The 55895-nt window shown below is 70.3% G+C and carries 55 protein-coding genes (2 of these 55 cut by a window edge); 32 read left to right on the forward strand and 23 right to left on the reverse strand.

The features are described from left to right. Together mqnP and ACWDR4_RS23380 are read left to right on the forward strand one after the other, a co-directional pair. Window positions 1–468, forward strand: the 3' portion of a protein-coding gene (mqnP, locus tag ACWDR4_RS23375) for a menaquinone biosynthesis prenyltransferase MqnP (protein WP_450411226.1). Its footprint begins 441 nt before the window's first position; the window shows 468 of its 909 coding nt (coding positions 442–909); the start codon falls outside the window, past its left edge; its stop codon occupies window positions 466–468. A 139-nt stretch (window positions 469–607) separates the two neighbouring features. Continuing rightward, window positions 608–817, forward strand: coding sequence for a peptidoglycan-binding domain-containing protein (locus tag ACWDR4_RS23380; RefSeq protein WP_450411227.1), 210 nt, complete (start codon window positions 608–610; stop codon window positions 815–817). A 98-nt stretch (window positions 818–915) separates the two neighbouring features. On the opposite strand, the gene ACWDR4_RS23385 is transcribed toward ACWDR4_RS23380, so the two are convergent. Further along, window positions 916–1554: a rhomboid family intramembrane serine protease gene (locus ACWDR4_RS23385; RefSeq protein WP_450411342.1), complete on the reverse strand. Its 639-nt coding sequence runs from the start codon at window positions 1552–1554 to the stop codon at window positions 916–918. Window positions 1555–1670: 116 nt separating this feature from the next. Between ACWDR4_RS23385 and ACWDR4_RS23390 the strand changes: the two genes are divergently transcribed. From ACWDR4_RS23390 to ACWDR4_RS23415, 6 genes are all read left to right on the forward strand, one after another. After that, window positions 1671–2393, forward strand: a complete 723-nt coding sequence (locus ACWDR4_RS23390) for a UbiX family flavin prenyltransferase (protein ID WP_450411228.1) — start codon at window positions 1671–1673, stop codon at window positions 2391–2393. A gap of 126 nt (window positions 2394–2519) precedes the next feature. After that, complete coding sequence (locus tag ACWDR4_RS23395; protein WP_105972321.1) at window positions 2520–2975, forward strand: Lrp/AsnC family transcriptional regulator; 456 nt, start codon at window positions 2520–2522, stop codon at window positions 2973–2975. A 61-nt stretch (window positions 2976–3036) separates the two neighbouring features. Beyond that, window positions 3037–4200, forward strand: coding sequence for an aminofutalosine synthase MqnE (gene mqnE, locus ACWDR4_RS23400; protein WP_450411230.1), 1164 nt, complete (start codon window positions 3037–3039; stop codon window positions 4198–4200). A gap of 150 nt (window positions 4201–4350) precedes the next feature. Then, entirely contained in the window at window positions 4351–4875 is a 525-nt protein-coding gene (locus tag ACWDR4_RS23405; protein WP_450411231.1) for an N-acetyltransferase family protein, read from the forward strand. Between the two features lie 111 nt (window positions 4876–4986). Continuing rightward, the gene (locus ACWDR4_RS23410) at window positions 4987–5319 is read left to right on the forward strand and encodes a DUF4229 domain-containing protein (RefSeq protein WP_450411233.1); all 333 of its coding nucleotides are present in this window, start codon (window positions 4987–4989) and stop codon (window positions 5317–5319) included. A 26-nt stretch (window positions 5320–5345) separates the two neighbouring features. Further along, on the forward strand, window positions 5346–6005 hold the full coding sequence (locus tag ACWDR4_RS23415) for a TetR/AcrR family transcriptional regulator (protein ID WP_450411235.1): 660 nt from the start codon (window positions 5346–5348) through the stop codon (window positions 6003–6005). An 89-nt stretch (window positions 6006–6094) separates the two neighbouring features. On the opposite strand, the gene ACWDR4_RS23420 is transcribed toward ACWDR4_RS23415, so the two are convergent. Beyond that, on the reverse strand, window positions 6095–6973 hold the full coding sequence (locus tag ACWDR4_RS23420) for a MaoC family dehydratase (protein WP_450411236.1): 879 nt from the start codon (window positions 6971–6973) through the stop codon (window positions 6095–6097). A gap of 358 nt (window positions 6974–7331) precedes the next feature. Here ACWDR4_RS23420 and ACWDR4_RS23425 point away from each other — a divergent pair, with 358 nt between their 5' ends. Continuing rightward, a complete protein-coding gene (locus ACWDR4_RS23425) occupies window positions 7332–9275 on the forward strand; it encodes an AMP-dependent synthetase/ligase (RefSeq protein WP_450411238.1) in 1944 nt (647 codons plus the stop codon). 97 nt (window positions 9276–9372) lie between these two features. After that, the gene (locus tag ACWDR4_RS23430) at window positions 9373–10500 is read left to right on the forward strand and encodes a hypothetical protein (RefSeq protein ID WP_450411240.1); all 1128 of its coding nucleotides are present in this window, start codon (window positions 9373–9375) and stop codon (window positions 10498–10500) included. 162 nt (window positions 10501–10662) lie between these two features. Here ACWDR4_RS23430 and ACWDR4_RS23435 read toward each other — a convergent pair whose 3' ends face one another. Beyond that, the gene (locus tag ACWDR4_RS23435) at window positions 10663–11553 is read right to left on the reverse strand and encodes a LysR family transcriptional regulator (protein WP_450411242.1); all 891 of its coding nucleotides are present in this window, start codon (window positions 11551–11553) and stop codon (window positions 10663–10665) included. A gap of 280 nt (window positions 11554–11833) precedes the next feature. On the opposite strand from ACWDR4_RS23435, the gene ACWDR4_RS23440 reads away from it, so the two are divergent. From ACWDR4_RS23440 to ACWDR4_RS23450, 3 genes are all read left to right on the forward strand, one after another. Then, on the forward strand, window positions 11834–12352 hold the full coding sequence (locus tag ACWDR4_RS23440; RefSeq protein ID WP_450411244.1) for a DUF6817 domain-containing protein: 519 nt from the start codon (window positions 11834–11836) through the stop codon (window positions 12350–12352). 163 nt (window positions 12353–12515) lie between these two features. Beyond that, window positions 12516–13670 (forward strand): N(5)-(carboxyethyl)ornithine synthase, encoded by a 1155-nt coding sequence (locus ACWDR4_RS23445; protein WP_450411245.1) that lies wholly within the window; start codon window positions 12516–12518, stop codon window positions 13668–13670. A gap of 187 nt (window positions 13671–13857) precedes the next feature. Next, a complete protein-coding gene (locus ACWDR4_RS23450; RefSeq protein ID WP_450411246.1) occupies window positions 13858–15114 on the forward strand; it encodes a S8 family serine peptidase in 1257 nt (418 codons plus the stop codon). 24 nt (window positions 15115–15138) lie between these two features. Here ACWDR4_RS23450 and ACWDR4_RS23455 read toward each other — a convergent pair whose 3' ends face one another. Together ACWDR4_RS23455 and ACWDR4_RS23460 are read right to left on the reverse strand one after the other, a co-directional pair. Further along, the gene (locus tag ACWDR4_RS23455; RefSeq protein WP_450411248.1) at window positions 15139–15378 is read right to left on the reverse strand and encodes a DUF397 domain-containing protein; all 240 of its coding nucleotides are present in this window, start codon (window positions 15376–15378) and stop codon (window positions 15139–15141) included. Then, window positions 15375–16238, reverse strand: a complete 864-nt coding sequence (locus tag ACWDR4_RS23460) for a helix-turn-helix domain-containing protein (RefSeq protein WP_450411250.1) — start codon at window positions 16236–16238, stop codon at window positions 15375–15377. The genes ACWDR4_RS23455 and ACWDR4_RS23460 overlap by 4 nt, the downstream gene beginning before the upstream one ends. Before the next feature lie 134 nt (window positions 16239–16372). Between ACWDR4_RS23460 and ACWDR4_RS23465 the strand changes: the two genes are divergently transcribed. Genes ACWDR4_RS23465 through ACWDR4_RS23475 form a run of 3 tightly spaced genes read left to right on the forward strand, consistent with a single transcriptional unit; the run spans window position 16373 to window position 17682 of the window. Next, entirely contained in the window at window positions 16373–16846 is a 474-nt protein-coding gene (locus tag ACWDR4_RS23465; RefSeq protein WP_450411252.1) for an ATP-binding protein, read from the forward strand. Window positions 16847–16867: 21 nt separating this feature from the next. Beyond that, complete coding sequence (locus tag ACWDR4_RS23470) at window positions 16868–17200, forward strand: plasmid mobilization protein (protein WP_450411253.1); 333 nt, start codon at window positions 16868–16870, stop codon at window positions 17198–17200. A gap of 14 nt (window positions 17201–17214) precedes the next feature. Further along, window positions 17215–17682 (forward strand): hypothetical protein, encoded by a 468-nt coding sequence (locus ACWDR4_RS23475; RefSeq protein WP_450411255.1) that lies wholly within the window; start codon window positions 17215–17217, stop codon window positions 17680–17682. A gap of 63 nt (window positions 17683–17745) precedes the next feature. On the opposite strand, the gene ACWDR4_RS23480 is transcribed toward ACWDR4_RS23475, so the two are convergent. Then, window positions 17746–18300: a YciI family protein gene (locus ACWDR4_RS23480; protein WP_450411344.1), complete on the reverse strand. Its 555-nt coding sequence runs from the start codon at window positions 18298–18300 to the stop codon at window positions 17746–17748. Window positions 18301–18396: 96 nt separating this feature from the next. On the opposite strand from ACWDR4_RS23480, the gene kstD reads away from it, so the two are divergent. Both kstD and ACWDR4_RS23490 read left to right on the forward strand, forming a co-directional pair. Further along, window positions 18397–20205, forward strand: coding sequence for a 3-oxosteroid 1-dehydrogenase (kstD, locus tag ACWDR4_RS23485; protein WP_450411257.1), 1809 nt, complete (start codon window positions 18397–18399; stop codon window positions 20203–20205). Between the two features lie 95 nt (window positions 20206–20300). Next, a complete protein-coding gene (locus ACWDR4_RS23490) occupies window positions 20301–21071 on the forward strand; it encodes a DsbA family protein (RefSeq protein WP_450411346.1) in 771 nt (256 codons plus the stop codon). On the opposite strand, the gene ACWDR4_RS23495 is transcribed toward ACWDR4_RS23490, so the two are convergent. Beyond that, window positions 21065–21733 carry a class I SAM-dependent methyltransferase gene (locus tag ACWDR4_RS23495; RefSeq protein ID WP_450411258.1) on the reverse strand — a complete coding sequence of 223 codons (669 nt, stop codon included), beginning with the start codon at window positions 21731–21733 and terminating at the stop codon, window positions 21065–21067. The genes ACWDR4_RS23490 and ACWDR4_RS23495 overlap by 7 nt on opposite strands. 133 nt (window positions 21734–21866) lie before the next feature. After that, window positions 21867–22070, reverse strand: a complete 204-nt coding sequence (locus ACWDR4_RS23500) for a cold-shock protein (protein WP_003998944.1) — start codon at window positions 22068–22070, stop codon at window positions 21867–21869. A 287-nt stretch (window positions 22071–22357) separates the two neighbouring features. On the opposite strand from ACWDR4_RS23500, the gene ACWDR4_RS23505 reads away from it, so the two are divergent. Together ACWDR4_RS23505 and ACWDR4_RS23510 are read left to right on the forward strand one after the other, a co-directional pair. Next, window positions 22358–23206, forward strand: coding sequence for a menaquinone biosynthetic enzyme MqnA/MqnD family protein (locus tag ACWDR4_RS23505; protein WP_450411260.1), 849 nt, complete (start codon window positions 22358–22360; stop codon window positions 23204–23206). Between the two features lie 43 nt (window positions 23207–23249). After that, window positions 23250–24923: a serine/threonine-protein kinase gene (locus ACWDR4_RS23510; RefSeq protein ID WP_450411262.1), complete on the forward strand. Its 1674-nt coding sequence runs from the start codon at window positions 23250–23252 to the stop codon at window positions 24921–24923. A 337-nt stretch (window positions 24924–25260) separates the two neighbouring features. On the opposite strand, the gene ACWDR4_RS23515 is transcribed toward ACWDR4_RS23510, so the two are convergent. The 3 genes from ACWDR4_RS23515 to ACWDR4_RS23525 form a co-directional block, all read right to left on the reverse strand. After that, window positions 25261–25815 carry a GNAT family N-acetyltransferase gene (locus ACWDR4_RS23515; protein ID WP_450411263.1) on the reverse strand — a complete coding sequence of 185 codons (555 nt, stop codon included), beginning with the start codon at window positions 25813–25815 and terminating at the stop codon, window positions 25261–25263. A 77-nt stretch (window positions 25816–25892) separates the two neighbouring features. Then, complete coding sequence (locus tag ACWDR4_RS23520; protein WP_403648409.1) at window positions 25893–26093, reverse strand: helix-turn-helix transcriptional regulator; 201 nt, start codon at window positions 26091–26093, stop codon at window positions 25893–25895. Between the two features lie 342 nt (window positions 26094–26435). Then, on the reverse strand, window positions 26436–27374 hold the full coding sequence (locus ACWDR4_RS23525; protein ID WP_450411265.1) for a sugar phosphate isomerase/epimerase family protein: 939 nt from the start codon (window positions 27372–27374) through the stop codon (window positions 26436–26438). Window positions 27375–27582: 208 nt separating this feature from the next. Here ACWDR4_RS23525 and iolC point away from each other — a divergent pair, with 208 nt between their 5' ends. The 5 genes from iolC to mmsA all read left to right on the forward strand — a co-directional run bounded on the left by iolC (window position 27583) and on the right by mmsA (window position 33740). Then, window positions 27583–28533, forward strand: a complete 951-nt coding sequence (iolC, locus tag ACWDR4_RS23530; RefSeq protein WP_450411267.1) for a 5-dehydro-2-deoxygluconokinase — start codon at window positions 27583–27585, stop codon at window positions 28531–28533. Between the two features lie 80 nt (window positions 28534–28613). Next, complete coding sequence (locus ACWDR4_RS23535) at window positions 28614–29489, forward strand: Cgl0159 family (beta/alpha)8-fold protein (protein ID WP_450411348.1); 876 nt, start codon at window positions 28614–28616, stop codon at window positions 29487–29489. Between the two features lie 8 nt (window positions 29490–29497). Beyond that, window positions 29498–30334, forward strand: coding sequence for a 5-deoxy-glucuronate isomerase (gene iolB / locus ACWDR4_RS23540; protein ID WP_450411269.1), 837 nt, complete (start codon window positions 29498–29500; stop codon window positions 30332–30334). After that, window positions 30331–32223: a 3D-(3,5/4)-trihydroxycyclohexane-1,2-dione acylhydrolase (decyclizing) gene (gene iolD / locus ACWDR4_RS23545; RefSeq protein ID WP_450411271.1), complete on the forward strand. Its 1893-nt coding sequence runs from the start codon at window positions 30331–30333 to the stop codon at window positions 32221–32223. Before iolB ends, iolD begins: the two co-directional genes overlap by 4 nt. A gap of 14 nt (window positions 32224–32237) precedes the next feature. Continuing rightward, the gene (gene mmsA, locus ACWDR4_RS23550) at window positions 32238–33740 is read left to right on the forward strand and encodes a CoA-acylating methylmalonate-semialdehyde dehydrogenase (RefSeq protein ID WP_450411273.1); all 1503 of its coding nucleotides are present in this window, start codon (window positions 32238–32240) and stop codon (window positions 33738–33740) included. Between the two features lie 69 nt (window positions 33741–33809). Here the strand turns inward: mmsA and ACWDR4_RS23555 are convergent, their stop codons facing one another. After that, window positions 33810–34646 carry a hypothetical protein gene (locus ACWDR4_RS23555; RefSeq protein ID WP_450411350.1) on the reverse strand — a complete coding sequence of 279 codons (837 nt, stop codon included), beginning with the start codon at window positions 34644–34646 and terminating at the stop codon, window positions 33810–33812. A 223-nt stretch (window positions 34647–34869) separates the two neighbouring features. On the opposite strand from ACWDR4_RS23555, the gene ACWDR4_RS23560 reads away from it, so the two are divergent. The 4 genes from ACWDR4_RS23560 to ACWDR4_RS23575 all read left to right on the forward strand — a co-directional run bounded on the left by ACWDR4_RS23560 (window position 34870) and on the right by ACWDR4_RS23575 (window position 42313). Continuing rightward, window positions 34870–37527, forward strand: coding sequence for an alpha/beta fold hydrolase (locus ACWDR4_RS23560; RefSeq protein WP_450411275.1), 2658 nt, complete (start codon window positions 34870–34872; stop codon window positions 37525–37527). Beyond that, a complete protein-coding gene (locus ACWDR4_RS23565; protein ID WP_450411277.1) occupies window positions 37524–38438 on the forward strand; it encodes an ABC transporter permease in 915 nt (304 codons plus the stop codon). The genes ACWDR4_RS23560 and ACWDR4_RS23565 overlap by 4 nt, the downstream gene beginning before the upstream one ends. A 157-nt stretch (window positions 38439–38595) precedes the next feature. Next, window positions 38596–40209, forward strand: a complete 1614-nt coding sequence (locus tag ACWDR4_RS23570) for a YfbK domain-containing protein (protein WP_450411279.1) — start codon at window positions 38596–38598, stop codon at window positions 40207–40209. Window positions 40210–40372: 163 nt separating this feature from the next. Continuing rightward, window positions 40373–42313: an AMP-dependent synthetase/ligase gene (locus tag ACWDR4_RS23575; protein ID WP_450411281.1), complete on the forward strand. Its 1941-nt coding sequence runs from the start codon at window positions 40373–40375 to the stop codon at window positions 42311–42313. Window positions 42314–42402: 89 nt separating this feature from the next. Here the strand turns inward: ACWDR4_RS23575 and ACWDR4_RS23580 are convergent, their stop codons facing one another. The 3 genes from ACWDR4_RS23580 to ACWDR4_RS23590 all read right to left on the reverse strand — a co-directional run bounded on the left by ACWDR4_RS23580 (window position 42403) and on the right by ACWDR4_RS23590 (window position 44525). Continuing rightward, window positions 42403–42810 carry a rodlin gene (locus tag ACWDR4_RS23580; RefSeq protein ID WP_105975079.1) on the reverse strand — a complete coding sequence of 136 codons (408 nt, stop codon included), beginning with the start codon at window positions 42808–42810 and terminating at the stop codon, window positions 42403–42405. Window positions 42811–42932: 122 nt separating this feature from the next. After that, on the reverse strand, window positions 42933–44021 hold the full coding sequence (locus ACWDR4_RS23585; RefSeq protein ID WP_450411284.1) for an LCP family protein: 1089 nt from the start codon (window positions 44019–44021) through the stop codon (window positions 42933–42935). Window positions 44022–44114: 93 nt separating this feature from the next. Then, complete coding sequence (locus ACWDR4_RS23590) at window positions 44115–44525, reverse strand: rodlin (RefSeq protein ID WP_450411286.1); 411 nt, start codon at window positions 44523–44525, stop codon at window positions 44115–44117. Between the two features lie 190 nt (window positions 44526–44715). On the opposite strand from ACWDR4_RS23590, the gene ACWDR4_RS23595 reads away from it, so the two are divergent. Then, complete coding sequence (locus ACWDR4_RS23595) at window positions 44716–45129, forward strand: rodlin (RefSeq protein ID WP_450411287.1); 414 nt, start codon at window positions 44716–44718, stop codon at window positions 45127–45129. 294 nt (window positions 45130–45423) lie between these two features. Then, a complete protein-coding gene (locus tag ACWDR4_RS23600; RefSeq protein WP_450411289.1) occupies window positions 45424–45675 on the forward strand; it encodes a chaplin in 252 nt (83 codons plus the stop codon). A 345-nt stretch (window positions 45676–46020) separates the two neighbouring features. On the opposite strand, the gene ACWDR4_RS23605 is transcribed toward ACWDR4_RS23600, so the two are convergent. The 3 genes from ACWDR4_RS23605 to ACWDR4_RS23615 form a co-directional block, all read right to left on the reverse strand. After that, window positions 46021–46623: a hypothetical protein gene (locus ACWDR4_RS23605; RefSeq protein WP_450411291.1), complete on the reverse strand. Its 603-nt coding sequence runs from the start codon at window positions 46621–46623 to the stop codon at window positions 46021–46023. 157 nt (window positions 46624–46780) lie between these two features. Continuing rightward, window positions 46781–48055, reverse strand: coding sequence for an NAD(P)-binding domain-containing protein (locus tag ACWDR4_RS23610; protein WP_450411293.1), 1275 nt, complete (start codon window positions 48053–48055; stop codon window positions 46781–46783). After that, window positions 48055–49401: a carboxylate--amine ligase gene (locus tag ACWDR4_RS23615; protein ID WP_450411295.1), complete on the reverse strand. Its 1347-nt coding sequence runs from the start codon at window positions 49399–49401 to the stop codon at window positions 48055–48057. Before ACWDR4_RS23615 ends, ACWDR4_RS23610 begins: the two co-directional genes overlap by 1 nt. A 124-nt stretch (window positions 49402–49525) precedes the next feature. Here ACWDR4_RS23615 and ACWDR4_RS23620 point away from each other — a divergent pair, with 124 nt between their 5' ends. Further along, on the forward strand, window positions 49526–50836 hold the full coding sequence (locus ACWDR4_RS23620) for a glycoside hydrolase family 26 protein (RefSeq protein ID WP_450411297.1): 1311 nt from the start codon (window positions 49526–49528) through the stop codon (window positions 50834–50836). A gap of 22 nt (window positions 50837–50858) precedes the next feature. Here the strand turns inward: ACWDR4_RS23620 and ACWDR4_RS23625 are convergent, their stop codons facing one another. The 5 genes in view from ACWDR4_RS23625 to murJ are tightly spaced (at most 46 nt apart) and all read right to left on the reverse strand, a layout consistent with a single transcriptional unit that may run on beyond the window. Continuing rightward, entirely contained in the window at window positions 50859–52010 is a 1152-nt protein-coding gene (locus ACWDR4_RS23625; protein ID WP_450411299.1) for a GNAT family N-acetyltransferase, read from the reverse strand. Further along, window positions 52007–52654: a lipopolysaccharide biosynthesis protein gene (locus tag ACWDR4_RS23630; RefSeq protein WP_450411301.1), complete on the reverse strand. Its 648-nt coding sequence runs from the start codon at window positions 52652–52654 to the stop codon at window positions 52007–52009. The genes ACWDR4_RS23625 and ACWDR4_RS23630 overlap by 4 nt, the downstream gene beginning before the upstream one ends. Then, window positions 52651–53805 carry a glycosyltransferase gene (locus ACWDR4_RS23635; RefSeq protein WP_450411352.1) on the reverse strand — a complete coding sequence of 385 codons (1155 nt, stop codon included), beginning with the start codon at window positions 53803–53805 and terminating at the stop codon, window positions 52651–52653. The genes ACWDR4_RS23630 and ACWDR4_RS23635 overlap by 4 nt, the downstream gene beginning before the upstream one ends. A gap of 5 nt (window positions 53806–53810) precedes the next feature. Continuing rightward, window positions 53811–54509 (reverse strand): polysaccharide deacetylase family protein, encoded by a 699-nt coding sequence (locus ACWDR4_RS23640; protein ID WP_450411354.1) that lies wholly within the window; start codon window positions 54507–54509, stop codon window positions 53811–53813. A gap of 46 nt (window positions 54510–54555) precedes the next feature. Further along, window positions 54556–55895, reverse strand: partial view of a murein biosynthesis integral membrane protein MurJ gene (gene murJ, locus ACWDR4_RS23645; protein ID WP_450411303.1) — the 3' portion only. Its footprint extends 406 nt past the window's final position; 1340 of the gene's 1746 nt are visible here — the last part of the coding sequence; the start codon falls outside the window, past its right edge; the stop codon is at window positions 54556–54558.

Here is a 55895-nt window from a genome sequence, read left to right on the forward strand (position 1 = left end):
CCGCAGGCCATCCTGGGTCTCGCCCAGGCCATGGGCCCGGTCGGCGGCTGGCTGGCGATCACGGGGGAGTGGTCCTGGGACGCGGTCATCCTCGGTCTGGCGGTCGGTATCTGGATCGGCGGCTTCGACCTGATCTACGCCTGCCAGGACGTCGAGACGGACCGCGAGACCGGTGTGCTGTCGGTGCCCGCGCGCTTCGGCATCCCGGCGGCGGTGTGGGGCGCGCGCGCCTGCCACACCGTCACCACGGCACTTCTGGCCTGGTACGCGGTCGCCACCGACGCCGGTACGTTCCTCTGGGTCGGCCTGGTGGTCGTCGCGGGCGCGTTCCTGTACGAGCACAACATCGTGAAGCCGAACGACCTGTCGCGGCTCAACAGGGCGTTCTTCTCGGTCAACGGATTCATCGGAATCGCGCTTTTCGTGTGCGCGCTGCTGGACCTGCTGGTCCGGGGCCTCACGCCGTAGAGGTCAGCCTGCACGCGGCCTACTCGGGTTCACGCGCCGCGGGTACGGGGGCGCCGAGGAGCGGAAGGCTGAGCCGGGTCCACCGGTCCAGTGCCTGTTCCAGGCAGGCCTCGGCGGGGTCCAGTGCCCCGTCTGCCAGGTGGAGTTCGCGGTTCGGCAGTTGCAGTGCGAGCTGAACTACTCCATGAGGAACACCAACCTGGCGGAGGACGGTTACTTCGGCCCGGCGACCCGGGCTGCGGTACTGAAGTTCCAGGGCTGCGTCAACATCACCGTCGACGGGATCGTCGGTCGTGTCACCTGGGCAAGCCTCAACTACTGGGCCGCGTCGAACGCGTACGCGTGTTGACGAGTCGTCGTAGGACTCCTGGCCGCTGATCCCGGCCGGACAGGCGGCGCCGGATCCCCGGCGTCGCCGGTCGCGCGGAGGACACCTCCTCCGTGCCCCTACGCCACAGCGCCCGCCGAAGTCCTCCGTCGCCGGAAGACAACCGCCGCCCCCACCCCCGCTATCAGCCCGATCAGATGCCCCTGCCAGCTGACCCCCGTCTGGGTCGGAGCCAGGCCCGCCAGGAAGGTCGTGCCCCAGACGGCCGCCACGAGCAGGCCCGCCAGGATGCCCAGTGGCCGGCGTTCCACGAAGCCCGTCACCAGCAGGTAGCCGAAGAGGCCGAAGATCAGGCCGGAGGCGCCCGCCGTGTTGGTGTGCGCCGGGGCTATGAGCCACACACCCACTCCGTCGGCGACGATGATCAGCGCGCAGACCGCGGCGAACCGGCGCAGGCCGCCCAGGGCCGCGAGGAAGCCGAGGACCAGCAGCGGGACGCTGTTGGCGGCCACATGGCCGAAGCCGAAGTGGATGAAGGCGGCGGGGACGACATCGACCAGCTCGGAGGGCGTACGAGGTGTGATGCCCAGGCCGTCCAGCGCGTGGCCGCTCGCCACGTCGACGACCTCAAGCAGCCACAGCAGCGCCACCCAGCCGAGCATCAGCTTGGCGGCGGCCTTCGCGCGGTCACCGCCGGACAGGCGCGTGTCGGACAGTCGGCCACCGGGCCGGTCAGGACCCGCACCGGGCCGGACCATCCGCGCCGGACCCCACTTCTCCCACATGTGCAGACCCCCGTCCCGCCCATCACGGACGAATCAACTCGTCCCTTCCAGGGAACGCCCGAGCGCCCTCCCACGGTTCCCACCCCACGATGCCGGATAAGCTCGGTCCCGTGAACCCACTCAAGCCAGGAGAGACGCCGCGCGCGCCTTGGATCGTGGGGGTGTCCGGCGCCTCCGGCACGCCATACGCCGCCGCCGTCCTGCGCGGCCTCCTCGATGCGGGCGAGAGCGTCGACCTCGTCGTGTCCCGGGCCTCCCGGCTGACGCTGCTCGACGAGACCGGGATCTCCTTCCGGGACGCCCATTGGCAGGACGACCTGCGGGAATGGCTGACCCGGGGCGCCGACGGCAAGCCCGACACCTTCGACGTGGACATCAGCGGCGTACGGCACTGGGCTGCCGGTGACCTCGCCGCCGGGCCGTCCTCCGGGTCGTACGCCACCAAGGGGATGCTGATCGTGCCCGCCTCCACGGCCTGCGTGGCCGGGGTCGCGCTCGGGCTGTCCAAGGATCTGCTGCAACGGGCGGCCAGTGTGACCCTCAAGGAGCGGCGCGCACTCGTCGTCGCCGTACGGGAGTCCCCGCTCAACGGGCAGACGCTGCGGCACCTCGTGACGCTGGACGACGCCGGCGCGAGCGTCGTACCGGCCTCGCCCGCCTTCTACGCCGGTGCCACCCACATCCAGGACCTGGTGGACTTCGTCGCCGGGCGCGTGCTCGACGCGGCGGGCGTCCCGCACGGGCTGTACCGCCGCTGGGAGGGCGAACTCGGCGGCGGGGCGTCGCGTACGTCCCGTACTGATAACGGCTGAGTCCTGGGCCGTATCAGTGATTCGCGGTACCGCTCATCACTTTGAGCACCAGCAGAACCTTCAGCACATTCAGCACTTCAGCATCATCGGCAAACTTCAAGATTCTTCATCGGAAGGCTCGATCGCATGGACGCGGTGGACAGGCAGCTCATCCAGGCCCTGAGGGAGAACGGCCGGGCCTCCTATGCCGAGCTGGGGCGCCTCGTCGGTCTGTCGGGACCCAGTGTCACCGACCGCATCAACCGGCTGGAGGCGGCCGGTGTCATCACCGGGTACCGCGCCACCGTCGACTCCGCCTCGCTCGGCCTCGGAGTCATCGCGCTCATCGGCATCTCGTTGTCCGACGCGGCCGACCACGAGGACGTGGCGCGCCGGCTCCGGGACCTCGGTGAGATCGAGGACTGCTGGTTCATCGCGGGCGACGACTCGTTCATGCTCAAGGTGCGGGCGAGTGACGTCGACGGTCTGGAGAAGACGATCCGGCGGCTCAGCGGGATTCAGGGCGTCTCCAGGACCCGTACGACAGTCGTGCTCTCCACGAAGTGGGAGAACAGGGTCGGAGACCTGCCCGAAGAGGTCTGAGCGGTCAGGTCGTACGGTTGGGCATGTTGGCGGATTGCCGGACAAGGGTGTGGGAGTGGGTATGGACGTCGGACTCAAGCGCGAGCTGGAGCAGAAGGTCAGGGCCGGTGAGCGGCTGACCCGCGAGGACGGCATCGCGCTCTACGAGTCGGACGACCTCGCCTGGCTCGGCGGGCTCGCGCACGAGGTGCGGACCCGTAAGAACGGTGACGTCGTGCACTTCAACGTCAACCGGCATCTCAACATGACCAACGTGTGCACCGCCTCCTGCGCCTACTGCTCGTTCCAGCGCAAGCCGGGCGAGAAGGACGCGTACACGATGCGCATCGAGGAGGCGGTGAAGCTCGCCAAGGCGATGGAGGGCGAGAACCTCACCGAGCTGCACATCGTCAACGGGCTGCATCCGAGTCTGCCGTGGCGGTACTACCCGCGGTCGCTGCGCGAGCTGAAGGCGGCCCTTCCGGACGTCTCGCTCAAGGCGTTCACGGCGACGGAGATCCACCACTTCGAGACGATCAGCGGGCTGTCGGCGTCGGAGATCCTCGACGAGCTGATCGACGCGGGCCTTGAGTCGCTGACCGGCGGCGGCGCCGAGATCTTCGACTGGGAGGTCCGCGAGCACATCGTGGACCACCGGACGCACTGGGAGGACTGGTCGCGGATCCACCGCCTCGCGCACGAGAAGGGTCTGAAGACCCCGTGCACCATGCTGTACGGCCACATCGAGGAGCCCCGCCACCGCGTCGACCACGTCCTGCGCCTGCGCGAACTCCAGGACGAGACGAACGGCTTCCAGGTCTTCATCCCGCTCCGCTACCAGCACGACTTCGTCGACATGAAGGACGGCAAGGTACGGAACAGGCTCCAGGCCCGTACCCAGATGGCGACCGGCGCGGAGGCCCTCAAGACCTTCGCGGTGTCGAGGCTGCTGTTCGACAACGTCCCGCACGTCAAGGTCTTCTGGGTCATGCACGGCGTCCAGACCGCGCAACTGGCGTTGCAGCACGGCGCGGACGACATGGACGGCTCGGTCGTCGAGTACAAGATCACGCACGACGCCGACAACTACGGCACGCCCAACAAGCTCACCCGCGAGGACCTTCTCGACCTGATCCGGGACGCCGGGTTCCGGCCGGTGGAGCGCAATACGCGGTACGAGATCATTCGGGAGTACGAGGGTCCGGACCCGGCGCGTCGGGAGTCGCCGCAGCCGATGCGGGTGTGAGTTTGCGGGGCTTGGTGGGCGGGTGCGGGTCCGTCGTGGCTGGTCGCGCAGTTCCCCGCGCCCCTGGAGAGCGGGGCTGCGCCCCGGCTCTCCAGCTGGGAGTGAGGGCTCGGGTTCGAACGACGGTGCGGTAATAGGTATTCTTCGGCCGTGGCGCTTACCTTCACCCTCGATCCTGCCGTCGACGCCCCCCTCCGTGACGGCATTCTCGATCTCTGGACCGATGTCACCAATTCGGGTGGTGCGGTCGGCTTCGTCGCCCCCGTGGACCGGGAGACGGTCCGGCCCGAGCTGGTGAAGCAGTTCGTGGCGCTCGGGGCGGGGGCCGCTCGGCTGCTTGTCGGGCACGACGAGGAGGGGCGGGTCGCGGCGACCGCGTTCCTCACCTTCAACGCCCATCGGCTGCGGACGCACTGGCTGTGGGTCTACACGGTGATGGTGCATCCCAGGCACCAGGGCAAGGGGTACGGGCGGGACCTGATGGCGGCCGTCGCCGACGCCGCCCGTGGGCTCGACGGCATCGAGGCGATACGGCTCGGCTGCCGGGGCGGACTGGGCCTGGAGCGCTTCTACGGCTCCTGCGGCTACAAGGAGGTCGGCCGCGTGCCCGGCGCGATACGGGTCGCCCCCGGGGACGACCGCGACGACATCACGATGCTGCTGCCGCTGTACTGAGCGCGCCGCCGACTCGGCCGAGCACCCCACTGCAAGATCGTGACCTGGGCGTGTTTCACTGGATGACGCCCGTTATTGGCAATGTTCGGACCGGAAGAAGAGTGGATTGAGATGCTCCGCTACACGCTGATGCGCTTCGGGATCTTGGTGGCCTGCCTGCTGGTCGTCTGGGGCGCCGTCTACTCCGGAATCGCACCGCGCGGCCTGGGCAGCTCCAACGGCATGTGGGTCATCCTGCTCTCCCTCGTGATCTCCGCGCCGATCAGCTTCGTGGTGCTCCGCAAGGAGCGGGACCGGGCGTCGGTGCAGATCGTCGAGAAGGTGGACCGCGTCAAGGCCAACCTGGACGCGAACCGCAGCCAGGAGGACGAGGCGGTGGACGAGGCCGCCCGCGCCCAGGCCCAGGCCCAGGCCCAGGCCCAGACCCAGGGCCAGCCCTCCTGACTCGCGCCACAACTACCCTTGCCCTCATGGGTGCTGTGAAGAACAAACGGATGCCGCGTGCCGTCCGTGAGCAGCAGATGCTGGACGCCGCCGTACGGACCTTCGGCCAGCGGGGCTACATGGCCGCGTCGATGGACGAGATCGCCGAACTCGCCGGTGTCTCCAAGCCGTTGGTCTATCTGTACCTGAACTCGAAGGAAGACCTCTTCACCGCCTGCATCCGGCGCGAGGCGAGCAGACTCACCGAGGCCGTCCGCGCCGGTGTCGAACCGGCGCTCCCCGCCGACCGTCAACTCTGGGACGGTCTGCGCGCGTTCTTCACCCACACCGCCCAGAATCCGGACGGCTGGTCGGTACTGCATCTCCAGGCCCGCACCCACGGCGAGCCGTTCGCGGCCGAGGTCGCGGCGATGCGCGAGGAGATCGTCGCGTTCGTCACGCAGCTGATCGTGATCGCGGCCCGCGAGGCCCACCGCGACCCTTCCCTCCCGGAACGAGAGGTCGCCGGCCTCGCCGAGGCCCTCGTCGGCGCCGCCGAATCCCTGGCAGCCTGGGCCAACGCCACCCCGGGCGTCACCGCGAAACAGGCAGCAACGACCTTGATGAACTTCGCCTGGGCAGGCCTCAACAGTTTGATGGCGGGCAGTCCGTGGACACCCCCGCAGACTTCCGGCACGGAGAGCTAGAGGCGCCCCTGATGGGGCCGCAGGCCCCTCCTAGGGGCGCGGGGAACTGCGCGACCAGCCCCAACGGCGCCGCAGGGACCCAACAACCCTCACACCGCCCGAACCTCCCCCAGCAAATGCACCCGCCCCCCACTCCCACCCCGCAACTCAAAGCTCCCAAACCCATCCGCCCCATAAGCCGCCGCCCCCGGCAACAGCACAGGCGCCTTGAACTCGGCCCGAACCAGGGTCGATTCAGGGACACCATGGGCGGCCAGGCACCGCGCGACAGTCCACATGCCATGAGCAATCGCCCGCCGAAACCCGAACAGACGGGCGCCGAGGACGTTGAGGTGGATGGGATTGCGGTCACCGGAGACAGCGGCGTACCGCCGACCGACATCCCCACCGAGCCGCCACTCGGCGACAAGAGGCAACACCTCACGCTCCTCGGGGCCGGCGGCGGTGGCGGACGGCACAACGGCGCGTGAGCCGTGCCGTGCCAGATACGTACTCCGCGACTCCCACACCAACTCCTCCCCCTCCCGCAGATCCGTCCGCACCGACGCCTCGGTCCCCCGCCGATGCGCCGTCAACTCATCGACGTACACGGAGAGTTCGTACAGCCCGGTGGCCGCAAGCGGGCGCCAACGGACGATTTCCACCGACGTGTGCACCAGCCCGAGCAGCGGCAGCGGAAAGCTGCGGTCGGTCATCAGGCGCATGGCCAGGGGGAAGCCGAGGACGTGCGGGTAGGTGACGGGGAGGGCGTCGTCGCCGGTGGGGAAGCCGCAGACGCGTTCGTAGGCGGCGAGGCGGGCGAGGTCGATGCGTACGCCGGGCAGGGTGAGCCGGGTGCGGGGGCAATCGGCGTGCGTGCGGGGCCTGTTGAGGGCGGCCTTCTTGACGGGGGAGAGCAGGGCGCCCAGGGTGAGCAGCGGCGCGAGGGCCGGGGGCCGGTCGAGGGTGTGAAGGGAACGGTCGTCCATGGTCAACTCCCACCTCGGTACCGTACTTACTCCAGAGTCAGGTTACCGGAGGTAAGCCCCGGATCGCCCATTGGTGTCGATGGGCGGAAGGTGTGAAGAAGGCCTAGGAAGGCGCATGGGGCCGGTGCTAACGTGAAAAACGCTCAGGACAGGGCAAGTTGACTCATCGGTAGCCTGTGCGACACCTGAGCTTGCACACCCCCGCCGCCCCACCACCCCCGAACCCGCACGAACCCCACACGTGCGAGCCGTACGATCCGGTTCCTAACCAGCGGTAACCGCCGTCGTCGTACACCCGTGGCGAACGCCACCGGAGGTGCACGCCCCGGAAGGCCGCTGCACGCCACAGGAGCCGCCCGTGTCCTCGTCGTTCCCGTCCTCTACCCCGTCCTCGCCACTGCCCGTGTCCGCCGTCGGCTACGACGGCGAGCCCCTCCTGGTGGAGCCCGAGATACGGCGGCTGGACGGAGCCGTGCGCGAGGTGTCCGTACCGGCGGTCGTGACGTCCGTCACCTACGGCTCGCTCGCGGACATCCCGTTCGACAACGCGGACCAGGCACCCGCGGCGACGGTCCTCAGCCGCCGTACACAGGACGGGAGTTGGGCGCATGTGACGGCGGCCGAGTTCGCCGAGCAGGTGCTCGCGGTGGCCAAGGGGCTGATCGCCGAGGGTCTGGTGCCGGGCGACCGGCTGGCCATCATGGCGCGGACGACGTACGAGTGGACGCTCATGGACTTCGCCGCGTGGGCGGCGGGTCTCGTCACCGTCCCCATCTACCCGACGTCCTCCGCCTTCCAGGTCCGCTGGATTCTCCAGGACTCCGGCGCCGTGGCCCTCGCCGCGGAGACGGTCGCCCAGGCCGCTGCCCTCGGCCCGGAGCGCGACCGTATCCCCGACCTCCAGCACATGTGGGTCTTCGAGAAGGGGCACGTGGAGCGGCTCGCCGAGCTGGGCAAGGACGTGCCGGACCAGGAAGTCGCCGTACGGCGTGGGGTGTTGGGCCCCGACACGCTCGCCACCCTCATCTACACCTCGGGCACGACCGGCCGCCCGAAGGGCTGTGCGCTCACGCACGGCAACTTCTTCGCCGAGGTCGACAACGCCATCGAACTCCTCTACCCCGTCTTCCGGGACCGGACGAAGGAGGAGGCGTCGGTGCTGCTGTTCCTGCCGATGTCCCATGTCTTCGGCCGGATGGTGGCCATCGCGTGCATACGGGCGAGGGTGCGCCTGGGCCACGCCCCCAGCCTCAAGTCGGAGGATCTGCTGGGGGACTTGGCGGAGTTCAAGCCGACGTGTCTGCTCGCCATCCCGTACATGCTGGAGAAGGTCTTCAACACGGCCCGCGCGAGGGCCGAGATGGGCAAACGGCTCTCGTCCTTCGACCGCGCGGTGAGTGTGGCCCGCCGCTACAGCGAGGCGGTGGAGGACCAGCGGCACGGCATCGGCCACGGCCCCAGCCGTGCGCTGCGCACCGCGCGCACCTTCTACGACCCCCTGGTGTACCGCCGTATCCGCAACGCCATGGGCGGCAGGGTCCGTTACATGATCTGCGGCGGCTCACCGCTCGGCCGGCCGCTCGCCGGGTTCTTCGCCGGGGCGGGCATCGAGATCTACGAGGGGTACGGCCTGACCGAGTCCACGGGCGCGGCCACGGTCACGCCACCGCTCAAACCCCGGGTGGGGACGGTGGGTTGGCCCCTCCCCGGTACCCGGGTCAGGATCGCCGCCGACGGCGAGGTGGAGCTGGCGGGCGATCAGATCCTGCGCGGCTACTGGGATCCGGGCGCGGGTGGCGTCGTCCCGGCGGCGCCGGACGGCTGGCTCGCGACCGGCGACATCGGCTCGCTGGACGACGAGGGCTATCTGACGATCACCGGCCGCAAGAAGGAGATCCTGATCACGGCGGGCGGCAAGAGCGTGGCCCCGGCGCCCATGGAGAACTGGCTGCGGGCCCACCCCCTGATCTCCCAGGCGATGGTCCTGGGCGACGGCCGCCCCTACATCTCGGCCCTGATCACCCTGGACCCGGCGGGCCTCACCCACTGGCGCCAGATGCAGGGCAAGCACCCCGTACCGGCCGAACTCCTCATGGACGACGGCGACTTGAGGGCGGTCATCCAGCGGGCGGTGGAGGAGGCCAACAAGCTGGTCTCCCGCCCGGAGTCGATCCGCCGCTTCACCATCCTCCCCGTCGACTTCACGGAGGAGGCCGGCCATCTGACACCGTCGATGAAGCTGCGCCGGTTCGAGATCATGCAGGACTTCGCGGATGAGGTGGAGGGGTTGTATGAGAGGTAACAAGCGCTGACGAGCGATGACGAGCGGTAACCCGGGTGATCGTCCGTAATGGTCCGTAAGTCTTCCGGTGGCCACCGGGGCGGGTCACAATCACGCCATGATGATCACCACGGGCGTGCAGCCGCCGCCGACCCACAACAACCCGGTGGCCCTCGTCCGTGGGTTCCTGACGAGTGGCGTGTGCGGAGCCGCGATGGCGCTGTTCGCGGTGGGCTGCATCCTCGAGGACGTGCCGCTGATCATCGGCAGCATGGTCCTGCCGGTGGTGTACGGGGTGCTCAACCTGCTTGCCGGGATGCCGAAACGGGCCCGTGAGGCGGCCGTCGTCCCGGTCACGTCACTCGCGGTGATCGAGAGCCTGCACGCCACCGGCTCCGAACTGTCGGCCAACGTACCGATCGACTTCGACCTCACGGTCGCCCCGGACGACGCGCCCGCGTTCCGCGTCCTGATGAGCGACCACATCAACCTCGTGGACGTCCCCGACCACCGCCCGCGCGACATCGTGATCGTCGAGTTCCCGCTGGCCCGCCCCTGGAAGGCGAAGCTGGTCAAGAAGCCGACCCTGGAATGGCAGCGCCGGGCAGCCGAAGCCGTCCTCGACTCGGCACCCGAGTCGACGGCGCTGAGGGAACCTCCGGAGGGCCGCGCGTACGGAGTGACGCTCGTCGTGGGTGTGCTGGTTGGGGCGGCGCTCGTACTGGCGTCATTCCGCATGGACCTGACGGACACGTTCAACGGCTCGGAGCCGGAGCCGACCAGGCCCACGGTCACGTCCTCGACTTCGACTTCGACTTCGACTTCGACGACGAGGACGGTGGTGACGTCGGGCTCGGGCACGGTGATCCTGGGCGCGGGGCAGTCGTTCCTGGACAAGGGCGAGCTGCGGCAGGCCGTCAAGTCACTCACCAAGAGCGGGAACAAGGGCCAGGCACTCACCCTGGTTGTCCAGGACAGCATGCTGTCCCTGGTGCTCCCACCCACAAACACCCAGATCCCCCTCTTCGACCCCAACTCCCTCCCGTACGAGCGAATCCCGACCCTGGTGAAGGAGGCGAGGACCACTCTCGGCGTCCACTCCCCAAACACCTGGCAACTAACGGCGGACCGCCTCACGGGCACGACCACCCTGAGGGTGACCGTGACGGGTGCGAACGGCGACACGGCATCCCTGGAGGCGAACGCCAAGGGCAAGGTGACAGGCCGTAGCCCGGTGCAGGGTTGACGGGCACTTGGCGATGGGGGCTGCGGAATCGCACCGCTTTTAGCGGGCGAGGGGTACTTGGCACGGGGGGGCGACGGAACCCACCGTCTTTAGGGGCGCGGGGAACTGCGCGACAAGCCCCCACCCGCCCGCAGCCAACAAACAACCCCACCCAACCCCCACCTACCCCCGACAACTCTCAGAAACCGTCTCCGCAAAGGCCCGCGCCAGCGGACTGAGCGCATCCCACCTCCGCACAGCCCACCCCACCGCCAACGGCCGCAGCGCAGGCAGCGGAACCAACCGCACCGCCCCACCCGCCCCCGGCACCGCCAGATCAGGCACAGCAGGCACGATCGCATACCCGAGCCCCAACTCCGCCAACAACAGAGCCGTATCCCAGTCGGCGACACTCGTGTCGAACACCGGCCGCACCCCCACCTCCGCGAACGCCGCATCCAGATGCGCGGCGGACGTCGAGTTCGGCGGCAGCCGAATCAACCGCAGATCGCGCAGATCCTCAACCTCCGCGAAGTCCCGCCGCGCGAGCGCCTCCCCCGCCCCCACCGCAAGCACCCACGGCAACTCCATCACCACCCGCTGCTCAATCCCCCGCACCGGCGCCCCGATGGTGATCCACGCAAGATCCAGCTCACTGTCGGCAAGCGCCGCGAAACACCCCCGGCTGGAGTTCTCCGTACGGAACTCCAGGCTCACCTTGGGGTGTTGACGCCGGAAAGAGACCACCGCCTCCGCCATGAAGTGCCGTACGGTCGTCGCACCGGTGGCGACCCGCACCGACCCGCTCTCCCCGTCGACGAGATCCTTGAGCTGCCGCAACGCGAGATCCAGCCCGGCGATCCCCTCCGACGCGGCGGCCTGCAACACCCGCCCGGCCGCGGTCGGCACGACTCCCCGCGCATGCCGTTCCACCAGGCTGACGCCGGTCTCCCGCTCCAGCCGTTTCACATGCTGGCTCACGGCCGACTGCGTACACGCGAGATCACGGGCCACCGCACTCAGGCTCCCCGCCCGGCACACGGCAACGAAGACACGCAGGTCGTCCAGGGTCACAACACCCAAGCTAGCACTTGGAGTTGGTGACAGAACCTTAGGATTGACTGGGTACGGCCGGGTACGTCACGATCGGTGCAGGGCCCAGGCGGCAACCCGTCCCGCGCCCCCGCCGGGGTCCGGACCGAGGGTGGGGAGCGGACGGGTGCCGACCTTTCGCGCACCGAGAGGACGCCACCCCATGTCCGCTTCCCCTCCCTCACCGTCACCCCCAACCTCTCTCCCCCCTCCTGCTCTCGCCCCATCCCCTGCCGCCCAAGCAGTGGGTTTCCTACGGGAGTTGGGCGCCGAGCAGATCGCGCACCCCGGCGGCACCCTGCTCGCCCACCTCTGCCGGGTGTACCGTCTGCTCGCCGCCTGGGAGGCCAGACCGGCCCTCCGGCTGGCGGGACTCTGTCACGCCGCGTACGGCACCGACGGCTTCCCCACCGCCCTGCTCTCCCTCGACCGCCGTGGCGAACTGGCGAGGGTGATCGGCCCGGAGGCGGAGGAGATCGTGCATGTGTACGCGGCCATGAACCGCAAGGCGACCTACCCGGGCCTGGCCGCCCCGGACGCGTTGTTCCACGACCGCTTCACCGGCCGCGCCCGGACCGTGCACCGGAGCCGGTGCGAGGACCTCGCCGAGCTGACGGCCGCGAACGAACTCGACATGGTCCGGGTGAACCCGGTGTTCCGCGACCAGTGGGGCCCGGACCTGCTCGCCCTGTTCACCGGGTTCCGGCCACTGCTGAGCGGACGGGCGTGGGAGGAGGCAGGGGTGCGGCTGGGCCGCCGGGACCGCCGCCGGGACCACTGAGGATCACCCACCGTGAGCAGTGGGTAGCACCAGGGCTGTACGCAGGACGGAGTACCGTGGTGCTACCGAGCGCACTTCGTATGCCGTCATCCGTTTCGGCGTCGCCCTCGGGGAACGGCAATGCCGGAGCACCGCGTGCCCGGTCGGAAATGAGCCGCCCCACATGAGCCTGATGAGTCTCGGAGTACTCGCCTCCTCCCGCAAGGAGAACGAGTTCCGCCTTCCGCTGCACCCCCGTCACCTCGACCGGATCGCCCCGGACCTGCGCGGGAAGATCTTCCTCGAAGAGGGCTACGGCCGACGGTTCGGCATCGCCGACGACGCGCTGCGACCACTTGTTGCCGGGCTGCGCTCGCGCGAACAGCTCGTCGCCGAGTGCGACGCCGTACTGCTGCCCAAGCCGATGCACGACGACATGGCCGAACTGCGCGAGGGCCAGGTGCTGTGGGGCTGGCCGCACTGCGTGCAGGACGAGAAGATGACGCAGATCGGCATCGACCGACGGCTGACCCTGATCGCCTGGGAGGCCATGAACCACTGGACCTCCACGGGCGCCTTCAGCGTCCACGTCTTCCACAAGAACAACGAGCTGGCCGGCTACTGCTCGGTCCTGCACGCCCTCCAACTCGGCGGACTGACCGGCCACTACGGCCGCCGCCTGCGCGCGGTCGTCATCAGCTTCGGCGCCACGGCACGCGGGGCGGTCACGGGCCTGGGCGCCATGGGAGTCACCGACGTCACGGTCCTGACCCAGCGCGCGGCGGCGGCGGTGGCCTCGCCGATGCCGTCGGTGGTGATGGCCCACTTCGAGGAGGAGCAGGACGACCCGACGCGTCTACGGGCGGTGACGGCGGCAGGTTCGATGCCCCTGGCGGAGTACCTGGCCGGTTTCGACATCATCGTCAACTGCGTCCTCCAGGACACCGACGCACCGCTCATGTTCGTCACCGACGAGGAACTCGCCCAGTTCCGCCCGGGCACGTTCTTCGTGGACGTCGCCTGCGACGAGGGCATGGGCTTCACCTTCGCCCGCCCGACCACCTTCGGCGAGCCCATGCACGAGGTGGGCCCCGGCTGCCACTACTACGGCGTCGACCACAGCCCGTCCCACCTCTGGAACTCCGCCACCTGGGAAATCAGCGAGGCGCTCCTGCCGTACCTGCGCAAGGTCATGAACGGCCCGAAGGCATGGGACGCGGACGTCACGCTCCACAGGGCGATCGAGATCCGCGACGGCGTCATCCAGAACCCGAAGATCCTGTCCTTCCAGCACCGCTCGGCGACCTACCCGCACGATGCGGACAGTCCCGTGCTGTGATTGTCGGCCGATCAGCCGATCAGGGGATTTCGTAGTCCGGTATGACCGATCGGGGCCGTGCCTCCGCTGAAAAACGTTCACATGTTCCTAATGTCCCGCCTTGTCGATCTCCAGTTCCTATGCTGTGGAGGATCAGGTGGGATTTCTCGGAAGAGTTCCGTTCCGAAGTAGTTTCGCGGCGTGTGCCGTGCTGTCGGCGGTGGTCACGGCCACCGCCGTCGCCGTACCCGGCCCCGCACAGGCAGCAGCGCCGCCCGCTCCGCTGGGGCGGTGGCTCGTACAACTCAAGGACACGGTCGCCGACCCGGCGAAGGTCGCCGAGGGTCACATGAGGGACCGGGCGCCGGGCGGCAGGAGCCGGCTGGGGCATGTGTACAACGCCTCGGCGGGCGGGGTGGTCCTCAAGGGGTACGCCCTTGAGGCCACCACCGACCAGATCCGGGCCATCCGCGCCGACCCGCAGGTCGCCTCGGTCGAACGCGACCAGAAGATGTCCCCGTCCGACACCACGGCCAAGCCCCGCAAGGACGGCGTCGCGTTCAAGGGCGACACGGGCCTGAGCGCGCAGTGGGGTCTGCGCCGGATCGGGGCCGTGGCCGGTAGCGGCAACGAGGTCCGCGTACCCGCGCCCGCCCGTGTCGGGGTGGCCGTGCTGGACACCGGCGTCGACTTCAACCACCCGGACCTACGGGTCGCCGGCAACGTCAATTTCACCAACTCCCCCGACGCGAACGACTTCGTGGGCCACGGCACCCATGTCGCGGGCATCGTCCAGGCGCTCAACAACGGCATCGGAGTACTGGGCACGGCCCCCGACACCAGGCTCTGGAACGTCAAGGTCCTCCCCGACACCGGCCCCGGCAGCACCTCCGATGTGATCGAGGGGCTGGAGTGGGTCGCCCAGAACGCACGCGAGAGGAACATCCGGGTCGCCAACCTCAGCCTCGGCGGCGGGGGCGGCGCGCTGCTGCACCAGGCCGTCCAGCTGGCCACCGAGTCGGGCGTCGCCGTGGTCGCCGCGGCGGGCAACTCCAACTCGACCCAGCTGGAGTATCCGGCGGGGTATCCGGAGACGATCAGCGTCGCCGCGACCAACGTGTTCGACCAGAGGGCCCACTTCTCCAACTACGGAGCATCCTGGGTCGACATCGCGGCCCCCGGCGACGGCATCTTCTCCACCCGCCCGACCCACCCCACACCCGGCAACGCGGAGAACTACGGCTTCGAGAACGGTACGAGCATGGCAGCGCCCTTCGTCTCGGGCGCGGCGGCACTGTGCCTGACGTCGGGCCGCTGCCGGGGAACCGACAGTGTCGAGGCAACCCTCGGCCGCGACTCCCGCCCCCTGGCGGGCACCGGCACGGAGTACCGCTACGGGCTGGTTCAGGCCGCGTGTTACTGGCAGCACACGTCAAAGTGCGCGTCCAGGACGACGGTTCGCTGACTCACCGCTGCCCCGGCGGGCCCTCTACCTGCCGGGGCGCAGGAAGCCGGACCAGGCGGCGGGGGAGAGGGTGAGGCGGGGGCCGGTGGGGTTCTTGGAGTCGCGGATGTGGATGGCGTGGGGGCAGGTGGCGATCTCCAGGCATTGGCCGCCCTCGGCGCTGCTGTGGCTGGACTTACGCCAGGTGTAGGCGGCTTCGAGGCACTCGCCGCCTCCGCCGCTGCTGTAACTGGACTTGAACCAGCTGAGTCCCTCGGCGCTCATAGTTTTCCCCGTAGTCTGTCGATCAGTTCCAGCGACTCGCTGGGCCTGAGTGCCTGCGCCCTGAGGAGCCCGTAGCGCTCGCTCAGGATGCGCACTTCTTCCGTGTCCGTGATGAGGCGTGGATACGTGTGGATCTCCACGTACGCTACCTGCTCCCCCTTCCTGACGGTCAGCAGGTTGAACGGGCCGTCCATGCTTGGCTGTTCCTCACGGTCCATCGGCATTACCTGAAGCTCGACAGGCCGGAGATTGCCGACGTGCAACAGGTGCTGCAACTGCTCCTTGTGCATGGGGCGCCCGCCGATGGGCCGCAGGAGCACGCTCTCGTCCAGCACGAAGCTGAACGTCGGCGACGGCCAGGTCTCCAGAAGTTGCTGGCGCGACATCCGGTCGGCCACGCGCTTCTCGATTGTCTCCACGCTCAGGAGAGGGCGCCACTGCCGGAACACGGCCCGTGCGTACAGCTCGGTTTGCAGCAGCCCCGGCACCAGCTGGTTGCTGTAAATGTGCAGCGACTTGGCGCTCTCCTCCAAGTCGGCATAGCCCCGGTACCACTCGGGATGACGAGTCCGCGCCTTCTTCATCGCCTCCTCGACCTCGGGGATCGCATCTTTCAACAACCCACCGGCGTCCAGGATTTCATCCGCCTTCTCCAGCAGCTCAGGCCTGGTGATCCGCACCCCGCGCTCCATCGCGGAGATGGCGTCCGGCCCGTAACCCACCATCACCCCGAACTCCTTCTGGGTCAGCCCCGCCCGTTCCCGCAGACGCTTGAGCATCTTGCCCAGGGCGGTGAACAGCCCCGTCGTCCCCGCTTCCTCCGCCGGAGTCTCCGGCCTACGCTCCGCATCCTCTGTCACTTACGCCACCGCCCCTAACCTCGTCCCGGTCACGGCCGACAACCCGTACCCCTCACCCGTCGCACCCGTACGGATACTCGGAGTCCACCCGTTGCCCCTGGTCAGGTTAGAACCGGACGACCACGCTCGGTAACGTGAACTCGGAAATCGCCACCCCTACCGACGAACTGACCCAGCGCCTCAGCTCAACGCCACGCGGCGCCCGCCTCGCCAGACGCCTCGCCGCTCAGCAACTCGCCGAGTGGGGATACCCGCACGACAGCGACGTGAACGACGCCGCCCAGCACGTCGTCGCCGAACTCGCCGCGAACGCCGTCACGCACGGTCGCGTACCGGGACGCGACTTCGAACTCCGCCTCCTGCTGCTCCCGGAGGGCACCCTGCGTATCGAGGTGAGCGATACGCGGGGCGACCGGCAACTGCGGATCGTGCCCCGCTGGGAGGCCGACGAATTCGGCCGGGGACTGGTCATCGTGTCGGTGCTGGCCCGTACGTGGGGCGTGGCGGAACGGGACGTGGGCAAGACGGTGTGGGTCGAAATGACCCTCAAGGGCATCAGCTCCAGCGTCGATGAAACTGGGACCGGCTTCCACTTGAGCGAGTTGTAATACGCGTCATACACTGGCTCCATGGCCAGGACCAGGACGAGGATCAGCATCAGCCTTGAGCAGGAGCAGGCTGATCGCATCAGGCGGCACGCGGAGCGGGCGGGGCTGGATGTCTCGGCGTACCTCGTGCACGCCGCGACGCGTCAGATGGCGGAGACCGAGGCCATAGAGGAGCAGTTCTCCGGAGTCGACGCTCTCATCGCCCGTGCGGACGCCGAAGCGGTGGCGCTGTCGGCCGAGCCGGACGACGCCGCCCCGGAGCTGACCGAACAGGAACGTCGGGATGTCGAAGCCGCGCTGAATCTCGTCTACGGCGAAGACCGCAAGACCGCCCGGCCCGGGCACGCCGCGTGATGGTAAGGGTGCCGGTGTACGACACCGGAATGCTCATCGCCCTCGCGGACCGCAAGGCGAAGGCCGTCGCCCTGCACAGCGGTCTCAAGGTCACGCCCCATCGCGCACTCATCCTCGGTCCGGTCCTGGCCCAGGTCTGGCGCCCGCGGCCGGCGGTCATCCATGCCTTGGCCGGCGTTCTGAAGGACTGCACCGTGCCGGGGGCTCGCGCCTCCGAACCGTCCATGCGTGCGGCCGGGGCCGGTCAGCCCGAGTGCATGGCCTGCGCGGTCGGCCCTGACCTCACCGACTGGCGCCGCGTGGGTGCGGCACTGGGGGAGGCGCGGCTCCCGGCCAAGAAGAGGCCGGACGCGGTGGATGCGTGGGTGGCCCTGTCCGCCGTGAAGCACGGCAGTGCGGTGATCTTCACCAGTGACCCGGAGGACATAGAGGCGTACCTGGGCGTACTCAACCCCAGAGATGTCCACGTCGAACGTGTGTGATCGCGAAGCGTGCCCCCGCAAAGGCAACTGGTCCCCGTCACATCCCGCCAAGGTGACGGTGCGTCACGACCGCCCACCGAACTGCCAGTTGTGCACCTCGACATCGGCATATCGGTCCCGGGTCAGCACAGCGCCGGCCGTCTCCGGATCAGGCGCCCGGAGCAGCACCGCCGTGCCCAGCCAGGCGGCGCCGTCGTCGGACAACAGCGGCCCGTAGGCGATCAGTTCGTCCCGGTCGGGAGGGGCCGGCAGGTCGAGGTCGGTGGGTTGGCCGGCGCCGAGACCGAGTACCAGGTACCGGTTGCCGTCGGTTCGGCCGCCGGGGAAGTCCCACATGGTGCGCCCCAGTGTGTTGCGCCACCGGCGCAGCAGCACGTCCCGGTACATGCCGGCCTGGTAGCCCGGCTCGTCGAAGGCGAACGCGCGGGCGGTGGCCGGGTCGGGCAGGTCGAGGATGTGCACGCTGCCGGTGGCTGTGTCGAGGTCGTCGGCGAGGGTCGGGCCGCGGGCGATCATCTCCTTCGCGTACCGGTCCATGTAGGACCAGTGGTCCTCCAGCAGTTCGTCGCGCAGCGCCAGGGAGTCGGGTCGGTCGCGGTGGTAGCAGAGGAACTCCATGCCCGAAGACCTACCAGGTTCTCCTTCCAGGGTCTCCTCGTTTATCCCGGGCATAGTGCTTGACTTCACAAGACCCAAGTACGACATTCCCGACCCATGAATCCAGAAACGGACCCTACGAGACGTACCGAACGATCCGGACGTACCGAACTCCCTTCCAGACGAGGCGTGTTGGCAGGCGCCGCAGCGGCCGGTGTCGCGGTCGGGGTGGGTGTCGTGGCCGGGCAGGGGACGGCCCAGGCCGCAGCGCCGCCTCTGCTGGGAACGTACGACGTCGTAGTGATCGGGGCAGGCGCCGCCGGAATGACCGCGGCTCTCACAGCCGCCAAACAGGGCCTGACCTGCGTGGTCGTAGAGAAAGCGCCGACCTTCGGCGGGTCCGCCGCCCGTTCCGGTGCCGGGATCTGGATACCGAACAACTCCGTGATCCTCGCCGCCGGTGTGCCGGACACGCCCGCCAAGGCCGCCGCCTATCTCGCGGCGGTCGTCGGGCCGGACGTCCCCGCCGCCCGCCAACAGGCCTTCCTCGCCCACGGACCCGCCATGCTCTCCTTCGTCATGGCGAACAGCCCTCTTCGTTTCCGGTGGATGGAGGGATACAGCGACTACTACCCGGAGTTGCCCGGCGGACTGCCCAACGGCCGTTCCATAGAGCCCGATCAGCTCGACGGGAACGTCCTCGGCGCCGAACTCGCCAACCTCAACCCGCCCTACCTCGCCGTCCCGTCCGGCATGGTCGTCTTCAGCGCCGACTACAAGTGGCTGGCCCTCGCCGCCGTGAACGTGAAGGGCGCGGCCGTCGCCGTGGAGTGCCTGGCGCGCGGTACGCGGGCTGCACTGCGAGGGGAGGTTCCGCTCACCATGGGCCAGGCCCTCGCGGCCGGACTGCGCGCGGGGCTGGCCTCGGCCGGCGTACCGGTCTGGCTCAACACCCCGCTCACCGACCTCTATTCGGAGTCCGGCACGGTCACCGGAGCCGTCGTCACCCGCAACGGCACCCCCGGTTTCCTCCGCGCCCGGCGAGGCGTGATCGTCGGCTCGGGCGGCTTCGAGCACAACGCGGCGATGCGCGACCAGTACCAGCAGCAGCCCATCGGGACCGAGTGGACCGTCGGCGCGAAGGAGAACACCGGCGACGGCATCCGCGCGGGCGAGCGCGTCGGCGGTTCGCTGGCGCTCATGGACGACGCCTGGTGGGGCCCGGCGATCCCGCTCCCCGGCGAGCCGTACTTCTGCCTGGCCGAACGCACCCTCCCCGGCGGCCTGTTGGTCAACGCGGCCGGCTCCCGCTTCGTCAACGAGGCCGGTCCCTACAGTGACGTCGTCCACACCATGTACGAGCGCGACGTCACCGACCCCGACATCCCGGCCTGGCTGATCGTCGACCAGAACTACCGCAACCGGTACCTCTTCAAGGACATCGCCCCGACCTTCGTACTCCCGGCGGACTGGTACAACTCCGGCGCCGCGTACAAGGCGTGGACGGTCGATGCCCTGGCCACTGCCATCGGTGTCCCGGCCGCCGCCCTCCGCACCACCGTCAGCCGCTTCAACTCCCTTGCCCTGAACGGCGACGACACCGACTTCGGCCGCGGCGACAGCGCGTACGACCACTACTACACGGACCCGGCCGTCCTCCCGAACTCCTGCCTGGCCCCCCTGTGGCTGCCCCCGTACTACGCCTTCCGGATCGTCCCCGGCGACCTCGGAACGAAGGGCGGCCTACGGACCGACGCCCGGGCCCGGGTCCTGCGGACCGACGGCACACCGGTCCCCGGCCTGTACGCCGCCGGAAACGCCAGCGCCGCCGTCATGGGCCACAGTTACGCGGGCGCCGGCTCGACGATCGGCCCGGCGATGACGTTCGGCTATGTGGCGGCACTGGCGGCGGCGGGGGTGCTGTGACCGTCGTTCCGCCGCTGTTATTTCTGTGCGTTCGGCATGAGCATGCCCTAGGGTCGCGCTGATTGCTGGGGAGGCAGGAAGTGCGAAACAGGGGGATGGCCGCGGTGGCGGTCGCGGTGGCGGCCGTGGTTGGGATGTCGCTCGTCGCGGGGTGCGGGCAGCGGTACGGGGCTCCGGAGCCGTACGACAGCCTGGCGCAGGCTCCGGAGAAGCTCGCGGCGAACGGTACGACCATCACGGTCGGCGACCCGACCGCCGAGGTGACCGTGCACCTCTACGAGGACATGCGCTGCCCGGTCTGCGAGGAGTTCGAGACGACCGGCGGCGGCCCGGAACTCCAGCAGGCCGTGCTGCGCCGGGAGGTGAAGACCGAGTACACCCTGGCCTCCTTCCTCGACGACCGGGTCGGCGGCAGCGGCTCGAAGAAGGCGGCCAACGCACTGCGCGCCGCGCTGGAGGCCGACAGGTTCGCCGAGTACCACGAGGTGCTCTACGCCAACCAGCCCGAGGAGGTGGTCGACGGCTTCACCGACGCCCGCCTCCTCGAACTGGCCGACCAGGTCGACGGGTTGCGCACCCCCGCCTTCGAGTCGGCGGTGAGGACGATGAAGTACCGCTCCTTCGTGACCGCCTCGGAGCACGCCTACGAACGCGTCGGTACGGAGGAGCAGAAGAGGCAGCGCAAGGGCCCGGGCACACCCACCGCCGTGATCAACGACGTCCAGGTCCCCGAGGAGATCGGCGGGGTGCTGTACGAGCCGGAACTCTTCGCGGAACTGCTGCAGGCGATCCAGGACCGGCCCTGGGAGTGGCAGGAGTACAAGGACTACCAGCCGCCCCCGGACCCCGAGGACTACGGCTACTGACCCACGGGCCTGCGGGCCATCAGGAACGCATGCGGGGACGACTCCCCGGTCTCCTCGTTCGCCGCCCGCACGGTCTGTGAGGTGAGGGCGAACCCGGCCTCGGTCAGCAGCGCGGCGATCCGGTCGGGCCGGCGCCGCTGGAAGTCCATGGACACGGGGCGTCCGAAGGGCTGGTCGTGGTGCTTGGGCTCGTCCCCGACCTGGAAGCCGAGCAGCAGATGCCCGCCCGGCGCCAGGACGCGACGGAACTCGGCGAAGAGGGCGGGCAGCCGCTCGGCCGGGGTGTGGATGGTCGAGTACCAGGACACGACCCCGGCGAGCGCCCTGTCGGCGAGGTCCAGCTCCAGCATCGATCCCTGTTCGAACCGCAGCCCCGGATGCTCCCGCCGGGCCACCGCGAGCATCGACTCCGACAGGTCAAGACCGAACACCGGCAGCCCCAGCGAGTCGAGGAGCGCGGTGACCCACCCCGGCCCGCACCCGAGATCGGCGACCTGTCCGCCACCGCCCCCCGAACCCCGTACGAACTCGGCGTACGCGGCGAGCACGGCCCGCTCCAGCGGCTGGGCGGCGAGCCCGGAACGGAAGCGGGCGAAGTAGTCCTCGGCGATGGCGTCGTAGAAGACGCGGGTCGCGGCGACGAAGTCGGCGTTGGCAGTCATGGAAGGGGACGCTAGTAGGACCCACTGACAATGCGGCCGGAAAAGGCAGGAGCTCCGATGCCGGATGGCTCGGAGCTCCTTGGGTACTGCACACGTTCCGGATCAGAGTGTTCGGCTCAGTTGAGACGCCGACTTAGACCGGGGTGACGTTCTCCGCCTGCGGGCCCTTCGGACCCTGCGTGACGTCGAAGGAAACCGCCTGGTTCTCTTCGAGGGAGCGGAATCCGCTCGCGTTGATCGCGGAGTAGTGGACGAAGACGTCCGGGCCGCCGCCTTCCTGGGCGATGAAACCAAAGCCCTTTTCGGCGTTGAACCACTTCACGGTTCCGGTAGCCATAAGCCCTCCTTGGGCCCAAAGGGTCGCCCTGCTCCAGAACCTGCAAGGTGTAAACAAAAGCTTGTAAACAACTGCATTCATCTGAAAACGACGAGAGCCCGCGGTCACATGCTCCGCAGGCTCTGTACTGCAAGGGAAACCAAACTGCAACTTGCGGTGAGCTTAGCACTCAGGCAGGCGAATGCAATAGAGGGCAAGATCACGTCACCCGGACGTTTGAGAGTCGGCGCGCGGTCTTGACAACCCCAGGGGGGTGCACCCTATCCCACGCCCGTTAGCCTCGCGATGTGGACAATTCTCGCACCCGGCCGCGCGTCGGCCACATCCAGTTCCTGAACTGCCTGCCCCTGTACTGGGGGCTCGCGAGAACGGGCACGCTCCTCGACTTCGAGCTGACCAAGGACACCCCCGAGAAGCTCAGCGAGAGCCTGGTGCGCGGCGACCTCGACATCGGGCCCGTCACCCTCGTCGAGTTCCTCCGCAACGCCGACGACCTGGTCGCCTTCCCGGACATCGCCGTCGGCTGCGACGGCCCGGTGATGTCGTGCGTGCTCGTCTCCCAGGTCCCGCTGGACCGCCTGGACGGCGCACGGGTGGCGCTCGGCTCGACCTCCCGCACCTCCGTACGCCTGGCGCAGCTGCTCCTGGCCGAGCGTTTCGGCGTACATCCTGACTACTACACGTGTCCGCCCGATCTCAGTCTGATGATGCAGGAGGCGGACGCGGCGGTGCTGATCGGGGACGCGGCCCTGCGCGCCAACCTCCTCGACGGCCCGCGCTACGGCCTCCAGGTGCACGACCTGGGCACGCTGTGGAAGGAGTGGACCGGTCTGCCGTTCGTCTTCGCGGTGTGGGCGGCGCGGCGGGAGTACCTGGACCGTGAACCGACCCTGACCCGGAAGGTCCACGAGGCGTTCCTCGCCTCCCGCGACCTCTCCCTGGAGGAGGTCGGCAAGGTCGCCGAACAGGCGGCCCGCTGGGAGGAGTTCGACGCGACGGTCCTGGAGCGCTACTTCACGACCCTCGACTTCCGCTTCGGCGGCCCGCAGCTGGCGGCCGTACAGGAGTTCGCCCGCCGGGTGGGCCCGACGACGGGCTTCCCGGCGGACGTGAAGGTGGACCTGCTGGAGCCGTAGGCTGCGGGGCAGCGTGTAGGGGTACGGGGGAGAGGTGGGGGCCATGCAGCCGCTGGACGTCGGTGAGCCGGCCGTGATCGGGCCCTACCGGCTGCTCGGACGGCTCGGCTCGGGCGGGATGGGCCGGGTCTACCTGGGGCGCAGCGCGGGCGGCCGTACCGTCGCCGTCAAGATCGTGCACCCGCACTTCGCGCTCGACGAGGAGTTCCGGGCGCGGTTCCGCCGCGAGGTCGAGGCGGCGCGTCGGGTCGGCGGTGCCTGGACGGCACCCGTCCTGGACGCGGACCCGGACGCCCCGGTGCCGTGGGTGGCGACGGCGTACGCGGCCGGCCCCTCCCTGACGGCGGCGGTCACGGAGGACGGCCCACTGCCCCTGGATTCCGTACGGGCACTGGGCGCGGGCCTCGCCGAGGCGCTGACCGCCGTACACGCCCTGCACCTCGTCCACCGGGACGTGAAACCGTCGAACGTCCTGCTCACCCTCGACGGCCCCCTCCTCATCGACTTCGGCATCGCGCGGGCGACGGACGGCACGGCGTCCCTGACGTCGACGGGCGTGTCGGTGGGCTCACCGGGCTACATGTCCCCGGAACAGATCCTCGGCAAGCCGGTGGAGGGAGCGGCGGACGTGTTCTCCCTGGGCGCGGTGCTGGCGTACGCGGCGACGGGCAGATCCCCTTTCCCGGGCGACTCGTCGGCGGCGTTGCTGTACAAGGTCGTGCACGAGGAGCCCGAACTCGACGGTCTGGGCGGGGAGTTGCGGGACGTGGTGGAGGTCTGCCTGGCGAAGGACCCGTCCGCGCGACCGACCCCCGGTGAGGTGTCCCGGCGGCTCGCTCCGGAGGGGGCGGCGCGGCTGGTGGCGGGCGGGTGGCTGCCGGGGGTGGTGGTGGAGCGGGTCAGCAGGGGGGCGGTGGCGCTGCTGAACCTGGAGGCGACATCGGCTGAGGTGGATGTGCTGCCGGGGCCGGTGGCGGTCGAGGTTGGCGGGGGAGGCGCTGGGGTCGGCGAGTTCGGGCCGCCGCCGGTGATGCCGGGGCCCCGGGACGCGGAGCCGGTGCCTGTGCTGGAACCGGAGCCGTCCGACCGTACGCCCGGGAAGGTCTCCGTGAGTCTGGCGGCGACCTCTGCGCCGGTGGCCGGCGGGCGCGGACGGAGGCTGAGCTGCACGGTGGCCCTCGCGGTGGCGGGCGCGCTGGCCGCGGTGACGGTGGGTTCGGTGTACGTGTTCGACCTGCTGCCGGGCGGGGCCGCTGACCACGACTCGGCGGCGAGCGAGGACACCGGCGACACCGGTGAGGACAGCGGCGAGGCAGCCGCGAGCCCGGCGCCGAGCACGGTGCCGGGCCCGGCGAGCGGCACGATGACGGTCCCCGCGTCCTACGTCGGCACGTGGGAGGGGCCGGCCGTCGCCCTTGACGGGGCGCTGCCGATGGGGACGTTCCGGGTGACGGTGCGACAGGTGGCCGTGGGCGAGAAGTTGGGCACCTTCCGCCAGACCGACCAGATCGGCGGCATCTGCGACGACGAACTGATCCTCAAGGAGGTCACGAAGACCCGCCTCGTCGTCACGTCGATCGCCGACGAGGCGAACAGGGCCGTATGCACGACGGGGTCCCACACGGTGCGGCTCACTCCGGTCGGCAACGACCTGAAGTACGAGACGGACAACCCGGAGGCGGGGGATCCGGTGGCTCGGATGTCTCGGGTGGAGTAGGAGTAGGGGTGCGGGGCGGTTGGGTTTCGCCCCCGCCGCCCTTACCCGTTCCCATCCCTGGGGGCTGCGCCCCCAGACCCCCGCTGTCGGCCTGAACGGCCTCGTCCTCAAACGCCGGACGGGCTGAGATGCCCCGGCCGGCGTTCAAGGACAAGCGCGCTCAGCCCACCGCATTTCCCCGCCCACCCACCCCCGCCGCACTTCAGCACCGGCCCGCACCCTCCAGCCCGTCCGGCGTTTGAGGACGAGCGCGTTCAGCGCGAAAGGGGGGTCTGGGGGCGCAGCCCCCAGAAGGATGGGACGGGTAGGGGCGGCGGGGGCGAAAACAACCCCGCCCCTACCCGCCACCCGCCCACTCATGATCAAGCATCGCCATCAGCACCGCATCAGCCCACTCCCCGTCCCGCAACTGCACCTCCCGCCGCACCCCCTCCACCACGAACCCCACCTTCTCGTACACCCGCAGAGCCCGGTGGTTGTAACCCCACGCCTCCAACTCGATGCGATGCAGCCCCAGCCGCTCGAACCCGTACGCCACGATCAGTCGCGTCGCCTCGGTACCGAGCCCGCGTCCACGGCCCCGGGGGCCCAGCAGCGTACGGAAGGTGCAGCTGCGGCCGGCGCGGTCCCACTCGTACAGAACGACCTCGCCCACGAGTTCACCGGTGACACGGTCGGTGACGGCGAGGTCGAGGCGGTCGGTCCGGGACCCGTACCAGGAACGCAGTCGCTCCATGGTGATCTCGGTGCCGGGCTCGAAGGTGAAGCGGATGACCTCGGGGTCCCCGACGATCTCGGCGATCACCTCGGCATCGGCCTCGGTGAACGGCCGCAGCACGGTTTTCTCGCCCGTGAGGACGGGCTTGACGGAGAAATCCGTAACGTTGTTCATGCTGCGAAACTGTGCCCCGCTCACGAGTGGGGCACAGCTGAATATTCCGACCGAACCTCAGTCGCCTCGGTCTCGCCTCAGTCGTCTCTTCGGCCCCGGTTGCCCGGCCGCGCCGCGACCCACGCCCGCACCGTGTCCGCGTACCAGTAGGGCTTTCCGCTCTCCACATGGTCGGGCGGGGGCAGCAGACCGTGTTTGCGGTACGAGCGGACGGTGTCCGGCTGGACGCGGATGTGCGCGGCGATCTCTTTGTACGACCAGAGCCGTCGGTCGGTCATCGGTGCACCTCCCTGCGCGCGTCACGGGGTCGGCCAGGGTCGGCCGTCGGGGGAGCCGGACGCAGCGCTTGGCGATCACAAGGCCTTTGCCCGGCGAACGACGCGATGTGACCCTGAGTGATGGTCTATTGACGCGATGTGACGCAGAACCCGCGTACACGCGACATGCGTGACGAGAGGGTGGTGTTTGTGACGCAAGTGCCGCAAAGGCGCACGCCCGCAGACCGGAGTGGTGAGTTGACCAGCGGGCGCACGCCCCGCTAGGGGCGCGGGGAACTGCGCGACCAGCCACGACGGCCCCGCAGCCGCCCGACCACCCCTGACCGCCCCCCCCGTGGAGCGTTACGCCCCGCAGGAGCGAAGGAATGCCCGAGTCCGCTGCGCGATAGGCAGCGGAGCGTCCGGCTCGCACGGGTACATGTCCTGCTCGACGATCGCGAACAGTTCCACGTCCAGCTTCTGCGCGGCGGCCAGGACGGGACCCAACTCCGGTACGCCGGCCGGGGGTTCGCACATGACACCCCGTGCCACCGCCGGGCCGAACGGGACCTCGTTCGCCCGTACGTCCGCGAGGATCTCGGGGTCGACCTGCTTGAGGTGGAGGTAGCCGATCCGCTCGCCGTAGGTCTCGATCAGCTTGACGCTGTCGCCGCCGCAGTAGGCGTAGTGGCCCGTGTCCAGGCACAGCGAGACGAGCGAGGAGTCGGTGCCGTCGAGGAAACGTGTGACGTTCGCCTCGCTGTCGATGTGGGTGTCCGCGTGCGGGTGGACGACGATCTGCAGGCCGTACCGCTCCCGCACCTCGTGGCCGAGTCGCTCGGTCAGCGAGGTCAGATTGCGCCACTGCTCGGGCGTCAGGGTGTCCGGCTCCAGCACCTCACCGGACTTGTCGTCCCGCCAGAAGGACGGGATGACCACCAGGTGGGACGCGCCCATGGCCTGCGCGAGCACCGCGTTGTCCGCGACGTGCGCCCAGGTCTTCTCCCAGACGGACTCGCCGTGGTGCAGCCCGGTGAAGACCGTGCCGGCGGACACCTTCAGGCCGCGCTTGGCCGTCTCCTCGGTGAGGACGGCGGGGTCGGTCGGCAGGTACCCGTAGGGGCCCAGCTCGATCCACTCGTACCCGGACTGCGAGACCTCGTCGAGGAAGCGCTGCCAGGGAACCTGCTTGGGGTCGTCCGGGAACCACACGCCCCAGGAGTCGGGCGCCGAGCCGATCCTGATGCGCGTCAGCGGGGAACCCGACGGGGATGAAGGGGACTGAGGCGACAACGTAGTCATGGGCGTCAGCTTCAGCCGATGCCGGGACGCGTGTCAAGGTCTGGTCCGAATGTCCGGACAAAGTATTGACAGGGCTCCGTGAGGCGGGCTAGACCTGACTGCGAGCCGCTGTGCGCGACGCTGTGCGAGTCGTCGCGCAAGCCGTCGTGCGAGCCGCGCGAGCCGAAGAGATACCGCAGAACCACCGAAGAGAACCGAAGGGAAGTCGATGGCGTACGACCTGATCACCATGGGGCGGATCGGAGTGGACCTGTATCCACTGCAGACCGGTGTGCCGCTCGCCCAGGTGACGTCCTTCGGGAAGTTCCTCGGCGGATCGGCGACGAACGTCGCGGTCGCCGCGTCCCGCCTCGGGCGGAGCACCGCGGTGATCACGCGGACCGGCGACGACGCCTTCGGCCGCTATCTGCACGACGCCCTGCGCGACTTCGGCGTCGACGACCGCTGGGTCACGTCGGTCCCCGGCCTCAACACCCCGGTCACGTTCTGCGAGGTGTTCCCGCCGGACGACTTCCCGCTGTACTTCTACCGCCAGCCCAAGGCGCCGGATCTTGAGATCGACGCCCACGAGCTGGACCTGGACGCGGTCGGCGAGGCGAAGATCTTCTGGGTGACGGGCACCGGCCTGAGCGAGGAGCCCAGCCGCACGGCGACCCTGGCCGCCCTCACCCACCGCGCCAAGTCCGGTACGACGGTCTTCGACCTCGACTGGCGCCCCATGTTCTGGAAGAACCCGGCGGAAGCCCGGCCCTTCTACGTCGAGGCCCTCCGCCACACCACCGTCGCCGTCGGCAACCTGGACGAGGTCGAGGTGGCGACCGGTGTGCGCGAGCCGCACGCCGCCGCTCGCGCCCTCCTGGACGCCGGAGTCGAACTGGCGGTCGTCAAGCAGGGCCCGAAGGGTGTTCTCGCCGTCAACAGCAAGGGCGAGAGCGCCGAGGTGCCCCCGCTCCCGGTGACCGTCCTCAACGGCCTCGGCGCCGGCGACGCCTTCGGCGGCTCCCTCTGCCACGGCCTCCTCGAAGGCTGGGACCTGGAACGCATCATGCGCCACGCCAACGCGGCCGGCGCGATCGTCGCCTCCCGCCTGGAGTGCTCGTCGGCGATGCCCACCCCGACCGAGGTCGAGGCGGCGCTGGCGGCGGGGGCGGTTCTGTGAGCGCCACCGCACCGACCGGCAACGGCGCCAACCCCCTTGCCCCGCTTGCCTCCACTGCCCCCCTTGCCCCGCTCGCCCCCGTGGACATCTCCGCCCTCGCCACCACCCGCGCCCGTCACCCCGAGGCCATCGCGGAAGCCGCCGCCCGTCGGACCCGGCGCCCCCTCCTCGGGGACTCCGGCCGGCTGATGATCGTCGCCGCCGACCACCCGGCCCGTGGCGCCCTCGGGGTCGGCAACCGCAAGCTGGCCATGGCCAACCGCGCCGACCTGCTCGAACGCCTGTGCCTCGCGCTGTCCCGGCCCGGTGTCGACGGTGTCCTCGCGACCGCCGACATCCTGGACGACCTGCTCCTCCTCGGCGCGCTCGACGGCAAGGTCGTCATGGGGTCGATGAACCGCGGCGGTCTCTCCGGCGCCAGTTTCGAACTCGACGACCGCTTCACCGGCCACCGCCCCGAGGACATGACCCGCCTCGGCTTCGACGCCGGCAAGCTGCTCGTACGCATCGACTACGACGACCCGGGCTCCCTCAGCACCCTGGAGTCCACGGCCCACGCGATCGACGCGATGGCGGAGCGTCAACTCCCGCTGTTCGTCGAGCCGTTCATCAGCAGGCGCGGCCCCGACGGCAAGGTCCGCAACGACCTCTCCGCCGAGGCCGTCACCAAGTCGATCGCCATCGCCTCGGGCCTGGGCGGCAGTTCGGCGTACACCTGGCTGAAGGTCCCCGTCACCGAGAACCCGGACGACATGGCCGAGGTCATGCAGACCTCCACCCTGCCCGCCGTGCTCCTCGGCGGCGAGGTCGGGGACGATCAGGAGGGCGCGTACGAGAAGTGGCGCGGCGCTCTCCAACTCCCCACCGTCCAGGGCCTGGTGGTCGGCCGCTCGCTGCTGTACCCGGCGGACGGCGATGTGACCGCAGCCGTGGACACCGCCGTCGGACTGCTGTGAGGCGCGCGATGACCAACGGCAGCGACAACAGTCTGTACGTCGAACGCGGTACCTCCGGCAACGCGCAGTACGCCGTCGACATCGACCCCAAGCGGGCCGGCTGGACCCACAGCAGCCTGCGCGTCGTGGAGTTGGCCCCCGGCGGCACGCACACCTTCACCACCGGTGACAGTGAGTGGATCGTGCTGCCGCTGGGCGGCGGTTGTACGGTGCAAGTAGAGGACGGCACGGAGCACGACGAGTTCCAACTCCTGGGCAGGGAAAGCGTGTTCGCGTCGGTCACCGACTTCGCGTACGTACCCCGTGACGCCCGGGCACAGATCGCCTCCGGCGCGGGAGGCCGCTTCGCCCTGGCAGGAGCGAAGTGCGGGCGACGACTCCCCGCTCGCTACGGCCCCGCGCCGGAGGTCCCCGTCGAAGAGCGCGGCAGCGGAACCCAGTTGCGGCACGTCCGCAACTTCGCGTCCGCCGACGCCTTCGACTGCGACAAGCTGATCGCCGTCGAGGTCATCACTCCCGGCGGCAACTGGTCCTCGTACCCGCCGCACAAGCACGACGAGCAAGTACCGGGCGTGGAAGCGGAGTTGGAGGAGATCTACTACTTCGAGATCGACGGCCCGAACGGTTTCGGCTATCAGCGCGTATCCCCTTCCCGTGAGGGCGGATCCGACGTCCTCGCGGAGGTCCGCTCCGGCGACGCCGTCCTCGTACCCGACGGATGGCACGGCCCCTCCATCGCCCAGCCCGGCCACGACATGTACTACCTCAACGTCATGGCGGGGCCGGGTGAGACGAGGGAGTGGCGGATCTGCTTCCACCCGGACCATACGGAGGGATACCGATGACGGTGCAGACCTCGACGACGAGGCTCACGGTCGCGCAGGCGCTCGTACGCTTCCTGGCCGCTCAGTACACCGAACGGGACGGCGTCCGACGCCGGTTGATCGAATCCACCTGGGGCATCTTCGGCCACGGGAACGTCGCCGGCCTCGGCCAGGCGCTCATCGAGTACGGCGCCGACATGCCGTTCCACCAGGGCCGCAACGAACAGTCCATGGTGCACGCGGCAGTTGGCTACGCGCGTCAGTCCAACCGCCTCTCCACGCACGCCGTGACGACGTCGATCGGCCCGGGCGCGACCAACCTGGTCACCGGCGCCGCGCTCGCCACGATCAACCACCTCCCGGTCCTGCTCCTCCCCGGCGACACCTTCGCGACCCGCCCGGCGGACCCGGTCCTCCAGCAGCTCGAAGTCCCGTACGCCGGTGACGTGTCGGTCAACGACTGTCTGCGCCCGGTGTCGCGCTACTTCGACCGCGTGACACGCCCCGAGGCACTGATCCCGGCGGCGCTGCAGGCAATGCGCGTACTGGCGGACCCAGTTGAGACGGGCGCCGTAACTCTCGCTCTCCCGCAGGACGTTCAGGCCGAGGCGTACGACTGGCCGGACGAGTTCTTCGCCGAGCGCGTGTGGCATGTACGCCGTCCGGCCGCCGACGCCGAGGAACTGACGGAGGCGGTACGGGCGATCCGCGCCGCCCGCCGTCCCCTGATCGTCGCGGGCGGCGGAGTCCACCACAGCCGCGCGGAGGACGTGCTGGCGGAGTTCGCCGCGGCGACCCGTATCCCCGTCGCCTCGACTCAGGCCGGCAAGGGCTCTCTCCACTACCTCCACCCCCAGGACGTGGGCGGCATCGGCCACACGGGAACGGCGACGGCGGACGAACTCGCGCGCCTGGCAGACCTGGTGATAGGCGTCGGCACCCGCTACACAGACTTCACCACGGCGTCCAACACCCTGTTCGCGTCGCCGGACGTCCGCTTCCTGAACCTCAACATCGCCCCGTACGACGGCCACAAGCTGTCCGCCACCCCGCTGATCGCGGACGCCCGCAGCGGCCTGCAACAGCTGACGGAGGCCCTGGCGCTGCACGAGCACCGGGTCGCGGACACGTACACCCGCGAGTACACCGAGGACAAGGAACGCTGGGAACAGCGCGTCGACGCGGCCTACGAGGCCGACGAGCCGGATGTCCGGCCCACGCAGCCGCAGGTCCTGGGCGCGCTGGACGAGATCGCCGACGAGTCGGACGTCATCATCAACGCGGCGGGTTCACTCCCCGGTGACCTGCACAAACTCTGGCGCGCCCGATCGCGGGACCAGTATCACCTGGAATACGGCTACTCCTGCATGGGGTACGAGATTCCGGCCGCGATCGGTGTGAAGCTGGCGGCGCCCGAGCGTCCCGTATGGGCGCTGGTGGGCGACGGCACGTACCTGATGATGCCGACGGAGATCGTGACGGCCGTACAGGAGGGGATCGCGATCAAGCTCCTCCTGATCCAGAACCACGGCTACGCGTCCATCGGCGGACTGTCGGAGTCGGTGGGCGGCGAGCGCTTCGGCACCGCCTACCGCTACCAGTCGGACGACGGTACGTACACGGGTGCTCCGCTGCCCGTGGACCTGGCCGCCAACGTGGCGAGCCTGGGCATGCGCGTCCTGCGCGCGAAGACGGTACGGGAGCTGCGGGCGGCGCTCGCCGAGGCCCGTGCCGCCGACACTCCCACTTGTGTCTACGTCGAGACGGAAACGGCAGACACAGTGTCGGGCGCGCCTCCGGCGCAGGCCTGGTGGGATGTTCCTGTGGCCGAGACCGCGACCCGCCCGTCGGCGGTCAAGGCACGTGAGCTGTACGAACGGCACGTCTCTACCCGACGCCGCCATCTGTGAAGGAGAACCTGGGCATGACGAAGATCGTCAACCACTGGATCGGCGGCAAGACCGTCGAGGGCGCGTCGGGCACGTACGGGCCGGTCACCGACCCCGCGACCGGCGCGGTCACCACGAACGTCGCCTTCGCGACCGTCGACGAGGTCGACGCGGCGGTGGCGGCGGCCAAGGACGCGTACGCGACCTGGGGCAAGGCGTCCCTCGCCAAGCGCAGCACCATCCTCTTCAAGTTCCGCGCACTGCTGGACGCGAACCGGGACGCGATCGCCGAGCTGATCACGGCGGAGCACGGCAAGGTGCACTCCGATGCGCTGGGTGAGGTCGCCCGAGGCCTGGAGATCGTCGAACTCGCGTGCGGGATCACCGTGCAGCTGAAGGGCGAGCTGTCGACGGAGGTGGCGAGCCGGGTCGACGTCTCGTCGATCCGTCAGCCCCTCGGTGTCGTCGCGGGCATCACGCCGTTCAACTTCCCGGCGATGGTCCCGATGTGGATGTTCCCGATCGCCATCGCGTGCGGCAACACCTTCGTGCTGAAGCCGTCCGAGAAGGACCCGTCGGCGGCGATGAAGCTCGCCGAACTGCTGGCCGAGGCGGGCCTGCCGGACGGCGTCTTCAACGTCGTCCACGGCGACAAGGTGGCGGTCGACCGCCTCCTGGAGCACCCCGACGTCAAGGCGGTCTCCTTCGTAGGCTCGACGCCGATCGCCCGCTACATCCACACCACGGCCTCGGCGAACGGCAAGCGCGTCCAGGCCCTGGGCGGCGCCAAGAACCACATGCTGGTCCTCCCGGACGCGGACCTGGACGCGGCGGCCGACGCCGCGGTGTCGGCGGCCTACGGCTCGGCGGGCGAGCGCTGCATGGCGATCTCGGCCGTGGTCGCGGTGGGCGCGATCGGCGACGACCTCGTGCAGAAGATCCGCGAACGCGCGGAAAAGATCAAGATCGGCCCCGGCAACGACCCCACCTCCGAGATGGGCCCGCTGATCACCAAGGTCCACCGCGACAAGGTGGCCTCCTACGTCACCGGCGCGGCGGCCGAGGGCTCCGAGGTGGTCCTGGACGGCTCCGGCTTCACGGTCGAGGGCTTCGAGGACGGCCACTGGATCGGCATCTCCCTCCTCGACAAGGTCCCCACGACGGCGAAGGCCTACCAGGACGAGATCTTCGGCCCGGTCCTGACCGTCCTGCGCGTCGACACCTACGAGGAGGGCCTGGCGCTGATCAACGCCTCCCCCTTCGGCAACGGCACCGCGATCTTCACCCGGGACGGCGGCGCCGCCCGCCGCTTCCAGCTGGAGGTCGAGGCCGGCATGGTCGGCGTCAACGTCCCGATCCCCGTCCCGGTGGGCTACCACTCCTTCGGCGGCTGGAAGGACTCGTTGTTCGGCGACCACCACATCTACGGCAACGACGGCACCCACTTCTACACCCGAGGCAAGGTCGTCACCACCCGCTGGCCCGACCCGGCGGACGGCCCGTCGGGCGTCGACCTCGGATTCCCGCGCAACCACTGAGCCGGTTCCCGCTGTACGCCGGTGCCCCGCTTCCCTCCGGAGGCGGGGCACCGGCGTACACGCAGGTACTCAGCCCTGCTGCTGGCTGGCCGACTTGAGCAGCTCGCTGACGTCGGCCGTCTGCGCCGTCGGCGGCGGTGTGACCTTTGCCGTGGCGCCGAACTTCCGGAAGTCCATGGTGACGGTCATCGTCCCGATCTTCTGCTTGATCCGGACCGGCAGGTCCTTGGCGCCGACCCAGACGTCCATGTCTATGGACGTCCCGCCGCCGGTCGCCGAGTCGAAGAGGGTGCCCTCCTTGCCGTAGACCTCCTTCAGCCCGCCCATCCGGCTCTGGTCGATCACGGCCCGGTAGTGGGTCGTGCGCTGCCCGTTCAGGGTCTGTACGCCCAGATCCTCGACGTCCTTCGCGTACTTGAGGCTCCGCATGAAGGCCGTAGGACTGCCACCGCCGCTCGCGGTCACCGCTTGGGCGCCTTGCTCGCCGAACACGACCGACCCGTCGACCTTCATCCACTCCTTGCCCTTGAAGGGGCCGGAGGGCTGCGGGTCGACGTCGTAGTAGTAGTCGCCGCCCACGAACAGCGCGTGGATGGTCGGGTCGTCCTGGACGTCCTGCATCTGCGCGGCCCTGGTGTCCATCTCGAGGTCGTACGCGAACCCGTCGCCCCAGGAGTACGTACCCTCCATGGCAATCGGGCCGTTGCCCAGGTCGGTGGTCACGGAGACCTCGGCGGACCCCAGTTCCTCGGTCCGGTCGGTCGCCCGGGCGAGCGCCGCCATGATCGCGCCGGTGTCGTCCACCGCCTCGGCGGCGTGCTTGACGGTCTCCGCGCCGCACCCGGAGGCCGCGACCAGCGCCGCCGCCGTGAACCCCACCCAGGCAGCGGTGTGCCGCAGCTTCATGTGTTCCCCCATGGCTGTGTGTCCGTTGTGAACACTGAACTGTAGTGCGAAGCACTGACATCGCCGCGACGGATTATCGAGTCACGGCCCGATCACCGGCCGATCATGTGCCCGTCCGTACCACGGCTGGTGTACGCCGTCCCGTGCCGTACGCCTCCAGGATGGCCGGAGGTTCCGACCGGTGGTTGCCCCGGATGTCAGCGGCGGCCCGTACCGTTGACGCATGGATCTTCGAATGCCCGGACTGCGAGGGGCGCGGCCCCGGCGGCCACGACGGCTGATCGCCGTCGTGGCCGCCGCCGTCGTCCTGCTCGCCGGTGCCGGTACGTGGACGGCCGTCGCCTCCGGCGACGCGCCCGCGGTGCACCGCGCCGACCGGGTCATGGACGTCGGCGGCGGGGTGCGCATCGACACGTCGTACTTCACGGCGGGGTCGAGCGACGACCGCCGCCCCGCCGTCCTGCTCGCGCACGGATTCGGCGGCAGCAAGGACGACCTGCGCGACCAGGCCCAGGACCTCGCCCGCGACGGGTACGCGGTACTGACCTGGTCCGCGCGCGGCTTCGGCAGAAGCACCGGCAAGATCGGGCTCAACGACCCGAAGGCCGAGGTCGCCGACGTCTCGAAACTCATCGACTGGCTGGCCGCGCGGCCGGAGGTCCAGCTCGACAAGAAGGGCGACCCGCGCGTCGGCATGGCCGGCGGGTCCTACGGCGGCGCCATCTCGCTCCTCGCCGCCGGGTACGACCAGCGGGTCGACGCCATCGCCCCGGCCATCACCTACTGGAACCTCTCGGACGCCCTCTTCCCCAACGGCGTCTTCAAGAAGCTGTGGGCCGGCATCTTCTTCAACACCGGGGGCGGCTGCGCCAAGTTCGAGACGCAGCTCTGTGAGATGTACCAGCGGGTCGCCGAGTCCGGGCAGCCCGACGCCGCAGCGGTGAAGCTCCTCGAAGAGCGCAGCCCCGAGGCCGTCGGCGACCGCATCAAGGTGCCCACCCTGCTGTTCCAGGGCCAGACCGACTCCCTCTTCCCGCTCGGCCAGGCCGACGCCGCCGCCAAGGCGATCAAGGCCAACGGCGCACCCGTGGACGTCGACTGGATCGCCGGCGGCCACGACGGCGGCGACATGGAGACCTCCCGCGTCCAGTCCCGGGTCGAGTCCTGGTTCGACCGGTACCTCAAGGACGACAAGGGCGCCGACACCGGCTCCGCCTTCCGCGTCACCCGTACCCTCGGCTCCGGCTCCGGCGACGGCGAGCCCCGCCTCGCCGGTACGACCGACGACACCTACCCGGGCCTGGAGAGCGACCCGCGGTCGATCGCCCTCGCCGGACGCGAGCAGACCTTCGAGAACCCGGCCGGCGCCAGCCCGCCCGCCGTGTCGGCCCTGCCCGGCCTCGGCGCCGGCGGCGGCCTCTCCCAGCTGTCCTCGCTCGGTGTCAGCATCTCCCTCGACTTCCCCGGCCAGTTCGCCGCGTTCGAGTCGAAGCCCGTCACGGACGACCTCCAGATCACCGGCTCGCCCACGGCCACGGTCCATGTGAAGTCGACCAGCGAGGACGCCGTCCTCTTCGCCAAGGTGTACGACGTCGGCCCGGACGGCAGATCACAGGTCCTCCCGTCCCAGCTGGTCGAGCCCCTCCGCGTCGAGGGCGCCAAGGCCGGCAAGGACGTGAAGCTCACCCTCCCGGCCATCGACCACGAACTCGACGACGGCCACCGCCTCCGCCTGGTCCTCGCCTCCACCGACCTCGGCTACGCCTCCCCGCTGACCCCGGCGACGTACACCGTCTCCCTGAAGGGCGCCCTGGAGGTGCCCACGCCGCTCGGCCGGGCCGACCGTACGGACGTCCTGCCCGCCTGGGTCTGGTACCTGCCGATCGCCGGCGCCCTGATCGCCGCGCTCCTGCTGGTCACCGGCCGCCGCCGGATCGTCACCCCCGCCCCCGACCCCGCGCTCGCCGAGGTCCCGCTCCAGATCACCGATCTGAGCAAGAAGTACAAGAACGGCGACCGCTACAGCGTCCGCGATCTCACCTTCCGCGTGGAGAAGGGCCATGTCCTGGGCCTGCTCGGGCCGAACGGCGCGGGCAAGACGACGACCCTGCGCATGCTGATGGGCCTGATCCAGCCGGACGCCGGCCAGATCCGCGTCTTCGGCCACGCGATCGTGCCGGGCGCCCCGGTGCTCTCCCGCGTCGGCGCCTTCGTCGAGGGCGCGGGCTTCCTCCCGCACCTGTCCGGCCGCGAGAACCTGGAGCTGTACTGGGCGGCCACAGGTCGCCCGGCCGAGGACGCCCACATGGACGAGGCCCTGGAGATCGCCGGCCTCGGCGACGCCCTGGCCCGCGCGGTCCGCACCTACTCCCAGGGCATGCGCCAGCGCCTCGCCATCGCCCAGGCCATGCTCGGCCTGCCCGACCTCCTCATCCTCGACGAGCCGACCAACGGCCTCGACCCGCCGCAGATCCGCGAGATGCGCGAGGTGATGATCCGGTACGCGGAGGCCGGCCGTACGGTCATCGTCTCCAGCCACCTCCTGGCGGAGGTCGAGCAGACCTGCACGCACCTGGTCGTCATGGACCACGGCAAGCTCGTCCAGGCGGGCCCCGTCAGCGAGATCGTCGGCTCCGGCGACACGCTGCTGGTCGGCACGTCCGAGCCCGTGGACGAGCCCCTCGTCGAGAAGATCGCCGCCCTGCCCGGCGTCGACTCGGCCGTACGCGCCGACGGCGGCCTGGTGGTCCGCCTCGACACCGACGGCAACGCCCGCCGACTGGTCGCCGAACTCGTACGGCTGGAGGTCCCCGTGGAGTCGGTCGGCCCGCACCGCCGCCTCGAAGACGCCTTCCTCACCCTGATCGGAGAGTCCGCATGAGCACGCTGGCCGAGCGTGCCGAGCACGCAGAACCCGGGCCCACGGAACCCAAGGGGCCCAAGACGCCCTTGGAGGTCGCCGACGGCTACCGCGCGGGCCGCACCCTGCCCTTCCGGGTCGAGTTGGTCCGGCAGCTGAAGCGCCGCCGCACCATGGTCATGGGCGGCATCCTGTTCGCCCTGCCGCTCGTGCTGCTGATCGCCTTCCAGGTCGGCGGCACGCCCGGCGAGGGCAGCAACCGGGTGAACCTGATGGACACGGCCACCGCGTCCGGCGCGAACTTCGCCGCGGTGAACCTGTTCGCCGCGGCGGGCTTCCTGCTCGTCATCCCCGTCGCGCTGTTCTGCGGCGACACGGTCGCCTCGGAGGCCAGCTGGTCCTCCCTGCGCTACCTCCTCGCCGCTCCCGTGCCGCGCGCCCGGCTGCTGTGGTCCAAGCTCGCCGTCGGACTCAGCCTCAGCCTGGCGGCGCTCGTGCTGCTGCCGGTCGTCGCGCTCGTCGTCGGCTCGGTGGCGTACGGCTGGGGCCCGCTGGAGCTGCCCACCGGCGGTGAGATCGCCCCGGGCACCGCCGCGCAGGCCCTGCTGATCACCGTGGCGTACATCTTCGTGTCCCAACTGGTCACCGCCGCGCTGGCGTTCTGGCTCTCCACGAAGACCGACGCCCCGCTCGGCGCGGTCGGGGGCGCCGTCGGCCTCACCATCGTCGGCAGCGTCCTCGACGAGGTCACCGCCCTCGGCGACTGGCGCCACTTCCTGCCCACACACTGGCAGTACGCCTGGCTGGACGTCGTCAACCCGAAGCCCGACTACACCGACATGATCCAGGGCGTCTCCCTCTCGGTAACGTACGCCCTGGTCCTGTTCGCCCTGGCCTTCCGGGGTTTCGCCCGCAAGGACGTCGTCTCCTAGGTCACCGGAGGATCACCTACCGGTCTCGGAGGCGGCCTCTCGTGGCCACTTCGAGATCCATCCGCAATGCCCCGTACCGCACATTCCGGCCCCCTTCGCCGTCACAGTCACAGAAGTTGACGTCGGCCGACGTCAACGGACGGAGGGGGCACGGCAGATGGAGCGGTACGGGAGCCACCGAACACGACACCTGCGCGGCGCACTGATCGCGCTGACGGCAGTGAGCGGGCTGCTGCTGACCGGATGCAGCGGCGTGAGCGACGGCAGCAGCAGCGACAGCGGCCAGGGCAACGGCCAGAGCGGCAAGCAGGATTCCGGCGGCGGCTCGGGGGGCTACGTGCCTTCTCTGCCCGACAGCTCCGGCGAGCAGCAGGACGGCGACCAGAGCGGACGCGAAGGCACCACGGAGGGGGAGTCGGAAGGGGAGACGGACGGCGAGTTCGCCCCGTCCCCCGACTACCTCTCCACCTTCGCCCTCGACGTCGACACCGCCTCGTACGGCTACGCGCGCCGCACCCTCGCCGACGGCCGCCTGCCCGACCCGGCGACGGTCCGGCCGGAGGAGTTCGTCAACAGCTTCCGCCAGGACTACGAACGCCCCGACGGCAACGGCTTCTCGGTCACCGTCGACGGCGCCCGCACCGACCGCAAGAACTGGTCCCTGGTCCGCGTGGGCCTGGCCACCCGCACCGCCGAGGAAGAGGGTGAACGCCCGCCCGCAGCGCTGACGTTCGTCATCGACATCTCCGGTTCCATGGCCGAGCCAGGCCGCCTCGACCTCGCCAAGGACTCCCTCGGCGTGATGACGGACCGACTGCGCGACGACGACTCCGTCGCGATCGTCACCTTCAGCGACGAGGCCGAGACCGTCCTGCCGATGACCCGCCTCGACGACCACCGCGACGAGGTCCACGACGCGATCGACGACTTGGAGCCCACCGAGTCGACGAACCTCGGCGCGGGCGTCCGCACGGGTTACGCCACAGCGGTGGAGGGCCTCCGTGAGGACGCCACGAACCGGGTCGTCCTGGTCTCGGACGCACTGGCCAACACAGGCGACACCGACGCCGACTCGATCCTCGACCGCATCTCCGACGCCCGCCGCGAACACGGCATCACCCTCTTCGGCGTAGGCGTCGGCAGCGACTACGGCGACGCCCTGATGGAACAGCTCGCCGACAAGGGCGACGGCCACACCACCTACGTCTCGAACGAGACCGACGCCCGCAAGGTGTTCTGCGAGCAGCTCCCGCGCAACATCGACCTCACGGCCCGCGACGCCAAGGCCCAGGTCGCCTTCGACCCGGAGACGGTGGCCGAGTTCCGCCTGATCGGCTACGACAACCGCCGGGTCGCCGACGACGACTTCCGCGACGACAGCGTGGACGGGGGAGAGGTGGGCCCCGGCCACACGGTCACCGCCCTCTACGCCGTCCGCACCAAGCAGTCCACCTCGGGCCACCTCGCCACGGCAACGGTCCGCTGGCTCGACCCCGAATCCCGCGAACCCCACGAGGAATCGGGCCAGTTGGAGTCGAACACCCTGAACGACACCCTCTGGAACGCCCCGCCCCGCTTCCAGGTGACAGCGGTGGCCGCATACTTCGCCGACGCCCTACGCAGGGGCGACGACCGCTGGACCACCCTGCCGAGCACCCCGACCCTGGGCGAACTGGCCGAGAGGGCGGATGAGCTGGCAGAAACGACGGAAGACAATGCGGTACACCAACTGGCGGAGGCAATAGAACAGGCGAACCGCTATGAGGGCTAGGTGGCGCGCAGCGCCCCGTTAGGGGCGCGGGGAACTGCGCGACCAGCCCCCACCGCCCCGCGGCCAACGAACCACCTGTTTCTGCGCAACCCATTGAACTTCCGCTACGCCCAAGTAACTTGACTTGGACTCAGGAGGACCAAGACCACCGGGAGCCGGCACCATGGGCGTACGCAAGGACCTGAAACAGGCAAAGCGCCGCACCGACCTGGCGACCCGCCACCAGGTCGACCTGACCCGCGACGAGAAGACCAACACCGTCCGCGAGGCCAGCGCCGCCCCGATGGTCGCACCCCCCACCACAGGCAGCACCGCAGACCTCCCCTACACCAACGCCACCGAGGCCCCGGACGCGGTGATCCTGCGCCGCCGTACCGCCGACGGCACCTGGCACCCGATCACAGCCGCCACCTTCGCCGCCGAAGTCACCGCCACCGCAAAGGGGTTGATGGCGGCGGGCCTCGAACAGGGCGGCCGGGTCGCGGTGATGTCCCGTACCCGCTACGAGTGGACGGTCCTGGACTTCGCGATCTGGGCGGCCGGCGGCCAGACCGTCCCCGTCTACGCCACCTCGTCCGCAGCCCAAGTGGACTGGATCGTCAGGGACTCGGGGGCTCGCCTGGTGGTGACGGAAACGCCCGACAACACGGCCACCGTCACCACCGGCACGGCCGCCCACCCCGAACCCCCGCGCATCCTCACCCTGGACGAGGGTGCGATGGCCGAACTCACCACCCTGGGCCGGGACATACCCGACGACGAGGTGGCCAAGCGGCGCGCCGCCCTGACCCCCGACACCACCGCCACCATCTGCTACACCTCCGGCACCACAGGCCAGCCGAAGGGCTGCGTCCTCACCCACGCCAACCTGCACCACGAGGCAGCGAACGTCATCGAGCTGCTGCACCCGATCTTCAAGGAGGTCACCGGCCAGACCGCCTCGACCCTCCTCTTCCTCCCCCTCGCCCACATCATGGGCCGCGCCCTTCAGATCGGCTGTCTGATGGCCCGGATCGAGATCGGCCACTTCCCCAGCATCAAGCCCGACGAACTCCGCCCGGTGCTGCGGGAGTTCAGGCCGACCTTCCTTGTCGGCGTCCCGTACCTCTTCGAGCGGATCCACGCCACCGGCCGCGCGACCGCGGAGAAGATGGGCCGAGCCTCCTCCTTCGACCGCGCCCACCGCATCGGCGTCCGCTTCGCCGAGGCGTACCTGGAGAAGTTCCTCGCGACAGACGGCAAGGTCGCCAAGGGCCCCGGCCCCGGCCTCTACGCCGCCTGGGCCCTGTACGACCTGCTCGTGTACCGCCGTATCCGCAAGGAGCTGGGCGGGCGCATGCGGTACGCCATCAGCGGCGGCTCCCCGCTCGACCGCGACCTCAGCCTCTTCTTCTACGCCGCCGGAATCATCGTCTACGAGGGCTACGGCCTCACCGAGACGACCTCCGCCGCCACCCTCGTCCCGCCCCTGGCCCCCCGCCCCGGCACGGTCGGCCTCCCGGTCCCCGGCACCGCCGTCCGGATCGCCGACGACGGTGAGGTCCTCGTCAAGGGCGGGGTCGTCTTCGGCGCCTACTGGAACAACCCGGCGGCGACGGACGCGGTACTCGGCAGCGACGACTGGTTCGCGACCGGCGACCTCGGCGCCCTCGACGACGACGGCTACCTCACCATCACCGGCCGCAAGAAGGACATCATCGTCACCTCCGGCGGCAAGAACGTAGCCCCGGCCGTCCTGGAGGACCGGCTGCGCAGCCGCGCCCCGGTCGGCCAGTGCATGGTCGTCGGCGACAACCGCCCCTTCGTCGCCGCCCTGATCACCCTCGCCCCCGACTCCGTCGCCCACTGGCTCGCCGTACGGGGGATGCCCGCCGACACCCCGATGTCCGAGGTGATCCGCGATCCCCGGATGCGCGCCGACGTCCAACGGGCCGTGGACCACGCCAACGCGGCGGTCTCCCGGGCCGAGTCGATCCGCGCCTTCACCCTGGTCGAGGGCGAGTTCACCGAGGACAACGGCCAGCTCACCCCGTCCCTCAAGGTCAAACGCCATGCGGTACGGGAGGCGTACGCGGCCGAGATCGAGGCGCTGTACAGCAAGTGACGCACGTATGACGCACATAGCCCCGTAGAACGCCGAACGGCGGGCCACCGGAGAACCGGTGACCCGCCGCCGCAACCGAGCGGGGAGGCTCAGCTGTTGCCGGCGCCGTTGCCGGACAGCACGGGGATGTCGCTGAGGATGTGCGACAGGGGCTCGTCACCCTTGGCCTGCGTCGAGTTCTCGACACACTGCTGGTTCTGCGGGGCCGACAGGATCGGGATGTCCTGGACGGCGATCGGCACCAGGCCGACGACGGAACCGACGTTGAGCTTGGCCGGGAGGCCGACACACGGCTTGTTCAGCGAACCCTGGACCAGCGAGAGCTGCGGGCTCATGTCACCGAACGTGGCCGAGTTGCCGAACTCCTGCTCGGCGCCGTTGCCGCTGACGGAAGTGGTGCCACCGTCATCGGCGATCGCCAGGGCCTGGGGTGCTGCCGTCGCCGAGATACCGGCGACGGAGGCGGCGATGGCCGCGGTTGCCCACAGCTTCTTCATGTTCATTCCCTTCGAAAAGCGGACTCCGGTGAGGAGCTGCGTGATCGTCAACGGCCGAACCCCGGCCGGGGTTGCGGTGATTGCCCCGATTGGCCCAGCGTGCGAGGTGTACGAGTCGAGATTCAGGGGCAAGCGAGCCGGTTCCCGCGCACCGGTACGTCCTTCCCGAACACCGGCGGATCGTCGGGCCGGGGATCCGTGCCCGCCGCGATCAGCGGCCGGTCCTCGCGCACCTTGGTGAACATCGCCTTGGCCTTCGCGTCGTGCCAGCGCAGCGTCGAACCGATGCCGTCCATCGGCGGGTTGAACCCGGCGATCGGCACGGTGGCGAACTCCGTCCGCGTGGCCGGCACCTTGCTCAGCGTCGAGGCGAGCGTGACGAGCGCCTTCGCGCCGTCCTTCCCGAAGCCCTGCTCGACCTTGGCCGGCCCGAGCAGCGTCCGGGCGACCCGGCCCATGACGACGGGGTCGGTGAGGACCTTCCGGGCGGTCAGCTGTTCCAGCGCCGCGACCAGGAACCGCTGCTGCCGCTGGATCCGCCCCAGGTCGGCGCTCTGGTCGACCTTCCGCGAGCGGACGTACTGCAAGGACTGCCCGCCCTTGAGCAGATGCCGTCCCGGCGTCAGATTCAGCTTGGTCTTGGGGTCCTTGAGCCGCCGCGCGGTGCACACCTCGACCCCGCCGACCTGGTCGACGGCGTCGATGAACCGCCGGAAGTCGAGCTGCAGATACTGCTCGACACTCACCCCGGTCACCGCCTCCACCGTATGTTCGACCAGTCGGGCGCCGCCCTCCGCGTACGCGCCGTTGAGCTTCGCGGGATGCGCGGGGCGCTGCCTCCCGGACTGTTCGTGCCTGTACGCCGGAATCGTGGCGAAGGAGTCGCGCGGCAGGCCGATCACGCTGACGCGGTCGCGCTTGGCGGACACATGGATGAGCATCATCACGTCCGCGCAGTTGCAGGGAACGCCGCCCGCGTGGAACTTGCGGCGCTCCTTCTCGGTGATGGTGCTACGGCCGTCCGTACCCAGCAGCAGGATGTCGGTGCCCTTGGCGGGGACGGCGCCGCCCACGGGGGCCAGCGGCGGCTGCTCGGGCGTACCGCAGCCGATGGCGGTCGCCGCGCACAGCACCGCGACACCGCACAGCCGGGAGAGCCGGGACAGGTGGGCAGGACGGGAAAACCGGAACAAAGGGTGTCTCGTCGTCACCTGACGCAACGTAGGCCAGCGGGCCGCCGAGAATTCGACGGCCCGCTGGTGAGAACTCGAAGAGAGCCCGGACGTACGCCCGACTCAGTCGTCTCAGTTGTTGCCCACGCCGTTGCCGGACAGGACCGGGATGTCGCTGAGGATGTGCGACAGGGGCTCGTCGCCCTTGGCCTGCGTCGAGTTCTCGACACACTGCTGGTTCTGCGGAGCCGACAGAACGTTGATGTCCTGGACGGCGATCGGCACGAGGCCCACGAGCGAACCGGCGTTGACCTTGGCCGGCAGACCGATGCAGGGCTTGTTGAGCGAGCCCTGGATGAGCGCCATCTGGGGGCTCATGTTGCCGTACGTGGCGGAGTTGCCGTACTTCTGGATGGCGCCGTTGCCGCTGGTGGACGTCGTGCCACCGTCGTTCGCGATCGCCAGCGCCGGGGTCGCCACCGCAGCGGAGGCACCGACGACGGAAGCGGCGATCGCCGCAGCAGCCATAACCTTCTTGATCACTTGCAAGTCCCTTCGGAAGAAACCCCGTCCACCGGAGCCGTTCTGATCAACTGTCTTCGGCGCGCATGGTTGCTGCCATTCACTCTGATGGCCCACAACGGCCAACTGGGTGAAGCAGCGAAACCAATCCCCGCCCGTCCGGTTGAAGCGGGAGCAGGAACGTGTGTCTCTGCCAGGAAAGGAAAGCGAAATGCTGAAGAAGGCAATGGCCGCGGCGGCGGTAGCCGCATCTGTCGTCGGAGTCTCGGCGGCGACCGCCCCCCAGGCGCTTGCCACAGCGGACGACGGCGGCACCACGTCCGTCAGCGGGAACGGGGCGGTCTCGAAGTTCGGCAACTCCCTGACCAAGGGCGACATGAGCCCCCAGATGAGCCTCGCGCAGGGCAGCGTCAACAAGCTCTGTGTCGGTCTGCCCGTCAAGGGCAACGTGGGCTCCCTCGTGGGCGTTCTCGTCCCGGTCGCCGTCCAGGACATCCCGATCCTGTCGGCCCCGCAGAACCAGCAGTGCGCCGAGAACTCGACGCAGGCCAAGGGTGACGAGCCGCTGGCGCACGTCCTCAGCGACATCCCGGTCCTGTCAGGCAACGGCATCGCCAACAGCTGATCTGTCGCCGTCGGCTGACCGGCCGTCAACAGTCGTCCGGTCGCCCGCGGATGCAGCTCGGGCAGCCCCCGCACCAAGTGCGGGGGCTGCCCGCTTTTTTGTGCCTTCCAGGGTTCCGGATTTCTTCAGCCTTTCGTGTGGACCGTGTTTTCCGCTGCTTCAGGGCGTTCGAGTGAATTACCCACCGGATCACGTTCCGTAGTTTCTTCGGCTGTCTATCCCTCGTTTTACAACTGCCGGTCATGGTGCGAGCCGTTCATGCTGTGCTCGCTCGGTTTCGGCCGACATAGGGGCATGACCGCAGAGAAGGGAAACCTCATGAAGAAGAGCGTTGCTGTCATCGCAGGCGCGATCATGGCGCTCGGAATGGCCTCCCCGGCGTTCGCGGACGCCGAGGCCGAGGGCTTCGCCGCGCACTCCCCGGGCGTGCTCTCCGGCAACGTCGTCCAGGTTCCCGTCCACGTTCCCGTCAACGTGTGCGGCAACTCGATCAACGTCATCGCGCTGCTGAACCCGGCGTTCGGCAACACCTGCGTCAACGACTGAGGTCGTCGCACCAGCCGTTCGGCGGTGTCTGGGCCGGTCTTGGAGAGCCTCTCGGTGCCAAGGCCGGCTTTTTCTCACCTCTCCCATTAGGAAGATAATCAGAATGCGACCCACTCTGAGCAGGGGGATGGTCGTGGCGGCCGCCGCGACGAGCCTCTTGACCCTGTACGGCATTCCGGCCCTCGCCGACGTGGACACCTGCGGCAACTCCTGCGCCAACACCTCGCCCGCACCCGGAGCCCCGCACGACGACCCCGCCAAGGTCAACGGCTACGGCAACGGCGGCAACAACGGCTACGGCCACGAGGACGACAACGGCCACGGCGACTCGAACCCGCCTGGCGGCTACGGCGACACCCCACCGACGAAGCCCCCGACGGGCCCTCCGACGGGCCCTCCGACGAAGCCGCCGACGAAGCCGCCCACGAAGCCTCCGACGAAGCCGCCGACCAAGCCTCCGACGAAGCCTCCGACGAAGCCGCCCACGAAGCCGCCGACGAAGCCGCCGACGAAGCCTCCGACGAAGCCTCCGACGAAGCCGCCGACGAAGCCGCCGACGAAGCCGCCGACGAAGCCTCCGACGAAGCCTCCGACGAAGCCGCCGACGAAGCCTCCGACGAAGCCTCCGACGAAGCCGCCCACGAAGCCGCCCACGAAGCCTCCGACGAAGCCGCCGACCAAGCCCCCCACGAAGCCCCCCACGAAGCCGCCGACCAAGCCTCCGACGAAGCCCCCGACGAAGCCCCCCACACACCCGCCGACGACAACGACGCCCCCCATCACCACCCCGCCGACCACCCCGCCGGCGAAGCCGCCCCACCTGCCGCCGACCGGCAGTCGGGAGGAGTTGTTCGCGGCCTCGGCGGTCAGCGTCGCGATGATCGCGAGTGGATTCGTCCTGTACAGACGAGGCCGACGCGGCGGCCCCGGCGCCCACGAGTGAGGCACGGGTAAGCTCCCGCAACCCGAACGAGCCCCGCGCGCCCCGAAAGGGGAGCGCGGGGCTCGTTCAGGGGCGCGGGGAACTGCGCGACAAGCCCCCACCGGGCCCGCGGCAAAAAACCGCGCCCCCAGCGGAGCGTCCCGCAGAAAACGAACCAACCGCCTACCCAGCGGAGCGAGAGCGCACGTCCACGCGCCGCCCAGGCGCCGGCACCGTCACGCCACGACTCCCCACCCCCGCCCGCAACCGCCGCCGCACCCCCCGTACGAGCGTCTCCGCCGTGAACGTCGCCCCATGCACGAACCGCATCGCCGGCCCGAAGCCGGACGCCGTCACCAGTCCCGCCAGGAACAGACCGGGGTACGAGGACTCGAAGTGCCGCCCGACCACGGACGAACCGTCCGCCAACGCGCCCATGCCACCCGCGAGTTGGGCGTCCAGCAGACCCAGCCGATCGGTCGTCGCCCTGAACCCCGTTGCCGCGATGACGTGTTCGGTCTCCAGGGAGCGCCGCTCGCCGGACCGGGTGACCGTGTCCAGCCGTACGCCACCCGCCCCGCCCGCCAACTCCCGTGCCTCCGCGCCCTCCTGGCCCAGCAGCACCTCCACCCCCGGTTCGACGCGGGCGCGTACCCACCAGGCGCCCGCCGGGCCCAGGGCCGTGGTGGCGATACGGGCCCGGGTCGGTTCGGGGAGGCGGTGGTAGAGGCCGGGGCGTTCGGCGTAGAACCAGTTGCGCCAGCCGCAGCCCAGGCCGCTGTGCGGGGCGCGGGCCGAGCGCCACCAGGGGCGCTCCCGCGCGGGCGGTACGTCGTTCCAGTTCAGTTGCTCCGCCCGAGCCAACACCCGTACCCGCGTGCCCTGTTCGGCGAGCAGGGCCGCCGTCTCCAGGGCCGCCTGGCCGCCGCCGATCACCGTGACGTCCCGGCCACGGAAGCGGTCGAGTTCGCAGTGGTGGCTGCTGTGCGAGACGAGGTCGGGGGAGAGATCGCGAAGGGTGGCCGGGATCTCTACGAAGGGGAGGACACCGACCGCCAGGGCGACCGTCCGGGCGCGTACCGTCTCGCCGTCCTCCGTCACCGCCTCGAAGCCCCCGGCGACGGGCGCCACCCGCGTCACCGTCCGCTCGTCGACCTCGGGGACGGCGTTGCGGGCGAACCACTGGCCGTACGCGGCGAACATCTCCAGCGGGATCGGCTCCCCGTGCCGGGCCTCGACGCCCCGGGCGGCGCAGTACGTGTCCAGGCGCCAACGGCCGTCGGGGTCGGACAGGTTCGACGCCCACGGCTCCGACTTGAGGTACATGCCCCGGGGCATGTGGTCCCGCCACGAGGCCATGGGCCGGCCGAACACGCGCAGCCGGAGCCCGGCGCCCGCGGCGTGGGAGGCGATGGACAGGCCGTACGGGCCCGCGCCCACCACCAGCAGGTCGTACATCAGCAACTGCTCGCTTTCTCGTCGTCGGTCAGGGAGTCGGTCGGAGAAGTGACGGGGGAGGCGGCCGGAGAGGTGGCCGGGGAGCCGTCGGGCAGGAGCCCCGGCGGGCTCGCCGCCTGGCGGACCACGCGGGCCCGTGTGTCGTCCGGCTCCGCCCGCTCGGACAGCCGGCGCAGCCGGGACGGCAGCCGGCGGCCGACGTGCCGCGCCCACAGGGCCCACATCGCCCAGCCGGGCGCGAGGTCGTCCGGGGCGTGCCAGGCCAGTTCGCGGCCGGCCGGCGCCGGACGCAGCGCGCTGAGCGGCGCGTAGTTCTCGACCACGAACGCCCGCCCCGGCCGGGCCGCCCCCTCCGGCATCGGACGGTGGGTCAGATCGAGGTGCTGGGCGCGTACGACGTCCAGGCCGGCCGTGTCGGTGAAGAGCCGGAACTGGGCGCCGGGGCGCGGGTTGAAGTCGAGCAGGTGGTAGCCGCCGGTGGTGGCGCAGCGGCGGAAGTCGAGGTCGAAGATGCCCCGGTAGCCCAGTTCGCCGATCAGGCGTTCGGTGAGCGCCCGTACCGGCGTGTTCGGGGTCCAGTGGCCCACCGCGGTCAGTCCGGCGCCGCGTGGCCAGGCGTGCAGCTTGCGCCCTGGGCCGCCGCCGCGCACGGTCCCGGTGCGGTCGGCGTACCCGTGGCAGAACCAGTCGAGGTCGGGTCCGGGCGGCAGGAACTCCTGGAGCAGCAGCCGGCTGCCCGCCTCCTCCGTGCGCAGATACAGCTCCCGTGCCTGCCGCGTCGAGCGCACGACGACCGTGCTGCGCAGCCCGCTGCCCGCCGGGAGCAGCCAGGGCCGGCTCCACTTCGCCATCGTCGGCAGGCCGAGCCGCCAGGCCGCGGCGGCGGCCTCGGCCGCGCTGTCCGGGATCAGCGTCAGCGGGTGCGGGACGCCCACGGCCGCGCACACGGCGGCCAGTTCGGCCTTGTCGGCCACCCGTTCGGCCAGCGCGCCGGGCTGCTGCGGCAGCAGAAAGGCGGGCGACAGCTCGGCCCGGGCCCGGCCCACCGCGACGGCGCTCGCGTCGTCGAGCGGGATCAGTACGGCGGGCCGCGCGATCTGGGCGGCCACCCGCAGCAGCGCGCGGGCGATGTCGGCGGTGGCGGCGCCGGGTGGCGGCGGGGGATGCAGCCGGCGTACGAAACGGGATCTGCGTACGGGACTTCCGCTCACGTCGGCGATCAGGTGGACGTCGACTCCCGCCCGGCCGAGGGAGCGTACGGCGCCCAGCGTTCCGTGGTGAAAGGGATTCCGGTCGGTCCGCACCAGGACGGCGGGGACACGGGTGTCGAGGAGCGACACGGACATGTGTTTTCGGGTTTCCTTCGGGTCGGTTCACTCGAAAGTCTTAGGCGCGGTGGCGGAATTCGCATTTGTATGACTGAGTGTCAGTAGGTGAAAAGCAGGAGAAGGAGCAGAAGAAGGAGCAGGAATGGCCGCACACAAGCGACGGGCCCGATCCGGACGGCTGGCGTTCATAGCGGCGGCGGTCGCCGTGTCGGCTGTTCTGGCGACGGGTCCGGGTTACGCCGTGGGCGCGGGGGTGGCCGATCCTCCCGTCCCCGTACCACCCACCGGGACGGTGGCACCGGTCGCTCCCGTGGCCCCCGAACCCCCGGTGCCGCCAGAGCCGCCCGAGCCGCCCAGCCCCGAGCCCCCCGAACCTCCCGAGCCGCCGAAGCTGCCCGCCTTCGGCGCGTACGTCGACTACGACGGCGCCCGGGGCACGGCCAGGATCGCCGAGCTGAGCCGCTGGCTGGGCGACGCCGATCTCACCGTCGGGCACACCTACCTGCCGGGTGACCTGTGGAGCAACATCGAGGGACTGCCCGGGTTCCTCGATGTGTGGGCGGACTGGCGGCGGGCCGAGGAGGACCGGCTGTTCGTCCTCAACGTGCCCATGCAGGAGCGCAACGAGGCGGGCGTCTCCGACCGCGAGGTCCGGGGGCTGCTGCGGCGCGGCGCGGCCGGTCTCTACGATCACCACTTCCGCGCCCTGGCCGAGCGGCTGGTCGCGCTGAAGATCCCGGACACCGTGATCGTGCTCGGCTGGGAGATGAACGGCATTACCTACACCTCTCGCTGCGGGCCGGACCCGGAGGCCTGGAAGAAGTACTGGAACAGGATCGTCACCACCATGCGGGCGGTGCCGGGCCAGAAGTTCCGGTTCGATTTCAATCCGACCCGGGGCCGTGACGCCATTCCCTGGACGCAGTGTTATCCGGGGGACGACACGGTCGACATCATCGGCATGGACTCGTACGACCAGCCGCGCGGGATCTCATTCGACGAGCAGATCAGCGAGCCGTACGGACTTCAGGCGCACGTTGATTTCGCCAAGGCGCACGGAAAGCCCATTTCCTATCCGGAATGGGGGCTGTTCCGCAACGGCGACAACCCGGAGTACATGCGGCGCATGCTCGCGTGGATGGACGAGCACAAGCCGCTGTACAACACGCTGACCGACTACTGTCCGCACGGCGTGTGGCAGTGCGGCAGCAATCCGAAGGCGTCCGAGGTGTACCGCCAGATCCTGACGGGCCGTAAGGATCCGGAGCCGACTGTGCCGACCGTCCCGACACCCGACCCGACCCCGGAGCCGCCGAAGCCGACGGACCCGGTCACGCCGCCCGTGCCGCAGCCGCCGGCCAACTGTTCGCCGCTGGAGCTGGGCGACTGGGTGGAGTACTGGCTCGGCGGGAAGCTGTGCCTGAAGTTCGACTGGTGGTCGCGCAACCGGTGACCGCCCGGTGGCGGCGGGTCGTTCACGATCCGCCGCCACCGTTCCCGTTCTCCCCTCCACCGCCGCTTCCCTCGCGGTCCCGCAGCCGGCGCAGGAGTTCCTTGCCCCGGCTGCGGGCGGCGACATCGCACACGACCGCCGACATCAGCGGTGCCGTCAGCCGCCGGGCCAGCAACAGCCGTTGGTTGACGACGGGTTCGGGGCGCCAGTGGTGCTTGTACGGTTCGTCGCCGCGCAGCAGGCTCAGCGTGTCGTGCCCGCCCGCCCCGGTGTGCTGGGCGCAGGCGTCCAGCAGCATCACGGCGACGTCCGCCTTCCGCTTCCGCAGGCCCGGATGGGCGCCGTACAGATAGCCGCCCGCGAGGCGTCCCGACAGCAGGGTCAGGTCGACGGCGACCACGGCGTCGTCGAGGCGGAACTCGGTGACCACGGCGTCCCCGGAGCGGACCATCGGCCCGACCGACCGGGCGAGGTGCTCGCGGAACCGGGGCTGGAGGTGTTCCGACGTCACCTTCCGTCCCTGCCACTGGAGTTGGTGCAGTTCGAGCAGGCGGACCAGGGCCGCGTCGACGTCGTCGGGCTGGACGACGTGCCGCTCGACGCCGAGCGCGGTCAGCTTGCGCAGCTTGGCGCGGACCCGCTGGGCCTTCGAGGAGGGGAGCCGGGAGACCAGGCCGTCCATCGAGACGGCGGGGAGTTCCAGGCACACGGAGTCCCTGACCTGGCGGCGGGGGCCACGCCAGCGCTCGTACACCCGTTCCGCAGCGCCGCCCGGACGGACCTCGCGGAGGTCGATCAGGGCGGTGCGGGCGGCGTCGGAGAGGCCCTCGGCGAGGGCGGCGGCGGCCTCGTCGGCCGTGTCGTCGTCGAGGAGGACGTCACCGTAGTCGGAGATCGCACCGCCGAGCGGCACCAGGGCGGGCAGCGGGCGGTGTACGCGCATCAGCGGGGCGGCGGCGAGGAGTTCGCCCTCCGGATCGCGGACCACGACGATCCGGAGCCGGCCCGGGACGCCGTACGACAGCCACCACGAGTGCAGCCAGGCATGGCTCTGGAACGGGGTCGCCGCGCCGCACCGCTTGTACAACCGGCCCCAGGCGGGGGCGAGTTCGGCGAAGGCGGCCTCGTCGCTGACGACGTCGGCGCGCAGGGCGCCCCTGGTCGTGACCGTCACAGCTGTCCGTGCGCGTCGGCGGCGACGGCCGGGCCCGGTACGGAGGCCGCGGGCGCCGGTTCCTCCGTGCCGCGCCGGGGCCGCACCAGCAGCACAAGCCCGCCGAGCAGCCCGCCCGCGCTCGCGCCGACCAGCCCGGTCACCGCCGCCGAGGCGGAGGACGGCTCGGCCGGCTTGACCGCGCGCGAGAACTGGAGCAGCTCCACGTGGGTGGAGTCCTTGGTGTCGTTGGCGTGCCGGGTGAGGGAGCGGGCCACAGCGTTGGCCATGTCGGCGGCGAGGTCGCGGCGTGAGGAGGTGGCGGACACGGCGACCATGGGCGCGTCCGGCGAGGTCGCCGTCTGCACGCTCTTCCGCAGCGTCGACACCGGTACGCCCGCCCACACCTGGGCGTCCCCGAGCACCGCGAGCTGGGTGGCGACCCGCCCGTAGGCCTGCGCGAAGCCGAGCGCGGACGCGGGGTCGGACTTCTCGGTCGGTACGGCGACGACGTAGCTGGTGGCCGTGTAGGTGGGGGGCTTGAGGGTGCCGTACGCGCCGCCGAGGAGGCCGCCGAGCACGGCGCCGGCCGCGAGGAGGGTCCATGGGCGGAGGCCGCGGGTGCGGGGTGTGAGGTGGGGGACTCTGCTGGGGTTCTCGGTCATGAGGAGGGAACTCCCTGGGGTGACGGGGACGGGGTCATGGAGGGGGCGGTGGCCGCGTACACGTCCATGAGCTGGGCGGCGCTGCGGGTGATGTCGTAGTGGTGGGCGGCAGCGGGGGGCGTGCGGTCCTGCGGGCCCAGCGCGCGGGCCTCAGTGAGGGCGCGCGCGAAGGAGTCCGCGCCGCCGGGTACGCGCCGGGCGCCCTCGGCGGACTCCGGGGGCAGGTCCTCGATCGCCGGGCAGGAGACGTACCGGACGGGCAGCCCGGCGGCCAGCGCCTCCACGACCGCGAGCCCGAAGGCCTCCTCCGGGCAGGGGGAGGCGAGCAGGTCCATCGCGGAGGTGAGGGAGGGCAGGTCGGGGCCGGGGGTGCCGTCCGGCACGTACGGGCGTTCGCCGGTGAACAGCACCCGGTCGGCCACGCCCGCCTCGCGCGCGGTGCGTCGGAGGGTGTGCTCCTCGGGGCCGCCGCCGACGAGCAACAGCCAGTAGTCGTCGGGGAGTTGGGCCAGGGCGTCGATGAGGTCGCCGAAGCGCTTGCCCGGTGCGAGCCGTCCGATGCCGCCGACGACGTACGCGCCCTCGGGCAGCCCGAGACGCTCGCGGGTGCGGTGCCGGGCGACCGGGTCGAAGCGGAAGCGGGCCAGGTCGATGCCGTTGGGGACGACCTCGATCCGGGGCGCGGGCACGCCCCAGCGGCGCAGCCGGTCGGCGACCGTGGGAGAGACGGCGACGGTGGCGCGGCCGAGGCGTTCGCTCGCTAGATACAGCGCGCGGACCCCGGCGGTCAGCGGCCGTCCCTCCATCTGCGAGTCGCCGAGGGAGTGTTCGGTGGCGACGACCGCCCGTACGCCCGCGAGCCGCGCGGCGATCCTGCCGTACACGCAGGCTCGGTAGAGGTGGGTGTGCACGAGGTCGTAGCCGCCCGAGCGGATGACGTCGACCAGGCGGGGCAGGGCGGCGAGATCCCGGTTGCCGGCCATGCCGAGGTGGACGACCCGGACGCCGTCGGCGACCAGACCGTCGGCGACCGAGCCCGGGTTGGTGAGCGTCACGACATCGCAGTCGACCGGCAAGTGCCTTAGCAGCAGCCGCAGTTGCTGCTCCGCACCGCCGACGCCGAGCCCGGTGATGACATGCAGGGCCTTCACCGCGCTCACACCCCCTCGACCGGCCGGCGCCGCAGCCGGTGCAGCCGGTACTTGAGATGCAGGCGTACGGCGGTGTCGTTCTCGCCGATGTGCACGCGGGGCAGACCATGGATGCTGCTGCCGCCGTTGAGCTGCCCGGGGTCGATGGCGACGCCGTATCCGTAACCGGCCGCCTGTACGGCGTCGACGGCCCGCTGGTCGACGGTCCCGTACGGATAGCAGAACCCCGCCACCGGAGCACCGCTCAACTCCGAGAGCACCGCTCTGCTTTCGGCGACCTCGGCGCGCAGCAGCTCGTCGTCCGCCTTCGTCAGGTCGACGTGCGTCAGCCCGTGCGACCCGATCTCGATCCCGGCCTCGGCGACGGCCCGGATGCCGTCCGCCGTGAGCAGCGGCTTGCGCGGGCCCAGCGGATCCCAGTCGTTCTCCCCGCCGAGCCGTCCCGGCAGCACGAAGAGGGTCGCGCCGCAGTCCCAACGCTCAAGCACCGGAAGGGCGTTGGTGAGGAAGTCGGCGTACCCGTCGTCGAAGGTGAGCCCGACAAGCCCGCGCCCCTCGCCCCGGGCACGGGCGGCGAGCAGCTCGGCCACGCCCACGCCCCGCAGCCCGCGCCGGTGCAGCCAGCGCAGCTGGGCGTCGAGGCGGTCGGGCGTGACCGTGATGCGGTACGGGTCGTCCGAGCAGTCGCCCACCGAGTGGTACATCGCCACCCAGGGGACGGAATCCTGGCGGGCGCCTCTTCGGCGGCGGTCAGCGGACGCGGTCGCGGCGGTGGCGGCGGTGGCGGGCGTGGGTGCGGGTGCGCTTGCGGGCATGCGGAAGCCTTCGGGTCAGGGAGCGTACGGAACGGAGGGCGAGGACGAAGCTCTGCACGGCCTGGGCCCGCATGAGCAGGCCCAGCAGGAAGAAGACGACGGTCACGGTCGCCGTACCGGCGGCGAGCCCCGCCACCGGCCCGCCGATCCGGCTGGTCACGAACGCCCCCGCGGCCGTCGCGCACACCGCAGCGCGCACCGGCTTGCTCAGCTCGGCCAGCACCCGCCGGGTCCGGATCGGCACACTGCGGGGTCCCATGCCGTACAGCAGCAGGACGGCCGACAGCGTGATCCCGGCCGCGTTGGCGGCGGCGATCCCGGACACCCCCCATGGGCCGACGGCCCACACGCCGATCCAGGTGGTCGCGACGATGCCCGCGGTCATCGAGGCCAGCGGGTACCAGGTGGGCCGGTTGGAGGAGAAGTACGAGCGGACGAGCGCGCCCACCAGCGTGTGCCCGAGCAGCCCGACCGCGTACACACGCATCACGGTCGCCGTCGCCTCGGTGTCCCGGGCGGTGAACGCGCCCCGCTGGAAGAGGAGTTCGATGATCTGCGGCGCACAGGCGACGACCGCCGCCGCGCCGAGCAGCACCACCCAGGCGGCGAGCGCGAGATCCCGTTCCACCCGGTCGCGGGCCCGCTCGGTGTCGCCCTCCGCGATGGCCTGCGCGACCACCGGGAAGGTGACCGTGCACAGCATCAGCGACAGCGTCATCGGGATCTGCGCGACCTTCTGCGCGTAGTTCAGATGCGAGATGGCCCCGGCGGGCAGCGTGGACGCGAGAAAGCGCTCGATGAGCACCTGCGACTGCCGGGTCAGCGCGAACAGCAGCACGGGCGCGACGAGCGCGAACGCCATCGGCGCCCCGGACGCCTCCTCCGCCACGATCTCTTCCGGTACGACCTCTTCGGCCCCGGCCGACCGGCGCCGCCTCAACTGCCGCAGCACGGAAGGTAGTTGGGTGACGACCATCAGGGCGCCGCCCACCGCCACCCCGACCGCCGCCGAGCGCACCCCCCACCGCCCGCCCAGCACGAACATCGCCGTGATGATGCCGATGTTGTAGGCCACGTAGATCGCCGCCGGTGCCAGGAACCGCCGGTGCGCGCGCAGGGCCGCGCTGCAGTACCCGGCGAGCCCGAAGCTGAACACGCAGGTGGCAGTGAGGCGGGTGCAGTCCACGGCGAGCGACGGGTCGGGCAGGCCCGGGGCGAGCGCCTCGACCAGGTAGGGAGCGGTGGCGATGAGCAGCGCGCCGGCCCCCGCGCATG

The sequence above is a fragment of the Streptomyces sp. NPDC000878 genome (assembly GCF_053599695.1).

Excerpts from the sequence above, each read along its gene's own strand:
- ACWDR4_RS23385 (WP_450411342.1), bottom strand. The coding sequence starts at position 1,554 with ATGGTCCGGCCCGGTGCGGGTCCTGACCGGCCCGGTGGCCGACTGTCC.
- ACWDR4_RS23390 (WP_450411228.1), top strand. The coding sequence starts at position 1,671 with ATGCCGGATAAGCTCGGTCCCGTGAACCCACTCAAGCCAGGAGAGACG.
- ACWDR4_RS23395 (WP_105972321.1), top strand. The coding sequence starts at position 2,520 with ATGGACGCGGTGGACAGGCAGCTCATCCAGGCCCTGAGGGAGAACGGC.
- mqnE (WP_450411230.1), top strand. The coding sequence starts at position 3,037 with ATGGACGTCGGACTCAAGCGCGAGCTGGAGCAGAAGGTCAGGGCCGGT.
- ACWDR4_RS23410 (WP_450411233.1), top strand. The coding sequence starts at position 4,987 with ATGCTCCGCTACACGCTGATGCGCTTCGGGATCTTGGTGGCCTGCCTG.
- ACWDR4_RS23415 (WP_450411235.1), top strand. The coding sequence starts at position 5,346 with ATGGGTGCTGTGAAGAACAAACGGATGCCGCGTGCCGTCCGTGAGCAG.
- ACWDR4_RS23420 (WP_450411236.1), bottom strand. The coding sequence starts at position 6,973 with ATGGACGACCGTTCCCTTCACACCCTCGACCGGCCCCCGGCCCTCGCG.
- ACWDR4_RS23430 (WP_450411240.1), top strand. The coding sequence starts at position 9,373 with ATGATGATCACCACGGGCGTGCAGCCGCCGCCGACCCACAACAACCCG.
- ACWDR4_RS23445 (WP_450411245.1), top strand. The coding sequence starts at position 12,516 with ATGAGCCTGATGAGTCTCGGAGTACTCGCCTCCTCCCGCAAGGAGAAC.
- ACWDR4_RS23455 (WP_450411248.1), bottom strand. The coding sequence starts at position 15,378 with ATGAGCGCCGAGGGACTCAGCTGGTTCAAGTCCAGTTACAGCAGCGGC.
- ACWDR4_RS23470 (WP_450411253.1), top strand. The coding sequence starts at position 16,868 with ATGGCCAGGACCAGGACGAGGATCAGCATCAGCCTTGAGCAGGAGCAG.
- ACWDR4_RS23480 (WP_450411344.1), bottom strand. The coding sequence starts at position 18,300 with ATGGAGTTCCTCTGCTACCACCGCGACCGACCCGACTCCCTGGCGCTG.
- kstD (WP_450411257.1), top strand. The coding sequence starts at position 18,397 with ATGAATCCAGAAACGGACCCTACGAGACGTACCGAACGATCCGGACGT.
- ACWDR4_RS23490 (WP_450411346.1), top strand. The coding sequence starts at position 20,301 with ATGGCCGCGGTGGCGGTCGCGGTGGCGGCCGTGGTTGGGATGTCGCTC.
- ACWDR4_RS23495 (WP_450411258.1), bottom strand. The coding sequence starts at position 21,733 with ATGACTGCCAACGCCGACTTCGTCGCCGCGACCCGCGTCTTCTACGAC.
- ACWDR4_RS23500 (WP_003998944.1), bottom strand. The coding sequence starts at position 22,070 with ATGGCTACCGGAACCGTGAAGTGGTTCAACGCCGAAAAGGGCTTTGGT.
- ACWDR4_RS23510 (WP_450411262.1), top strand. The coding sequence starts at position 23,250 with ATGCAGCCGCTGGACGTCGGTGAGCCGGCCGTGATCGGGCCCTACCGG.
- ACWDR4_RS23515 (WP_450411263.1), bottom strand. The coding sequence starts at position 25,815 with ATGAACAACGTTACGGATTTCTCCGTCAAGCCCGTCCTCACGGGCGAG.
- ACWDR4_RS23520 (WP_403648409.1), bottom strand. The coding sequence starts at position 26,093 with ATGACCGACCGACGGCTCTGGTCGTACAAAGAGATCGCCGCGCACATC.
- ACWDR4_RS23525 (WP_450411265.1), bottom strand. The coding sequence starts at position 27,374 with ATGACTACGTTGTCGCCTCAGTCCCCTTCATCCCCGTCGGGTTCCCCG.
- iolC (WP_450411267.1), top strand. The coding sequence starts at position 27,583 with ATGGCGTACGACCTGATCACCATGGGGCGGATCGGAGTGGACCTGTAT.
- iolB (WP_450411269.1), top strand. The coding sequence starts at position 29,498 with ATGACCAACGGCAGCGACAACAGTCTGTACGTCGAACGCGGTACCTCC.
- iolD (WP_450411271.1), top strand. The coding sequence starts at position 30,331 with ATGACGGTGCAGACCTCGACGACGAGGCTCACGGTCGCGCAGGCGCTC.
- mmsA (WP_450411273.1), top strand. The coding sequence starts at position 32,238 with ATGACGAAGATCGTCAACCACTGGATCGGCGGCAAGACCGTCGAGGGC.
- ACWDR4_RS23555 (WP_450411350.1), bottom strand. The coding sequence starts at position 34,646 with ATGAAGCTGCGGCACACCGCTGCCTGGGTGGGGTTCACGGCGGCGGCG.
- ACWDR4_RS23560 (WP_450411275.1), top strand. The coding sequence starts at position 34,870 with ATGGATCTTCGAATGCCCGGACTGCGAGGGGCGCGGCCCCGGCGGCCA.
- ACWDR4_RS23565 (WP_450411277.1), top strand. The coding sequence starts at position 37,524 with ATGAGCACGCTGGCCGAGCGTGCCGAGCACGCAGAACCCGGGCCCACG.
- ACWDR4_RS23570 (WP_450411279.1), top strand. The coding sequence starts at position 38,596 with ATGGAGCGGTACGGGAGCCACCGAACACGACACCTGCGCGGCGCACTG.
- ACWDR4_RS23575 (WP_450411281.1), top strand. The coding sequence starts at position 40,373 with ATGGGCGTACGCAAGGACCTGAAACAGGCAAAGCGCCGCACCGACCTG.
- ACWDR4_RS23580 (WP_105975079.1), bottom strand. The coding sequence starts at position 42,810 with ATGAAGAAGCTGTGGGCAACCGCGGCCATCGCCGCCTCCGTCGCCGGT.
- ACWDR4_RS23595 (WP_450411287.1), top strand. The coding sequence starts at position 44,716 with ATGCTGAAGAAGGCAATGGCCGCGGCGGCGGTAGCCGCATCTGTCGTC.
- ACWDR4_RS23600 (WP_450411289.1), top strand. The coding sequence starts at position 45,424 with ATGACCGCAGAGAAGGGAAACCTCATGAAGAAGAGCGTTGCTGTCATC.
- ACWDR4_RS23610 (WP_450411293.1), bottom strand. The coding sequence starts at position 48,055 with ATGTACGACCTGCTGGTGGTGGGCGCGGGCCCGTACGGCCTGTCCATC.
- ACWDR4_RS23615 (WP_450411295.1), bottom strand. The coding sequence starts at position 49,401 with ATGTCCGTGTCGCTCCTCGACACCCGTGTCCCCGCCGTCCTGGTGCGG.
- ACWDR4_RS23620 (WP_450411297.1), top strand. The coding sequence starts at position 49,526 with ATGGCCGCACACAAGCGACGGGCCCGATCCGGACGGCTGGCGTTCATA.
- ACWDR4_RS23630 (WP_450411301.1), bottom strand. The coding sequence starts at position 52,654 with ATGACCGAGAACCCCAGCAGAGTCCCCCACCTCACACCCCGCACCCGC.
- ACWDR4_RS23640 (WP_450411354.1), bottom strand. The coding sequence starts at position 54,509 with ATGTACCACTCGGTGGGCGACTGCTCGGACGACCCGTACCGCATCACG.